The organism is Psychrobacter sp. Ps6, from assembly GCF_022129235.1.
GTDB lineage: Bacteria > Pseudomonadota > Gammaproteobacteria > Pseudomonadales > Moraxellaceae > Psychrobacter.
Genome location: NZ_JADQAI010000009.1, coordinates 115,343 through 155,722 on the forward strand (window position 1 = coordinate 115,343; position 40,380 = coordinate 155,722).

Below are 40,380 nucleotides of genomic sequence, written 5' to 3' on the forward strand. Positions count from 1 at the left end.
AAAGCGGTATTGATACGTCTTTTTGTATAAGATTTTAATTAAAATGCTGTATAGGTTCTGATGCCGTGCAGCAGTGATAATAGCAGGTGACGTGAACAATCATATACAAGCAAAAAAGGCTCTATCTAATACACTTGAACCTGTATGGGGTGACGAGATGATACAGGGCGATAGCGCTAATTTGCAGCAGTGGCAACGATACATAGAACAAGAGATTGGCTTTATATTGCCAAGTATGCAGCTGCAGTGGTTGACCAATGCGATTGATCATACAGCAACGTTAAATGGACTCACTACTCAGCAGCTATGGCATCAGTTGCCTAAAGATAATGAGATTCGCCAGCAGTTGTTGGATAAGGTGCTGATTCATGAGAGTCGCTTTTTTCGCCATAAACCTTCTATAGCCTTTGTCACAAAATATGCAGCAAATTATCAACGAGCATATAAAACGGATACACCGTTTCGCATTTGGAGTGTTGGTTGTGCAAGTGGGCAAGAGACTTGGTCGCTGGCCATGTGTCTGACAGCCGCGCAGTTGTCCAATCATGTAATATTGGGAACAGATGTGAGCGAGCAGGCGATTACAAGCGCGCGGTTAGGACAATATGACAAACGGCAGCAGTCATTGATTCCTCAAAATTGTCAGCAGTTTGTTCACCCTTTGATCACTAAGAATTCAGGCAATGTGCTGAGTATGGCTGATGCTTCTAGTAAAGCAGAAAGGTGTATTAATACTCACGTTGATTGGCAAGTAGCGCCAACTTTACGACCTTATGTTAGCTTTGCTTTGCACAATGTTATTGAACAAAAACCACCCACGTCGCATCTCCAGAATGTGATTATCTGCCAAAATATGCTGCTGTATTTTCGTAAGTTTGATCAGCGTGATATTTTGGCACGGCTATCAGAGCAGTGTGCGATAGAGGGATATATTATATTGGCTCCAGGTGAGGCGTTGTTTTGGCGTCCTTCGAATATGCGCCGTATTGCGCACCCACAAGTGAATGTGTGGCAAAAAATTAGTGCCTAGACGAGTTAGGATAAACCTATGAAAAAGCAGCCCAATGACATAGTGACGCTTGAGTGGTTGTCGCCACTGCTCAATCAGCAATTATCACAGATATCTGATGGCTGGCAATCAGGTGCTGATATCAATAGCTATCAACAGATGACATCGCATTACCACCAGATTAGCGGTGCGCTGACGATGATTCGCTCGCCTCTACTAGCAGATCTTGCCAATAAGTTGAGTTTTTTGGCGAACTTGGGGCAGAGTGATGATCTGTCTACTAGAGACTGTCAAATAGGCAAGTTTTCTCATAAATTGTTGCAACATGCGCTCAACCAATATGCGCGTGTAGGCAAATACAACCGTGCTCTAATAAATAAAGCGACTAATGAGCTTGCCCAGATACTATCGCAACGAGGTGTGGAAGCAGACGCGTTTATAGATACTACTGGTACCCAGCACGATCATCGAAATAACGATGATATTCATGAAGATATTGTCAATAGCATTCAGATCGTAGTACCAAAGAGTGGTGTCACGATCAATTTAGAAGAACAGCACTATCAGCAGATGTTATTGGTGTGGCGACAGCAAGTACAAAAATTGCTGGCGGCCAATATCAATCAGGCACCTGTTCTACAAATTTTAGAAAAAGTTAGTCAATACCTATGGCAGACCACTCAAGACAATGATTTACAGCGCCTATGGTATTTGACTCAATTGTGGCTGAGTGATCTTGCTCATAATGAAGCGCCGTTACCTGAATATTATGCGCCACTATTAGGTCAGCTTGATCGCGTCATAGAATCTGCTACTCAGTCAGCCCAGTTATCTTCGAGCCTTGTCAAAAGCTTAATCACCAGTGTCTATGTCCAGCTCAGCTATTTAGAGAATAGTAGTGAGCGAACTCAATCTATCCTTAATGACATATCACAGCACGGGCCTGCGACCTCACGTTTTTTAACGCGATTACTCAGTGAGATTGAGACCCTTATCTTTAATCTAGATAAGCCAGATACGCTAGTAAACCCTCTACGACATATAAAGAGCCAGCTTGAGAGTCGAGGTTGGATACAATATGCGTCGCAAGTTGAATCAATCCTTGCAGATCTGGAGCAAGCAAGCTTATCAGAGACAGAGTTTACGCAGCAGCAATGGCACATCGAGCGCAAGCTACAAGAGCTATATAGTGCTATTTACGATACCGAACAAGCAATATCACTCAAAATTGGCGCTGCTGCTTCTTTTGCTATTGTACCTGATGCGTTTGATAGCAGTTATGTAAAGGGTGAAGGTAGACATGAGTCAGTTTCCACTGACAGTGATTTACGTGAGCTACGTATTGCCGTTGAAGAGATCAAGGAAAGCTTTAACGAGTATATACAACGTCAAGATATTCAATCTTTACCAGCCAGTGCTGACTTTGACAAAATTGCCCATGCTTTTGATGATATGGGACTGCCAGTCATTAGTGAGACGATAGAAAATATAGGTAGTATATTCACGCAATTGCTCACTCACGAGATTGCTGTACTTAGCTGGAATGTGACCCAAGCTTTGGCAGAGAGTCTGACCTCAATTGAATTGTTACTCGACTATCTTGCGCAGCAAGTCTTTGATCAAAACTTACTGACGCAGGCAAATGAGTATACGGCGAAAGCATCACAGCTTCTTCATGCGTATGTGACATCACCAGAAACGATTAACGATACATGGCTGACGCAAAAGCCAGTCGCGATGAATGTGCTTCGTTATGATGATAGTGGTGAGATCGCACCTGTGATCAGTTCAGATGATGAAACGGTGATAGCAGCGCAAGATACCACTGATGCTAGTCCTAATGTAAAGAGTGACGCATTGCTGCGTGCTCGTGAACAAGTCAAGCCTGACAACTTTGAAGTTGATGAAGAGATTCGTGACATCTTTATCGAAGAAGTCACTGAAGTAATCGACGATCTGGAAGATTTTCTTCCTATTTGGCAGCAGGATGCACAAGACCTAACACCATTGACTGAGGTGCGTAGAAGTTTTCATACGCTAAAAGGCTCAGGCCGCATGGTTGGTGCTTTTAGTATCAGTGAGATGGCATGGTCAATAGAAAACCTACTTAACCGTCTGTTGGATAAAACACTCCCTGTAACAGACGATGTCGTATGTCTGGTGATAGAAACGGCGGAGCGTTTGCCAGTGCTACTGAAAGATTTTGCCGCACAACAATCACCGAGCTCTGATCCTGCTATTACTATTCTACAAAGTAGTAACCTAATGGCGCAGCAGCCTGTTAATGCTGGTTTAGATACGTTTGAGACTGGAATCACTGAAACATCAGCTGAAGTAGCGTTAGGTATAAATGACTCTGATTCAATGGATTATGTATCGTTAGAAACATTACTTTCGAGCGTTGATGATGCTGCAGGAACAGATTCTGAAAGCAATAATACAAATGTACCAGCATCGCTATCTGGTTTAGAGATTCCAGCAGTACTTGTTCCGTTTATGCAAGAAACTGAGCAATTAGCAGCCGATGCGAATGATGCAGATCCTGATATTAAAGAGATATTTATAGAGGAGGCTGAGGAAGTACTTGCCGAAATCGTACCTTTATATGAAGGTTGGCAGCTAGCATCGACTGACCTAGACGCCTTAAAAGATATCCGTCGCGGTTTTCATACCCTAAAAGGCTCTGGTCGCATGGTGGGCGCTAACTACACCGCCGAGCTAGCATGGGCGATAGAGAATATGCTTAATCGCGTATTGGATCATAGTGTTGTTGTCTCAAGCGATATGTGTCAGCTGATGTCAGATGTATTGGCCGCTTATCCTGAAATGTTAATAGCATTTGAAAATAATAGCCAAGATTACCCAGCTTTAGTACCTTTATGGATTGCCTGCGCCAATGCCTATAGTAAGCAACAGGGTGATGCGTTTAGTTACTCTCGTTTATATGAGCAAGCAACAAGCCAGTCCGAAGATGACGCCGCGCAAGAGTCCGTATTGGATACTGGTATAGATGAAGCCAATTCTGCCTATGATGAGGCTAATGAATCGATAGACATGACGCTACAGACCTTTCATTCTGTCAACGAAAAAATGGCAGAGGCGACCGTCGTTCTAACGCCTCAAAGCGAAGAAGAAAAAGCATTTTGTAAGATATTTATTGATGAAGCAGAAGAGTTACTTCATTACATTGATCAATTTGTCAGCGACAATCAAGATCACCAACTTATTGAGATAACAGATGAAATAGTACGTGCATTCCACACATTACGAGCTGCATCTGGCTCCAGTGCTTTGGCTGCTATCAGCGAAGTTAGTGCAACGATAGAACATAGTTTGGAGCTATTGCAGCAGCAAGATACAGCGATGAGTGCCCAACATTTAGAGGCTTTAGCGCAATCTGCCAAGCTGATAAATGGTTATTTAAGTAGCTACAAACAAAATATTCAACAGCGTAGTGTCATAGAAGAAGATTCACACAGTCAGCAAGAGCAAGACATAGCGTCATTGCAAGCAATGCTGGCTGAGCAGTATGTCATTAGTGATGCTGATGCGCCCGTTGTTACTGATAGCAAACCAACGATAGAAGAGCTATTAGATAATAATATCGATACGTTATTAGATGCTGAGTGGGAGTTAGAAGAGGCGCTTGGTCATGCTGAAATAGAACACAGTCAAGACTATATCGCACAGCAAATTTCACAAATCACCTGCTTAACAGATAAAGCTCAAGCATTTCCAAAATTCATTACCATTCTGAATGAGCTTGGTAATGCCTATAGCTACCTGAGTGATAATATCGATAAAGCGAGAGATAGAGATATCCAATCTATTCTATTGTCGGGTCATGCCCAGTTGATCGGGCTGTTCGATGCCCTAGCTGGTAGTACGTCACTGAAAATAGACCAGCAGGTAATGAGTGAACTACAAGGTATCTATCAAAATGATAACCTTGACGATAACGACGAAGGCTTTGTCGTTCGAGCTATTTCGGCACCTGAAATCCAATTTGAAACGATTGATACGGATATTGAGCTGTTAGAAATTTTCTTAGAAGAAGCTCAGGAGCTTGATAACGCCTTAGATGAAAGTTTCAATAAATGGCGTGACGATATTACTAATATCAACTCGCTAAAAGTATTACAGCGTCATTTGCACACCATTAAAGGTGGCGCACGGATGGCTGGCATCCGTAGTATTGGTGATCTAACTCACGAAGCAGAAAGCGTTTATGAGTCTTTTGTAGAAAATAGACGAGAGCCGACAACACAGTGGCTCGAGATTATGCAAATGGTGCAAGACACGATGTCGCAACAAGTGATGCATATCGTGAATCATAAAAAATCCTTTTTTACCTCAGAGCTTATCGAACAGTTAAAAGTACTTGAAAGTGAAAAAACCTTACCAGAAACGGTAGAGCTTATCATACCAGTACCGAAAAACTATTTTGAACCAGACGTACAAAACGTAGTGGCGCAAGAGGGTAATAGCAGTACCGAAACATCAGAATCGCTCAGCCTAGATACTATGATTAAGCAATCATGGCCTAATGGGTTGCCTGATCCAGACATATTATCGGTGTTCTTAGAAGAGGCAGAAGAGCTTACCAATCGTAATAAATACCTGCATTTGTTCTTAAACGACACAAATAATACCACAGCATTACAAGCACTTCAGCGAGATCTTCATACCATTAAAGGCGGTGCCCGAATGGTGACTGCGTCTGGTATTGCTGATTTGGCTCATGAAATGGAGTCGGTTTATACAGACTTTGTGAGTAACCGTCGTCCCCCTACTCAGAAAGTATTAGAGTTGCTAGTTGCCTGTCATGATTGGCTGGCCGATGCCGTATTTATTCTTCAACAAAATGTCAATCCACCAACGCCTGCACTATTAATCGAGGCGTTAGAGCAGTTTGGGAGAAATCCTGATAGTCTCAAACAAGTTCCTAAAGAATCTCTACAGTCTCAGCGCGAAGCAATTTTGATTGCCAAAGAAAATCAAGACTCTCACTATCTTGCAAAAGATATCAGCGAGATGCCATCTATGTTCAGTAACACTAATGAGGAGGACGATAGCACTAGTAGTAATGAAATGATTCGTATCTCAGGTGGTCTGATTGAGCATATGATTAACCTATCTGGTGAGTCAGCGATTAACCGCGCCCGTATTGATATGGGTATTAGTAGCTTGACTAACAGTATTGAGGAGATGGGTACTACGGTACAGCGACTGGCAGATCAGTTACGCCGTATGGAGATTGAGCTTGAAGCTCAGATTTTGTCACAGATAGATGACGAGCTCATTAATAATGAAGATTTTGATCCACTAGAAATGGATCAGTATTCTTCACTGAATCAATTGTCAAAATCATTGACAGAATCTGCCTCGGATTTGGTTGATATTAACCATACTTTATTAGAAAAGACTCGTGATAGTGAAAGCCTGTTGCTACAGCTATCGCGGACACAGACTGAGTTGCAAGATGGGCTGATGAACTCACGTATGGTGCCATTCACGCGTCTGACACCGCGTCTTGAGCGTATTGTTCGGCAGACCGCTAATGAGTTGAACAAATCCGTTGAGCTGACCATCATTAATGCTGATGATGAAATGGATAGAACCATCCTAGAACGTATTACTTCACCGCTCGAGCATATGCTACGAAATGCTGTCGATCACGGTATCGAAACGACCTCGACGCGCCTCAAAGCAGGCAAAGAACGTAGTGGACATATTACGCTTGAGGTCCATCGGGAAGGTAGCGAGATTGTCATCCAACTATCAGATGATGGTCGTGGTATCGATGTAGAGGCGGTACGCAATAAAGCTATCTCCCAAGGTCTTATTGATGCAAACGATGACAGTCTCTCTGATCTTGATATCATGCAATATATCTTTAATGCTGGACTGAGTACCAGCAAGCAAGTGACACAGATCTCTGGCCGTGGCGTTGGCATGGACGTTGTAATCAGTGAAATCCGTCAATTAGGTGGTTCCGTCTCGGTTGTTTCAGAGCTTGGCAAAGGCTCTAACTTCACGATGCGTTTGCCATTGACCGTCGCTGTGTCTGACGCTTTGGTTGTGCGCGCAGCAGATCGCTACTACGCCATACCATTGGTACAGATCGAGCGCGTGGTGCGTGTCAACCCAGAAAAGCTATATGATTACTATCAGTCAGACGCTGCCACCCTTAACTTTGAAGATACGGAATATCGAGTTCGCTATCTAAATGAGATTTTATCAGGTAATAAACTGAATGAGCTGGTCGTCAACACCAACACCAGTCTGCCCCTGATTATTATTAAAAACCGTACGGGACAAAACATCGCACTACAAGTTGATCAGATTGCAGGGTCACGTATCGAAGTGGTTGTGAAACCTCTAGGCCAGCAACTATCGAATATACCGGGCATTTCAGCTGCTACTATTATGGGCGATGGTTCGGTAATGCTTATTTTGGATTTGATTGCACTAATGCGAAATGCGCAGTTAGTGAGGAACAGCTCAAAATCTGCCAGCGCTAATCGAGGACGTATAGAGTCCAAATCGACGGTGTTAGTAGTCGATGACTCCGTGACCGTGCGTAAAGTGACATCTCGTTTCTTGGAGCGTCAAGGGTTCAATGTGGCCGTTGCAAAAGACGGGATCGATGCGCTCGAGATATTACAAGACACGACGCCAGATATGATCTTGCTGGATATTGAGATGCCGCGTATGGATGGCTTCGAGGTGGCGACTCAGGTCAGATTCAATAGTCGATTACAGCATATTCCAATTATTATGATTACCTCACGTACTGGCGAAAAGCATCGTGAGCGTGCTCTAGAGATTGGGGTAAACGACTATATGGGTAAGCCATTCCAAGAAAAAGAGTTGCTTGAAAAAATCCAAAGACTACTTGGTGAAGAGGTTAGCCTAACTAATGAAGGATAATGCACGTGTTTTAGCACTGCGACAAAAAAATAATAATGAGATTAAAGTGCTGGTGGTGGCAGAAGATCATCGCCAGCGTGTGGCTTTTTCGGACACCGTACGTAGTTGCGGTTTCACGCTTGTCGGCTGTGTATCATGGGCTCAGTGGCAAGAAAAAAGTGAGCTGTCTAATGTAGATATCGATATTTGGCTCATAGACAGTGATTATGATGACAGTATTGCAACCGCAACGACAGCTTCTAAATCTGCTGCTGTCTTGGTAGGTTTTAGTCAGGCACCCTATCTTAACGAAGCACAGCAATATGCCAAATGGCAGCGTAAGTTAAAACGCAAACTGGCGAAACTGCTGGCGTTACCAACCTTACTAGATACTGCTGCTCATAAGAGTGATGATGCTGAAAGAAGTTGGCAATATGTTGTATTTCTGGGTGCATCTATGGGTGGTCCTAGTGCGGTAAAAGAGTTTTTAGATAATGTGCCAGCGACACTGCCTGTGTGCATTTTGTTGGCGCATCACTTCAATCAGACTATGATTGGTACGCTACCACGGATACTCAATCGCCATAATGATTGGCGCTGTGAGGTTATCGCTTCCTCGCAGCGTTTGCGAGCAGGACAATGTCTCATAGTACCGATCGATAAGCAGATTGTCTGTGATTCGGCAGGTCGGGTGATACTGTTGGAGCAAGCGTGGAGCGGTGAATATAAGCCTTCTATTAGTCAGCTTCTTAAAAACACCAGCGATGTTTATGGTAGCGATCTCATCAATATTATATTTTCAGGAATGGGTAATGATGGTTCTCAGTATTTGGATATGGTTCAAGCCAACAACAGCCAGTTGTGGGCGCAAGACCCTAGTCTGAGTGCATGCCCGAGTCAACCTCAGGCTATTATTGACTCAGGATATTGTAGTTTCGTTGGTAGTCCGACAGATTTGGCAAAAAAACTGACTGATTATATTGGTGAAAGGGCAGCAAGCCATTCACGCTAACTGATTGTGAGCGACGTATGAAACAAATTTTGAAACACTCATTTGAAGCGGTAAGTTTACTGACCACGAATAATGGTATGCTCGATGTGACTATCGTGCCAGCATCTAACCAACCTGATTGGATCATTCCGAGCAGTTTGATTTTGAGCGTCGAGGATTACCAAGAGCGTATATCCACGTATCTGTGGCAAGAGCAAAATCTTGCTGTCTTTCACTTGTTACTACAAGATAGAATACCAGAGAAAATCATCATACTAGAGGGCAATACCACTGAGCATCGATTTGCTTTGCAAACGGCAGGTGAGCTGCACCAATTACAAGCCCGTATTTCTGATGTCAAAGACACAGAGCTCCCTGAGCAGTTTGTGGGTACTGGTGTTGATGAAATAGAGGGACAGTCTGACGAAAACGTTGTGCTCTCTTATCTGTATCAGACTGTTATGATTGACGACAATATTTATTTGGTACCAGATTTAGACAAAATTGCGCATTATTTGGTTAATTTAGATAACTAGATTTTTGTCTAATTTTCAGTTATGCTTCACCTCATAGGTAGTACCCGAGCAATGCTGATTACTTTTTGTTATTGAATGAGTTTCTGTTCTATATATAATATCAATTATAAATAACGCTTAATAAGAACTATAGAGCCGCTCATGAATAATTCTAACGTATCAAAATGGTCGCTCAGCAGTCGTATCTTTCATTGGATCAGCGCAGTTTTATTGTTGATCACATGGGTGATGATACTGCTGCATGAAAATCTCGATAGCAATCTATATATCGGATTTCACAAAGCGTTTGGGGTAAGCTTGTTGTTTTGGATGATCGCGCGAGTTATCAATCGCATCTTTACCAAAGCACCACCGTCAATACCAATGCCAAAATGGCAATCGATGGTCTCTAAGTTATCGCATTTTGCTCTCTATGCCATTCTAATCGCCATGCCGCTTGCTGGTTTATTGATGACGGTATATGGTGGTCGTCCTGTCGATATCTTTGGTTTATTCCAAATACCCGTGTTTTTGACTCCTGATAGGAGTTTGGCACGCTTTTATAATGATTTGCATACCGATATTATTTGGCCGATGATTATCGGTTTTACAGCGCTCCATATTGGTGCTGCCTTGTATCATCAGTTTATCAAAAAAGACAATTTAATATCGCGTATGAAATGATCTGCCATTGATCAATGCTCATGCTATATACATACATCACGCCGTACCAATAAACTTAAAGATGCAAAAAAGCCCTAAGTACATTACTTAGGGCTTTTTAAGTGATAAATGACAGTGCTTTCTGTCTAAAGGTCTGATTATAAATTTACTTTTTGTGTTCAGGTAAATTGATGTTCATCTCTAACACATCTAAGCTATCTTCCGAGCGATGATTGATATTGACATCATCAATCTGCACGCCATTCACATATTTGTTGACCACTTCTAAGATTTCACGTTTCATCTTTTCGATACGATCAGTGGTTAAACGGTTGTTTAAACGATTTTCGCTAGCTACGATAACCTTGAGACGTTCGGTAGCTAGATTGGCACTGCCTGCGCTACTGCTATCGTCAGTACCAAATAGGCTACTCCAAAATCCTTTTTTCTTAGTCATCATTAACCCCCAAACCAGCGCTGTAGTAAACTCTTTTTCTTCACATCGATATGACGTAGTGGACGCTCTTCGCCTAAGAAACGGGCGACGATATCATCATAACATTGACCAGCAACAGAGTCGGTATAATGAATAACAGGCTCGCCGTGGTTCGATGCTTCGAGCACAGAATGGCTCTCAGGCACAACGCCGAGCAATGGTACTTTTAGAATATCATTAGAGATAGTATCGATATCCATCATCTCGTTCGCAGCAGCACGTTCCGCATTGTAACGAGTGATGACCAAGTGCTCACGTACAGAGCCTAGGTTTTCTTCGACTTTTTTCGTTTGGCTTTGCAAGATGCCAATGATGCGATCCGAGTCACGTACTGAAGAGATCTCAGGATTGGTAACAATGATGGCTTCGTCAGCGTGATACATGGCCAACTGTGCACCGCGCTCGATACCAGCAGGTGAGTCACAGATGATATAGTCGAACTGTTTAGACAGCTCAGTCATGACCTCTGCGACACCTTCGTCTGTCAGCGCGTCTTTATCACGCGTCTGACTAGCAGGAAGGATGTACAGGTTTTCAAGCTGTTTGTCTTTGACAAGTGCTTGCGACAAGCGTGCGCTACCAGTGATGACATCAACGAAATCATAAACAATTCGGTTTTCACAACCCATGATCAAGTCTAGATTACGTAGACCTACATCAAAATCAATTACAACCGTTTTATAGCCACGCAATGCTAAACCAGCGGCAAAAGAGGCACTTGTCGTGGTTTTGCCCACACCGCCTTTACCTGAAGTGATTACAACTATCTTCGCCACAATGGCACACTCCTATGAATCAATGGGATATCTTTTATATAAATAGCACAATTGCATGGTATTTATCTACTAACTATATATGTACTATCTGCGAAGCTAGCCTAGCATAAATATACAAGGATTTATAGCAAGTCTATATTAAAGCAAAAAACAACTGAGATATCAGCTATAAAGGGCTTTTGCTTATAAATTTCACAGTTAACAGCGATAATTTTTAGCCGTTTGTTAGCTATTTAAATATACGGCAAATAACGTTAGAACCAACACTTAATAATAGCTCAATTGTAACGATTAATTTGATATATCTTGTTTTATTTATCTGACACAGCAGCTTATATAATTAGGGCTTACCTTACCCAGTTTACTTTACTAGACAATCACCTAACCGTTTATTATTTTTAACCGAGTAATCGTTAAGCTTCATCCATCACGATAAATACTAGCCCTTCACCTTCCACAAATTTGACTTGCACCGGTTTGTCTATCACGTGATCTGGCAAGTTGTCTCGCAAACAGTAAGTTCCCGCAACGGAAACCAATGAAGGGTTGAAAACTTGGCAAAAAATGCGGGCATCTTTGTCGCCCGTTGCACCTGCAACCAAGCGACCTTGCGCACGCCCATAGACATGCAGGCTATTGTCGGTGATTGCCTCAGCACCATTGTTGACACTGTTGGTCAAAATCAAATCGCCGCCAACATGATTCAAGCTTTGTCCTGAGCGCAGCATTTGGTCATAGATTAGGCTGGTTATATGCTGAGCACTTAATAATGTTTCATCTGGAAGACTAGAGATGGTAGTTTCAGTGGCAGGTATATTTGCCGCACTCTCGGTGCTAGTAGCGTTGGCTGATTCTGCGCCATTATCTTCTTTGGGTTTATTGGACGGTGTAGGGGCTGTTTTGCTAGGTACGATACGTTCGATACGTTTACCATCTGCTGGAAATATGGCCAAACGTTGCTCGCGCGCTTGATCATCAAGTAGGCCTGTCACCACACCGATAGGTTGCAGCCCCCATGACCATAGTAACTCTACTAAGGCCGATAAATCTTGCTCGACCGCGCTATCGATCAAGATAGGAATGTTGCTTGATTTGTTGCTCAGTGTTTCAGCAAGCTGGGCTTCAATAGCGCCTAGATCACTGGTATTGAACTGTAAACGTGAAAAAGTCAGCATCTTGCCATATAGGGCTAAGGCTGGTGCTGCGCTTGCAGTCTGATTATTATTGTCTGAAACTGTCATATATAAACCCTTAAAATAATTCTATCACTGTATTCACGGTGTCATTTTTATTATCGTGTCATGTTAGTAAACATACTATAGATTTAGCATATCTTGGTGTTTCCATTGCTGTACTTTTACTTGCGCCTCAAATGCAGTCAGACTGTCATCAATGATACTCGAAATCAATGTATCAAGCGCAGTATTATCGGTATCTATTTGGGCGATACCACTGGCAATAGCGACCATCAATGAGTCGAGGCGCTCAGGGTCAAGCAGGCGCTTATTTAACGCATAAACAACATTTTCACCAATATTATGTCCGACATGCTGTAGCTGCGATTCAATCAAATGACCAGCGATGGGTATCATACGCAAATAGCGTCGTAGCTCAGGGGTATTGGCTAAGCCTTCTTCAATGGCGTTGCCCATGTCGCTAGCCAACATGCTACCGCCACCTGATGAGGCAGTTAGCTCCTGCAATTTTGGCGCAAGCTCGGAGCGAAGGATAGATAATACGGCCGCTTCAATCTCGGCACGGTTACGTGTGATGGCTGATTCAATGAATGATTTGTGCGTTTCAGGATTGGTCAATTCCTGTCTAAAGTTTTGGATGGTCGTTAAGATGACACGATCCGACAGCTCTTCTAGTAGTAGGTCAATATAGAACTTGATGCGGTTGATCCATAGCTGCGGTAGTACTTGATAGCCAAGCTGGTACAACCGACGCCCGATAACGACTGCCCTAAACAACCGTAACAAACGCAGTTGCGGAAAACAGCCCAAGACTTCATACCAATGGACAAAAGGGAAGAAAAACCAGCGATAGTAAACTTTTTCTTTGATTGCAATCGCCCAGCGTAACAGCAGCTCACCAACCAAAAATATAGTAAAAAACCCACCAGCGGTACGTAACGGCTCATGCAGGGTAGCCTGATACCAACTTAGCCCTTCGCTGACTGATAGCCATTGTGCAGCATTACGACTAAAATCGCTCATCAGTACCGCGTCAATACTGATCAGTAATAAATCAATACTGATGGCGATGATCATTACGATGTCGTAAGTGAGCTTTAAGCGACTTGGCTGCGGGCGATCCGGTCTTGGCGGCTCACTGGTTGCAAGATGAGGCGAAACCGGTGCGGTCGCAAGAGGCGGGCTAGGAGGAGGAGAGGCGGGCACGGTCATACCTTATTAAGTGATAAATGGTACAAAAAATGAGTAAATTTCTAATGAGTATTCAAAAATAACCATCGAAAATTTATGAGTTCATGATTAGTCACATTATCAATGAATAAGGTTAAAAAACAACCCATCTGCGATTAAAATTTACGCATAATAATTTATAACCTATAAAGCGAGCATCGCAAATAATATGCTCGCTTATTATTATCAGTATTTTTTTGGTCGATTACTCCATAACTTATTGCGAATACTACCTGCCTTCATAACGTATTTAATGCTTTATATTAAAGGGAGCGCTTTATCAAATGTCTTGAGCCTTAGCCTTAGCGCTGGTTTCAGGGCTTGTCTCAAAATCAGCCAGCATGTCGGTGATACGCTGATCTTTTTGACGCCAGATGTGTTCAACCCAATCAAACATTTGCGCTTTTATTTCTTCATCATTTTCATAGCCGCCTTGCTTAATTCCCTCAAACAACGCATCTGGTATATCGATATATCTTAGGTCCACACCCAGACGTTTGATATTGCCTTTCCACAGATCGCTATAGCTTGGTACGCCATCAGGATAGACGATGGTCACATCCAGTATGCCATCGATATCCTCGCCTAAGGCGTTAATCGCAAGGGATAAGCCGCCTGCTCGTGGTTTTAGCAAGTGCGTATAAGGAGACTGCTGTTTGGCATGTTTGGCCTTGGTAAAGCGGGTACCTTCTAGATAGTTTAGTAAAGTGAATGGCTTGTCTTTTAAAAGGGCACAGGCACGCTTGGCCTCTTCGATATCTTTGCCTTTGAGTGCAGGGTTTTTGGCGATGGCTTCTTTGGAATGCCTGCGCATCATGGGGAAGTCTAAAAAGTAAAAAGCTTGCCCAACGATAGGAATATAGATCAGCTCAAACTTAGTAAAGAAACGCGTTAGGGGCAGGCGCTTTTCGCCAATGTATTGCACGATGCTGGTATCGACCCAAGATTGATGGTTGCTGACCAGAAGGTATTTACCATCGATACGAATATCATCTGGTAAGCTGATACGCCAGTCTTTACGAGGCAGCATGTCATCGATTAGGGCGCTATTGCTGCTGATCCAATAAGTCGCAATTTTGATGACCGCTTTATCTGCGATAGGCGCACCCGTGATGACCTTGCCGACACCCATTAACCACAAAGGAATACTACCACCAAAGCTATTGGCTGCAATGACGCTTGTTGCTGTGGCCAAAGAAACAGCTTTGCCTAGTTTAGGCGTGCTTTTATGCAGGTTTCGAATGGTGGATGTCAGTCGCATGCTTGATCCTTTTGGTTCCGTTTAATTAATAAGTAAGCCATATATTTCACAAGTCGATGTGTTCAAATATTGCCAAAACTGCTCATATGATTGATGATCAATAATCTAGTGGACTAAGCGCTAATCATAGAAGCGTTGCTGGTTAATCCCTGATACAGCGGTCATTTGACGATGAGAAATTTGGCCACATAATTTTAGCAGAAACGTTTCGCAGTGTACGAGTGTAAACGTGACTAGTGATAACAAGGAACAGGTATTGAATAGTTTAAATGCTAAGAAATACCGTAAAGTTAATCTGCACTTCTCATACATAGGTGTGACAAAATATTACACAGAGTTAGATTGTAATTGCCATAATAATGACGAAAGTAAATAAGTATTTAATAAGATTAACGGACAATCTTGATAAAGCACGATTTATAATATTTTTAAACTTATAGAGGAAATATCATGCGTAATACATTATTAATTGCAGCAGTAGCATCAGGTCTAGCACTTAGCGGTTGTACGACTGATCCAAACACTGGACAGCAACGCTTGAACAAAGCGGCTCTAGGCGGTTTGGTTGGTGCAGCAGGTGGCGCAACTATCTCAAAAGCAACAGGCGGCGACAAAACTGGCCGTGATGCTGCTATTGGTGCTGCATTGGGTGCTGGCGTTGGTTACTACATGGAGCGTCAAGCTCGTCAGCTTGAGCAGCAAATGGCTGGTACAGGCGTGACTGTGAACCAAAACCCAACCACTGGTAACATTGATCTTGTTATGCCAGGTAGCATCACTTTCTCGTTTGATGATGCAACACTCAATTCATCATTCAAGCCAACGCTAGACAAGCTTGCTTCAACCATGAATCAGTATAACCAGAACACAATTACGATTGCTGGTCACACTGACAGCCAAGGTTCAGCCTCATATAACATGGGTCTGTCACGTGACCGTGCTTACTCAGTTGCTAACTACCTAACCGCTCGCGGTGTTGCTGCTAACCGCGTTAACGTAGTTGCTTATGGCGAGTCACGTCCAGTTGCTACTAATAATACTGAATCTGGTCGTCAGCAAAACCGCCGTGTTGAGTTAACGGTTAATGCACCACAAAGCGTAAACTAATTTACAGTTTTATATAGTTATCTGATAGGTGCGAATGATTTTTCAGTACTTATCTAGCAAAAAGAGTCAGCAATATGCTGGCTCTTTTTTTATGTGCTAAATTTTCATTCATCAAACTAGATAGTCAGGAGAGTGCGAGTATAATGTCTGCTATCTCAAACAGAATAGTGCTCGTTTAGCGCTTGAGAACATTTTATAAAATCATCATAAAGATTAATGATTATTAATATAAAATTAAGTATTGATAATGATTATCAATAACACTATAATTTGTTAGTGTTTTATTACTGAATAGTTACAAGCTTGATAATATGCGATAAGCATAGATATACGAGATCAAATCAGCTGATTAAGGCGTGATTTGATAATCGATATGATGGAAGCCATTTAACCAAAACGAATTTTGCTATCTCTTTGAGGATTTGTATGACGATTACCACAGAAACACGCCGTAAGATTTTACCAACTACTTTAGCTGTTGCACTTGCAGGATTGTTAATGGTATCGGGCTGTACCAAAAAAACCGAAGAAGACACTGCTGCTACTGAGACGCAGACAGAGGTTGTAAGCACAGAAATGGGCGATAACACAGAGATGTCAGCTGCCGAAAAAGCACATATCGACAGACTGGCTGTTAGCTATGCCAATATGGCTCACGCTGCTTACAAAGACTCGTTAGATACCGCCAAAGAATTACAGAAAGCGGTAGATACGTACGTTGCGACGCCAACACAAGCCAACCTTGATGCGGCAAAAGCTGCCTACAAAGCAGCGCGCCAGCCGTATTCGCAAACCGAGATTTTCCGTTTTGATGAAGGGTTCGTGACTGCAAATGATAAGCGCGCTATCAACAGCATCGATAGCTGGGAAGGTCAGATCAATGCTTGGCCATTAGATGAGGCGCTCATTGACTATGTTAGTGATGATTATGAAGGCGAATACAACAGTCAAGAAAATATCATCAACAGTGATAGCGTGACAGTCGGTAGTATCAATCAAGACACCAGTACGATTACATCTGAGCTGCTTGCAGAAATGAACGAGATCGGTGGTAGTGAAGCCAATGTCACGACTGGCTACCATGCGATTGAGTTTATGCTATGGGGTCAAGATACCAATGGCGTAAAAGAAGGCGCGGGTAATCGTCCAGTCACCGATTACGCTACTGACGCGGGACAATGTACCAGCGGGGATACGGTCAATGAAGATGCCAGTATTTGTGAGCGTCGTGGTGAGTTTCTAAAAGCCGCCACTCAATTATTAGTGGATGATTTGACGGCGATGGAGGCACAGTGGCAGCCTGATGCCGAAAACACCTTACGCAGTGATTTGCTAGCGCGTAAATATGACAATGGCTTGCGTCAGATTATGTACCAAATGGGCAGTTTAGCATTGGGCGAGTTGGCTTCTGAGCGTATGCAGGTCGCTTTTGTCACCGGGTCTACCGAAGATGAGCATGAATGCTTTAGTGACTTGACGCATCTGAGCTATGCCAATAATGCCCGCGGTATCCAAAATGTCTTTAATGGTAGCTACCAGACAGTTGCTGGTAAAGCAGTCGGTGGCTATGGCATTAAAGACTATCTCGTTGACAGCGGTCATGTAGAGGAAGCTGACAAATTGGCCGCTGACTTTAGCAAAGTCGAAGGTGCATTCAACGTCATGGTTGAAAAGGGCGAGAAAGAAGGGATTAAGATTGACCAAATGATCGCAACGGTTGGTCAAGCAAGTCAAGAAGGCGTTTCTGCTGAAGAACAAAATATCCGTCGCGGCTGGGTAGAAGCAGGTATTAATAGCTTGCAAGAACTGACCGCTGGTATCGAAAATGCCGCAAAAGCTGTTGGTATTGATAATCTTGATGCAGACGCAGGGTCACAGTTTTAAGGGTTGAATGTCATAGATACGTTGTGGATTATGATTGGCAACGTATTTTTAGAATCATCAAAAAAGGCCGATAGGTCCGAACCAAAAGGTCGATGACAGTCTATGATATGATTGTCATCGACTTTCATGGTTCTACTCTAAAACCAAGGCGCTCAATTACTATGAAAGCCATTTATACCAAATCCTCTGCATATCTTTTCTCTTCTAGCGCCATACAAAACCTGCCATCCAAACTTGCACTTATGATGATAGGTACGGTGGCACTAAGCGCATGCCAACCGGCTGATAGCGTGTCGAATGAGAACTCGGATAATGAGAGCACTATAAGCACCAGTGAAAAAAACCAACCGCTAACCTCTGAACGTGCCGAAAGTATCGAAGCACTGGCTGGCGTGCCGATGCAGCAACTGGTCAGCTTTGATCCTCAAGAGATCAAGCAGGGTGGCGATTCTGGTATTAGTATTACCAGTGCTGAAAGCTACTCTAAGCCTTCATCGAACCTGACAGCCTCGCGTAAGGGCTCGTTTTTTATTGGTAATGCATTCTTTAAGCAGCCTTGGGTGGTCGCTCCTGCCAGTACCGACAGTCGAGATGGACTTGGTGCGCTATTCAATGTGGCGGCTTGTCAGTCTTGCCATGTAAAAGATGGTCGTGGTCATGCCCCCATGACTGCCGATGATGACGCGGACAGTTTATTGCTTCGTCTATCGATGCCAGCAACGACGGATGAGCAGCGACAACAGCTACAGGACTCGCTGATTGAAAAGGTCGTCCACCCCATGTATGGCGGACAATTGCAAGACCGCGGTATTCAAGGTGTCCCTGCTGAAGCCAGAATTGTAGTGCAGTGGACAGATAAGCCAGTCACCTTTGCTGATGGGCATGTTGAGACGCTGCGTGCGCCAACCTTTAATCTGACCAACCCTGGTTATGGCGCTTTTGACGACGCGATGATGGTATCACCTCGCGTTGCACTGCCTATGATTGGGCTTGGGCTGCTAGAGCAAATACCTGATGATGATATTAAAAAACAAGCTAGCGATAGTAGTAATAGCGACATTAGTGGTAAGTTCAATTGGGTAATGGATCCACAGACTGGCAAACGTGCGCTTGGACGTTTTGGCTGGAAAGCCGGTCAAACCAAACTGATTACCCAAAATCAAAGTGCCTTTAACGAAGACATGGGTTTGACGTCAAACATTCGTCCTCATGAGTCCTGCATGCCGACTCAGACCGCATGCTTAAATGCGACAACAGGCGCTGATGAGCAAGGCAATGGCAAACCACCTGTGGAAGTGAATGATGATGTTGCCAAGTTTGTGGAGTTTTATACCCGTAACTTAGCAGTGCCGCACCGCCGCAATGCCGATGATAAGCTTGTGCTGGCGGGCAAAAAACGGTTTTATGACATGGGCTGTCAAAGCTGCCATACGCCAAGATATCAGTTGCCAAAAACTGACGATGATCATCTTGAGCAGCATGGACAAGTGATTTATCCTTATACCGATTTATTGCTGCACGACATGGGTGATGCTCTCGCTGATCGTACCATCGCGGGTAAGCTACCACCAAAAGACGCTCAAGTTGAGTTTTTAGCCAATTCTTATGAATGGCGCACGCCCGCACTTTGGGGCGTGGGACTTGCGCAAACGGTTGATCCACAAGCGACGTTTTTACATGATGGACGCGCTCGTACGCTGATGGAAGCGGTTCTTTGGCACGGCGGAGAAGCCGAAAAGCAACAGCAACAAGTATTGAAATTAGACAAGCAAGGTCGCGCCGAGCTAAATGCGTTTCTAAAGTCGCTATAATAAGGTCACTGTAATACAGTCACTATTAGAAGGTCAGCATAAAAACGCTATAAATTACTACTTATAACATTACCGAGAAATCTATGAAAATAAATCACGCTTTGGCGATGGCGCTATCTGCATTGAGTGCCGGGCTGCTGATCAGCTGTGTTAAACCTGCGGACGACAATAAATCTGCAGAAGTGGATAGTCAAGAAGTTGCACAGAATAACTCGACTACTGACAGCTCAGTAGAAAGCAGTAAGGAAAGCACTGCGCAGATCGTTGCGGTAGATATCAGCCCTGAAACCCAAAAAACGTATTTGACGCATGTGGCAGATGATATCGTGATTCCTGCGTATGCTGATGCAGCAAAGCAAAGTGATCTGTTAAATGAATTGGCGCAAAAACATTGTCAGCAAGCACCAGTCAGCGGCGCTGAGCTACAAGCATTACGTGCGCAGTGGCTAGTATTGGCACAAGCATGGTCGAGTGCTGAGATGATTAATTTTGGTCCTGCGACTGCCAGTATGAGCAATCTGTACATCAATTACTATCCTGATGAGCGCGGACTCGTACATAGCGGCGTGGCTGATTTGATTGCTGCCAATCCAAAGCTAACGCCAGAGCAGCTCGCGGGCGAGAGCGCTATCGTGCAAGGCGTACCAGGATTGGAAGAAGCCTTGTTTGCCAATGATAGTTTAGACGCTGGTCAGTGTGCTTATGTGATTAGTGCGAGTAGTGCCTTGAGCACACGCCTAAAAGACATCGAGAAAAACTGGCAGCAAAACGCGACTGATTTATTGGCGATAGATCAAACAGCAGAGAGCGATAGGGGCTTAAATCAGTGGATCAACTCTCTACTGTCATTGGTTGAGACCATGAAGTCTAACGCCATTGACCAGCCACTCGGTCTGACGGGTAAAGCAAAAGGTCATTTGCCAGCGGCTACTGCTGGTCAAAGCCGTGCTATTATCAATGCGAAACTAGACGCCATCAATAAAGCCATGACGGATCCTGTATTGACGGCGATACTTAATAGCAATGATGATAGCACAGTCGCTAATAATCTATCGACGGCACTGGCTGACACAACGACCCTCTTGGCACAAATGCCAGAAGATTTATCAGCCGCAAATAAAGACGATCAGCAGGCGCTATATGACCATCTCACTACCGTCACTCGCTTGATTAAACGCGAGCTAATTCCAGCACTCGGTATCCGTGTGGGCTTTAATAGCACCGATGGCGATTAAGTGATGTTTATTACTAAAGGCAATACGATGTCAGAAGATGAGCGTCATAATAGATCAGATGAGCCAAAAGCCAGTTCAGTAAGCCGTGAGTTCCTGACGACGTCCATGCTCACGGCAGTCGGCACAGCAGCGCTGGTCGGTATTCACCATCGTTATCGTAAGCAGCAGCATCCAGATGCCAGTCTGCAAGATTATGTGACGGGTATTCGCGCGCAGTTACAAGCATTGCAGCCGGCCACTGGGTCAACGCCAAATCTCAGACGTTTTCGCTATGCTTGTCAGCAAGCCGCTGTGACATGGCAGCAGGCTTATCATCATGTTATAGATGATAATAAGAGTGACGTGCTTGATCTTACTGCTATGCATACGACGACCATGCTCGCACGGCCTGTTCGCTGGGTCAGCGGCGTTGCCTCTATGCCAAAAAATAACGCGTCATTGAATCAAAATGAGCATGACTTTGGTGTGGTAGGCATTGATGCCGATAGACAGATCGTTTGGCAGACGACTATGCCAGAGCGTGTCCACGACATCGTTGTTCAGCCTGTGCCTGTTACTGTGCCGGATGCTCAAGCTCAGCATAGTGATGTCGAACAAAGGCGAGATGTCGTCGTAATGGGTCGCCGTCCGAGCGAAAAGTTCTGGGTGCTTAATACCTCAAATGGGCAAGTGCAATATGCGATCAAAGCGGATTTACATCGTCATTTCTACGGCCATGCTTGTTATAGCTTAGATGGAAATTTGCTCTACGTAACGGAAAATGACACAGTGAGTCTGGCAGGTAAAATCGGTGTTTATGACACACATAATGCTTATAAAAAAGTAGCAGAATTTGACTCCTATGGTATCGGGCCGCATGAACTGATTATGCATCCTGATGGCGAAACGCTAGTCATTGCAAATGGGGGCATCAAAACCGAGCAGGCCTCACGTGAAGAGTTAAATTTAGACACCATGCGACCATCGCTCGTGTATCTAAACCGTCATGATGGCACACTGCTTGAGCAAGTGACTCCCGAACATAATCAGATGAGTGTACGTCATTTAGCCATGCATGATGGCGGCACTGTCATGATCGGTATTCAATTCCAAGGCGAAAAGCACATCAATGTGCCATTGGTACTGACTCACCAGCGCGGTGATGTTAGCTTTACGCCACTGACTATGCCAAACAATCAATGGCAACGCTTTCATCAATATATCGCAAGCGTCGCCGTTGATAGCGAACGCAACTTACTCTGTGTGACGACACCGATTGGAGGCTGTGCAGCGATTTATGATTTGCACACTCGTGAATTGATTGACGATGTGAGTTTGCCAGATTGTGCAGGGGCATCCGTCTTATCCAGTGCCAGTAGATCAACGAACAAAGTTGACGAGCCTATCGAGTCATCAGGATTTGTTGTAAGTGATGGGCAAGGGCAACTAACCGCCTTAAAAGTGTGCGCTTCGCCAGTTTCAAAATTGAATGGTAAAGGTGATAAGCATATTATTACAGACAGTCAGTTGCATATGATGTCCTTTGATAACCATTTGCAAGCGTTATAGTACATAACAATCGGTATAGTTACTGTCATTGAGGAGATGAAGTATTAGCCTAAAGATCTGTTTAGACACTGTTAGAGAGCAGCTTGCACAGGCAAGCATCGAGCTGCATATCAGCAAAAAGCGTGTCAAAAATATCAATTTTCGTTTAAAGCCTCATACGTTGATGGTCTCTGTACCAATCCATACCAGCGCGCCGCAAATACTTCATGCTGTTGCCAAGCGAGTACCTTGGGCGATTAACCACCATCCACAAGTGCTAAAGCAGCACCAACGCAAACAAAGTGCGCCATCAGATCTTACAACTGCTGACCAGCCTATTTATTTGTGGGGTAAAGTACAGCCACTTACCTTAAGTCATGATGAAAAAATAGCCTACTATCGCCGACAGCTCTCCGAAGTCATGCCATCGCTATTTGAGAAATGGCAGCCAATCGTTGGCACTTACGCCAATGAGATACGAGTAAAAAAAATGCACACACGCTGGGGCAGCTGCAACACGCGCGCGAAGCGAATCTGGCTGTCCGTTTATCTCCCTGCTTACCCTGTTGAATGCACTGAATACGTCATCGTCCATGAACTGTGCCATTTGCATCATGCCAATCATAGCCATGCGTTCTGGCAAACGGTGGCGAGTGCGATGCCAGATTATCGGCAATGGCATAACATATTGGCAGGTAAGACAGGGCAGTTGGATTAAATATCCTATCTAAATGATATAGATAATTTTAATAATCCTGATATGATAAGAAATAACGATACAAATTGTGTCGTTTAAAAAATATTTTTAGATACAAGGATGTCATATGGAAAACGTCAATCAAGCTGAGTTTTGGCAGCAGCGCTATGAGAAAAACAGCACTGGCTGGGATATGGGACAAGTATCGCCACCGCTCAAAGCTTACATTGACCAGCTACCCGAAAGTGCCAAGGATGAGGCGATACTCGTACCAGGTGCTGGTAATGCTTACGAGGTAGGCTATCTATATGAGCAAGGATTTACCAATGTCACGTTGGTTGATTTTGCACCAGCCCCGATTGAGGCGTTTGCGGCGCGCTATCCTGATTTCCCATCTGAGCAGTTAATTTGCGCGGACTTTTTTAGTTTATCCGCTGAGCAATATCAATTTGATTGGATATTGGAGCAGACGTTTTTTTGTGCGATTAATCCAGCGCGCCGTGATGAATATGTGCAGCAGATGGCAAGGTTATTAAAGCCACAAGGCAAACTGGTGGGTTTGTTGTTTGATACTGACTTTAAACGAGAGGAACCACCATTTGGTGGCACTAAAGAAGAATACCAGCAGCGTTTCCAGACTCATTTTGATATTGATATTATGGAGACGAGCGATAACTCACATCCAGCACGGCAAGGTAGTGAGCTATTTATAAAGCTGCGAGCGAAGTAAGCTCACGTTTGATATTGTCCCGAGCTTGCGCTTCTAATTGATTATAGTAATAATCAGTCAGATAGAGTCTGGGATGCGCTAGCAATCCTCGTAATACCGCAGTGCGCCCATCGCGGTAGTTATCATCTGCAACATGTGCATATTCTTGACGTATTGCGTTTACATACTGCTCATAGGTAGACCAAGGCGCACCCAAAATACTCAAATCCATATCTAGCAGATATGTCGCATCACTGTATTTAACACTGTCTATCGACTCATCTATCTGATGATTGGTCGTTATCATGATGAGTGCATAGATATGTTGGCACTGCTCCGGGCTTAAATAAGAACTCAATGCGTCTACTGCATATTCAGCGCTTTTTTGCTCATTATCTGCGCGTGTTGGGTCGTATATCACATCATGATAATACAGTGCCAACGCCACGATACGCGGCTCAGACAGATGATGTTTAATGCTTTCAAACTGTACCAATAACTGCTCAATATGACTCAAGGTATGATAAGCACGTTGTGATTCGCCATAATGCATAGCGATATCCTGCCAAAGTCTATCTATTTGCTTTGGCGAGATATCACTGGTCATAGCCGACAATTGCTGTGCAAAGCATTTGCTAAGATCGTCATGTCTATACGAAAATTCAGTCATCTATCATTTTTCGCTATTGCTGTGCTAAATGTGATGCATTTATTCCTTATTAGCCACTGCATCTTTAAACGCTTTATTAAATACTTCGCCCAGCAGGCTGACATCGTCGACACGCGCATAGTTCAGACGGGTGACAAAGGCAATATGGCGGTGTGGCCCTTCTTCAGCCAGTGGTATAGCGACGGCATTTTGGTTTTGCAGATGTAACTGATCGAGTGCCATTTCAGGCACTAGTGTCGTACCCATATTAGCGAGCGCCATTTGAATCAGCGTGTTTAGGCTGGCATCCGAGAAGCTTGACTTCATCTGCGCACGGTCAAAATGACAGACAGACAGCGTCTGATCGGTTAGGCAGTGGCCTTCACCAAGGAGCATAAGATTGGCAGTGGCTAGCTCGTCAGCGTTGATGGTGTCAAGCTTGGCATGAATGTCGTCTTTTGGGAACACGGCAAAGAAATCTTCACTCCAGAACTCAAAACTGTGCAACCCATCTACAGCATACGGCAGCGCAATGATAGCGGTATCGATATGACCGTAGCGCACTTGCTCAAGCAGGCGTTCGGTTTGCTGCTCAACGATAGTCATGCGGAACTCTGGATATTGAGCACGCAGGGCAGGCAGCACTTTTGGTAGCAAGTAAGGTGCAATTGTGGGAATGATACCAACGGTCATCGGATACGCCAGCGGTGTCTGATGGCTATGGGCGCGCGTGGTCAAATCGCTCACTTCAGAGAACACTCGTTGCGCCCTTGTGAGGATTTCTTGACCGATAGGGGTAATCAGTACTTGCTTGTTATTGCGCTCAAAAATCTGTGTATCCAGTTGTTTTTCTAATTCTGCGATACCCAAGCTCAGGGCAGACTGCGAAATATTGCAATCTTCAGCAGCACGTTTGAAGTGACGATGTTTGGCCACGGCGAGCGCAAACTCAAGTTGTCGTAAAGTAATCATAAAACCTCTCTTTTAATGGGTTTTTAATGTAATTTATCATGTTAGCCAACCTTTATAAGGCAGCAAATTACCAGTTATGTACCAATGATAAGATATAGAGAGAATAGTTTAACAAGTTTAATAAAACAAAACATCACATTAAAAACTTTTAACTGGATTAACCATAGAATTCGCGTATAGTTTGTCGGGTAGCCCAGAAAGATAAAGGGCTAGTTAAAAAATCCCTATAAATAATTTTAATTTACTTAACAAAAGAGGAGCCAATCATGGCGTCTATTATCAATCAAGCAATCCCAGAATTTTCAGCAGATGCATATGTAAACGGTGAATTCAAAACCATCACCTCAGAAGACGTAAAAGGTAACTGGGCGATTTTCCTATTTTACCCAGCTGATTTCACTTTTGTTTGCCCAACTGAGCTAGAAGACATGGCCGCTCATTACGACGAGCTAAAAGGTTTGGGTGTTGAAGTATACTCAGTATCAACTGACACGCATTTTACGCACAAAGCATGGCATGATTCTTCAGAAGCAATCGGCAAAGTACAGTATCCAATGATCGGCGATCCTACTGGTAAAATCACTCGCGGCTTCAATGTCATGATTGAAGAAGCAGGTTTGGCTGAACGCGGTACGTTCTTAGTAGATCCTGATGGCTTGATCCAAGTAGCAGAAATCCACGCTGGCGGTATTGGCCGTAGCGCAAAAGATATGCTACGTAAAGTAAAAGCAGCTCAGTACGTTCGTGAAAACGACGGCGAAGTTTGCCCAGCAGCTTGGGAACAAGGCGGCGATACACTTAAGCCAAGTCTTGACCTAGTTGGTAAAATCTAAGTAATTATTTTATCGCTTAGATAAGGTAGCGCTGGATTACATACTTTTAGTGTGAATCAGTTCTACAAATAAAGACCCCATTAACTGATGTTGATGGGGTCTTTTTATGGTGCTAGCTACAATCCTATAAATCTTATTTATTGATCATAAGCGTAGTAGGCGCAGTAGGCATAGTATTAGGCGCGAGATTGCTCTTTATTTTTATCAATAATCTTATAAATCTCGTCTTTGAGATGTAATTTACGCCGTTTCATTTGTTCTATTTCTTCTTCACGGCTGGCATGCTTGACTAGATCTTTTTCGAGGTAATTAATCTTTTGGTCAAGCTCGGTATGCTCATCAAAAACACTCGCAAAATGACTGTCTTTGAGCTTTAGTTCGGCAATAATATCTCTATTATCGTGGAAAGTATCTGTTTTTCTCATGTGTTCATCCTTGTCATGAAACGCAAGCTTGTCATAAGCAATCGCGTATGGTGTTAAAAAACGGCTTAACTTAAGAACTATTCTCGATTGTAGCGAAAAAATAACCTAGATACTATGGCTATTAACTACTAGTACATTTATATTTAATTAATTAAACCTATTAATGATTGGTTTTATAAAACGTAAGGTTTGAGTTTCTCAGCTTGCCCAAATGCTGCGAACACCTGATAATAGGGTCATTCAAGAGCGAAAGCTCGATATATACAATGTTTTTTATAAAATTATTAAGTGTAAGAATTTCATATTTAGGCGTGCAGCATAACAGTTGCCGTTACATATTCAGTCATAATGAGGAACAAACATGATAGATCAAAATTTATTAGACGCAGTTAAGACATATAGCGAAAACATGACGCGCCCGATTACTTTTGTATTGGGTAGTGGTGAGCACAGCAAACGCGCTGAACTCATTGATTTTTTGACCAAGATTGCTGGTACAACTGACAAAATTAACTTCGATGTAGAAGCGACTGATGATAGCCTACCAAGCGCGATTAGTTTTAAAGTAGTCAGTCATATTGATGGAGAGACTGCTGATACAGGTATCGTATTCAGTGGTATTCCTGGGGGTCACGAGTTTACCTCATTGATTCTAGCTATTTTGCAAGCGGGTGGTCATACGCTGAAATTGGATGAAGGTATCCAAAAGTTAGTCAAGCGTTTTAATAAGCCATTACAGTTCCAGACCTATGTGTCATTATCGTGCCATAGCTGTCCAGAAGTGGTTCAGGCGTTGAATCAATTTGCGCTACTAAACGATGGTATCAGCAATGAGATGATCGATGGCGCGCTATTCCAAGAGCAAGTCGAAGCAAACAAAATCCAAGGTGTACCGGCAGTATTCTTAAATGGCAAACCGTTTGCTAATGGTCTGATTGACACTGCCAAACTGATTGGAAAACTACAAGAGCAGTTTCCTGATCTGTTGTCAGATGTGGAAGATGATGCTGAGCAACTAGAGCAGCAAGATGTCACTATCATTGGTGCAGGTCCTGCAGGCGTGGCGGCAGCCATTTATACCGCGCGTAAAGGTCTGAAAGTGACCATGGTTGCTGACCGTATCGGTGGACAGGTCAAAGACACGCAAGATATCGAAAACTTAATATCTGTGCCTTTAACGAATGGTACTGATTTGTCGACTAATTTCGTCAAGCACTTGGCTGAATACAACATTACGCTAAAAGAGCATGTAAGTGTAAAAGACATCAGCGAGACAGAAGAAGAAAACTACAGCATCAACCTAAATACCGGTGAGACGTTTGAGACTCGCAGTATTATCTTGGCGACAGGTGCCCAGTGGCGTAAGCTTGGTGTACCGGGTGAAGAAGAAAACATCGGTAAAGGCGTGGCTTTCTGTGCGCATTGTGATGGTCCATTCTTTAAAGGTAAAGATATCTCAGTGATCGGCGGTGGCAACTCAGGCGTTGAGGCAGCATTAGATTTGGCAGGTATTGTTAAGCACGTCACTGTATTAGAGTTCGCTGATGAGTTAAAAGCAGACCAGGTATTGATCAATAAGGCCAAAGAAAAATCCAATATTGAATTCATCACTGGTGCTGCGACGCAAGAAATTAAGGCGACTGATGGCAAAGTATCGTCCATCGTCTATCAAGACCGCAGCACAGGCGAGACGCATGAGCGTGATTTATCAGGTGTGTTTGTACAAATCGGTCTCGTACCAAACACTGGATTTGTTAAAGGCTTTGTCGATTTAAACCGCTTTGGCGAGATTGAGATTGATGAGCGCTGCCGTACAGATCGCAAAGGTATCTTTGCTTGCGGTGACGTGACCACCGTACCATTCAAGCAGATTAATATTGCGATGGGTGAGGGTAGTAAAGCGGCATTGTCAGCATTTGAATATTTGGTTATGCAGTAAGCTTCAGTATCAGAAGAAAAAGCCACCTCAATTGAGGTGGCTTTTTTTTCGTTTTTATAGGAATTTTTCTATAGAATAGCGCCTAAAGTTTAAAAACCAGTCATTTTGATGAGTGAATAAAGCAATTTCTCTCGAAAAATGTCATCATTTACGTTACAAGTGCGCCATTTACGTTACAAATACGGGTCTTAGATGCGATAATAAGCCCAATAAAACCTATCATAGCATCATGAACTATAAGGAAAATAGGCATGGAATATATAGAATCTTTTTTTGCCCTAGTTGGGGATTTAACATGGGGCTGGGCACTCGTGCCTATGTTAATTATTTTTGGTTTATTATTTACCATTGTAGGCAAGTTCGCCCAGTTTACATACTTTAAGCGTATGTTTCGTGTATTTAAAACGGATGAAGTAGGAGATGACGGCATTTCTGCCCGTCAGGCATTGCTCGTTTCGATCGGTGGACGTGTTGGTGGTGGTAACATTGCTGGTGTTGCCGTTGCAATCTCTTTAGGTGGTCCCGGTGCAGTTTTTTGGATGTGGGTTGTGGCCCTCATCGGCATGATGACCAGTATTGTTGAATGTAGCTTGGCTCAGCTTTACAAGCGCAGAGACAATGATGGTAACTTTCGCGGCGGCCCTGCAACGTATATTTTACACGGTTTAGGTAAAGATTATCGTTGGCTCGCTGTCATTTATGCTATTGCTTTACTACTGTCTTTTTCCATTGGATTTATCGCATTCCAAGGTAATACGGTAGCAGGTTCCGCGCTTGAGAGTTTCGGGATTGATCGCTGGATATCAGGTGCGGTACTGGTGGTTGCGGGTGGATTTATCGTTTTTGGTGGTATCCAGCGTATTGCAAAAGTCGCTGACGTTGTCATTCCCGTGATGGCGTTGATTTACATTGGTATGGCACTAATTATCATCGTGCTGAATATCACTGAACTGCCTGCACTGATGGCAATGATTGTGAAAAATGCATTCGGTATTGAATCTGTCGTTGGCGGTGGTATTGGTGTGGCGATTGAACAAGGCATGAAGCGCGGTCTGTTCTCTAATGAGGCAGGTTTGGGTTCTGCGCCTAACATCGCGGCGACCGCTTATGCTACGCATCCAGTCAGTCAAGGTATCTCACAGTCACTATCAGTATTTATCGATACGATTGTTGTATGTAGTGCCACCGCATTTATGATTTTACTCAGCGGCGTTTATCAGCCAGGTGCCGAAGTGGATGGTATTGTACTAGCGCAGCAAGCGCTCACCGCTCAGCTGGGTGATTGGTCACAGTACGTGTTAACCATCTCGCTACTGCTGTTTGCATTAAGCTCGATCATGTATAACTACTATATGGGCGAAAATGCGATTAACTTCTTAGTTAAGAAGAATATTAAAGCAGCGACCTTGGTATTACGCATTGTGGTGATTGCGATCTTGTTCTTGGGCGCGGTAGCACCTGCGGCAACCACTGTCTTCTTCTTCGCTGATCCATTGATGGGCGTACTCGCACTAGCCAACTTACTCGCCTTGATTATGTTGTTCCCACGTGCCAAGCGCTTACTTGACGATTTTGCCCGTCAATTAAAATCAGGCGTCAAAGAGCCATTATTCGATGCACAAGAGTATGAGAAATTGGATCTCGATCTGAGTGCATGGGGCAAAAAAGCAGTAAAAGAGGCGTTAGAGCAAAAACAGTAATACGCTCAACGTCTTATTAAAAAAAACCACTTTGGCTCAGCTGAAGTGGTTTTTTTGTGGAAAGTAGTATTTAGCTGACAAAATACCCGATAACGAGACAATCTCACCCGCTTCATCTTCTTTGATAATCCGTGTCTCTTGCAGTGCTGCTTGAATCCAAGCTTTGATATGCGGGTTATTCAGCATGGTCTGGCAGTATTGCTTAGTCAATGGGTGCAAAGCGATATTGGATGCATCAGCATAGGTCTGTAATCGCAGCACCACTGGGGCAAAAAAGACATCAGCTGCTGTGAAATGTCCAAACAAATAGCTATCTTCTGAACGTCTCTTTAAGCAATCGGCAAAAATAGCTTCAATACGAGCAATGTCTGCTAAGCACGCCTCACTTGGATGTATCTTAGTAGTCGCTCTTATATTCATTGGCATCTCATTACGAATACCTAATAATCCTGAATGCATCTCAGCAATGATGCTTTGGCAATAAGCGCTGTTTATTCTGTTCTGACTATCATTTTGTAATTTAGCGTCAGATTTTTTGATGCCTGTCCAAATATTGGTATCCGTAAAATACTCATTAATGTGCATCGCAATGGCTAATGTATCCCAGACAGTGACTTTTTCATCACCTTCACCATAGACCAATACAGGGACTTTTCCCGTTGGCGAATGCGCCTCAAGTATTGGGCGTGCTGAGGGATCAAACAGTTCAATCAGCTGCTCGTCAAAGTCAATACTGAACGCTTTTAGCAATAGCCAAGCGCGTAGCGACCAAGAGGAGTAGTTTTTGTTACCGATGATCAGTAGTGGTTTTTGCATCACATAGTCCTATGAAGCCATATCAATAAAATTTTATTATGTACTCAATATTGAGAATTAACCAGTCTTAAGTTGAGTGATATTTCCATCATTTAAATGATATCCCAAAAAAAGCCCATCCAATATATGGACGGGCGTTTTCAGTTTTAAGTAGGACATTTTGTTAATTTGACAAAAGACTAGTCGTCTAACAAATCCATTTGCTTGGCGGCTTCATAGATACCGTTTGAGCGGTTACCTGTACGGCAAAAGATAAGCATTGGCTGCTCAGCTTGATTGAAGAAATCTGCAAATGCTTCGACATGCTGCTGCGTCAAGCCATTACCTGAGAATGAAATCTCTTTATAAGCAAGTCCTGCTTCTTTAGCAGCAGCTTCAATATCTGCACTGGTTGGCTGATTTGGCTCTTCACCATCAGGACGGTTGTTGATAATGGTTTTAAAGCCGTTTTCGGCAATCATAGGGACTTGGTCAGGGGTAATCTGTCCGATAAAGCTAACTTCATGGCTCATAGGAGCTCCTTTTTTTATTGGTTCAGTTGATGGTGTAAAATAATTGGCGATTCAACAAGAGCGATAAGAGAGGCTATAACAGGCCTTGCATCAATGCGCTTTGATACAGCAGTTTGGCCCGCGCGCCAGTCCCGCAAAACATCAATATGGGCTTTGGCATCGAATGATAAAAGTCAGCAAACTGCTCTACGGTCAGCATACTCAAGCGCTCATCATCGAATGGTAGATGATGATAGGTTAGGTTTGCTTCCTTCGTGGCAGTTGCCAAATCACAGCTGTTAGGCTGTGTCTCGATCTCAGCGTCTGGACGTATATTGAGCACTGAGCGATAGCCAAGCTCAGCAATTTTGATACATTGGCTTGGGTAGATTTGCTTATAAATCGTTAGGTCATCAGTCATAAATAGCTTCAGTTATCGTTGTTAATATATATTTATTATTGAGGTCGTGGCAGAGATTATAAAATGGGGTCAAGCACTGTTGAGAATGAAAAAACAGGGTGATATGTGTTTATGTGCCATTACCTATGTTCAGTCAATCTAGCATAACACAGGCTCTATCATAGCGATATTGTACGATAGACGACAGTAGCGATTGAAAGTGTGGTACAAAAATAATGACGCAGCTATCTATCCTTTAGAGCATCGACGGCATCTAACGTACTGAGATAAACTTGCCCTGACAGCTCACTAATAAGCGGAGTTTGCCCGATGATATCCATTACAGGGCCTTTGATAAAACTAAAATGTAAGCGCTTGTTTTGCAGCGCAAGCTCTTTATTTAAGGTACTGAGCATCTCTTGTGCCGTCAGATCAATATGATTGACCGCGGCCATGATCAAAACAATTTCCTGCGCTGCTGGATATTGCTGCATGGCATTTATAATACGGCGGTGTACCGATTCACTATTACCAAAAAACAAACTCTCATCGATACGCAGCATCAATAAATTGTCAAAAGTCACCACATCGTGACGATTGATATTGCGAAAGTGTCCTGTACCACCTAGCTGTCCCACGATGGCGACATGTGGCTTGCTCGATTGCCAGATCAGGCTGGCAAATGACACCATTAGGCCAATGACCAAACCCGTATTTAGCCCAAATATAAGCACACCGACGAACGCAGCCAAAAAGCTAGCACCATCCAAGCGATCACGCTGCCAAGCAGACTTTAAGGTCGCAATATCTATCAGACCAATGATAGAAGCCATAATGGTTGCACCGAGTAGTGCATAAGGCAAGGGTGCAAGTGCATTACTAAAGGCAATCAGCGCGGCAATCATTACCAGCACAGTGACGAGGCTGGCAAGCGGTGTCTTTGCCCCTGAATCGGCATTGATCGCCGTGCGAGAAAAGCCACCTGCGACCGCAAAGCTCTGAAACAGCCCGCCAGATAGATTGGCAAGACCAAGACCCGTCAGCTCATGGTTGGCATCGAAGCTCTCACCACGCAAGCGTGCGTAAGTACTGGCAACGGAACTGCTAGAAACAAAGACGATCAGTGCCATCAATCCTGCAGTCGGCAAGAGCTTGAGCGCTTCCTGTAGATCGGTCATATGCGGTAGCGTAAAGCTGGGTAAACCTTGTGGAATACTACCAATGGTCGCAACCCCTAGCGAGTCCCAGTGCAATAGCATACTCAGAACGATAGCAATACCCAGTAAAACCAGTGGAAATAAACGTTCGGCCCATTTGGCATACGATGATGACAGCCACGTTCGCCATACCCATTGACTCGCATAGCGGTTAGCGACCAACAGCGAAAACGCGATAATACCAATCACTAACGTTAGCGGATGCACCTGACTGGCATAGTGCTGCATGGTAGATAAATAGCCAACCAAGCTGCTACCAGCAATAGGAATCGCCATCAGATACTTTAGCTGACTGACAAAGATAAGTACTGCCGCGCCGCTCACAAACCCTGCTGAGACGCCGCGACTGATAAACTGCATAATCCAGCCAAGCTTTAACCGCCCTGCAATCCACAGCAGTGCGCCTACCATCAATGCCAATAAACTCGCCATCAGAGCATACTGCTCTGTGCCTTGCTCAGCATAAGGCAGTAGACCACTGGCCGTCATAATAGCGGTGATAGCGACGGGCCCGACGGCTTGTACGTTGCTAGAACCCAGCCAAGCATAGACGAGCACAGGCACGATCGCAGAATACAGACCATACACGGGCGGTAGACCAGCAAGGACTGCATAGCCTAGGCTCTGCGGTATCACCAGTACGCCCACCACCAGTCCTGCGACAAGATCGGTCGGTAACGCTGTGAGCTGGTATTGGCGCAGCCAAGTAGGAATCAGACGAGCAGCGATAGAAGACATATCAATACATCACCAAGATAGAAAGCAGCTTAAAACAGTCAGGCGAGTACGGCATTATTCGGTTTTGGCACAAAATCTCTGATAAAGCAGCTCTAGTACGGCCAAGGCATCGTCACTTGCGATGCTATAGTAGATTTGCTTGCCTTCACGGCGTGTCGCAACCAGCTCGTCTTTACGCAAGATACCTAACTGCTGCGACAAGCTTGGTTGTCCAACACCGACCAGTCCTTCAAGCTCACCGACACAGTATTCACCTTGTGTCAACTGACAGAGCAGAAGCAGGCGATCAGGGTGCGAGAGCGACTTTAGTAGCTGGCTGGCTTGCATCGAGGCTTGTTGCATTTGTTTAGCAAGATCGATAGATGAAAAGTCTGCGCTATCAGATGACACCTCATCGTTAGCGCTGTGAGTAGACATACTCATTGCTGAATTAGAAGTAGCCAGAATAAGCTCCTTATATAATAGGGCAGTCACTGCCATATTATTTTTAATAATATATGGTTGATTATCAATGATATCGCGCCATATAGCAAGATATCATTATTTACATTATATAAATTGATAAAATGTATTACAGTTGCTATATTGGTGATAACAAATAATTCGTAAATATAAGCAAACATTATATACGACTCAATATCATACTTAAGGGTTAATTAGAGATAAAAAAAGCCCTATAGCAAAAACATTCATAGATAAGTAAAGAGGCAACCATGCAAGTTCATTCTTTCTTAGATAGAGACACAGAAACCTACACTCATGTACTCGCCGATGTCGAGCAGCAAGTGTGTGCGATTGTCGATCCCGTATTAAATTTTGATGCAAAATCAGGCAGGACGAGCACGAGCAGCGTTGACGAGGTCATTGAGTTCGTACGTGAAAATGATTGGACGCTCAAGTACATTATTGAAACGCATGCTCATGCTGATCATTTATCGGCGGCCATCCACGTCAAAGAAAGCCTTGGTGGGCAATTGGTCATGGGTCAGCACATCACCGAAGTACAAAAAATATTTAAGCAAATCTTTAACTTTGATACCAGTTTTCGCACCGATGCCAGTCAGTTTGATATTTTGACGGACGATGGTGAGACGCTAGCGCTGGGTAACATTACGATCACCGCAATATACGTACCGGGGCATACCCGTGCCGATATGGCTTATGTGGCTGTTGACTCTGAGAAAACAGTGGTTTTCGTTGGCGATACGTTGTTTGCTCCTGACGTAGGCACTGCTCGTTGTGATTTCCCAGGCGGTGACGCAAAGACGCTCTATCGCTCCATCCAAAAGCTACTGGCGCTTCCCGGCGATACGGTGATGTATCTGTGCCATGACTATCCGCGTGAGAGTCGTCAGCACTGCCCAACGACTACGGTTGCGGCGCAAAAACTAGAAAACATCCATGTCAAAGACAGTATCAACGAAGCAGAGTTTGTGCAGATGCGTGAGCGCCGCGATGCGACCTTGGACATGCCGCGTCTGATTATCCCAGCGGTACAAGTGAATATTGATGCGGGGAACTTTCCAGAACCAGAAGACAACGGTACGCGTTATCTGAAAGTACCCATCAATGTACTCGGTGAATAAACCAAGTTGTGCCATTGACGATCGTTACTACCTAATAAATGACATATAAAAGGCACAGCCATGAAAATAAATATCGGCAGTACTGAACGGTTACTACGTATTATTGTTGGCGTGGTGATTATCGCATTAGGTATATATTATGGCAGTTGGTGGGGCGTAATCGGCTTAGTTCCTTTACTAACAGGATTATCGCGTTTTTGCCCTCTGTATAGCATGCTTGGTATGAATACCTGCAAGCGTTAAGTGGTTCAATAAAGGGAGAAGACAGTGAATCCATACGAGCGTTATGTATTGCCGAAGCTGATAGATGTCGCTTGTAGCACAGGCAATGTAATGAAAGCTCGGTCCAAAATTGTTCCTCAGGCGCTCGGTGAGGTATTAGAGATTGGCGTTGGTAGCGGTCTAAATTTGCAGTTTTATGATTCCAAAAAAGTCTCTGCTATTATCGGTATTGACCCAGCAGCTCAGATGCAGACGTTAGCACGGCAGCGAGCAGCTGACATTAGCATTCCAGTTGATGTGGTAGCGGTGGATGTGCAGGGTATTCATGCTGATACGGATAGGTTTGATACTATTGTTATGACCTTTACCCTATGCAATATCGACGATCCGATCTCAGCATTACAAGAAATGATGCGTGTGCTGAAACCTGACGGTCGCTTGTTATTCTGTGAGCATGGCTTGGCGCCAGATATTTCTGTCGAGCGCTGGCAGCATCGATTGACGCCTTTTTGGAAACCGATGGCGGGCGGTTGTCATTTAGATCGTGATATTCCAGCGTTAATTAGAGCAGGCGGTTTTTTCATCGATGAGTTGAGCGAAGCGTACTTACCCGGTCCACGACCGATGAGCTATGTGTATAGTGGTGTGGCACAGCAAGTGGTATAAAGAACGAGTATCAGCAACTATGTTAAAATGATTTATGTAAGTATTTTGTGCAGATAGCTTTTATTCGCAGATACCAATAACGAATCTTTAAGAAGTAAAGCGATTAGAATAATTAAAATAGGAGTCAAATGATGAGCGAACACAGTTTTCATTTAGTATGCCCACATTGCCAAGCAACCAATCGCGTGCCTGCTGCACGGCTGAGCGCGGCACCAAAATGCGGCAAATGTAGTCAATCATTATTGACCGCAAGCCCGCACGAGCTCAACGCGCAAACAGCCAGTAAAGTTATCCAAAAGAACGACGTATTGACCATTGTGGATTTTTGGGCGAGCTGGTGTCAGCCGTGTATTATGATGGCGCCAGAATTTAAAACGGCTGCTGGTCAATTGCCGCAGGTAGTGTTTGCTAAAGTACAGACGGATAAATACGAACAGGCGACCGCTCCTTATAATATCCGCAGTTTACCAACGATGGTAGCTTTTAGAAATGGTAAGGAAGTCGCGCGTCAGTCAGGCGCACTACCAAGCAACCAAATTGTTCAGTGGGTGCAAAGCCTGCAGGTGTAGGGCTTAGTAAAGTAATATTCGTCAGATTAGGACAATGCTTGTAAGCTATAATAATAAAAAAGCCAATATGCTGATCGCGTATTGGCTTTTTTCTTGTGTCATGCACTATCTTAATCATTTAGACAGCTTTTGCTTAAACTTATTCACCATAAATTTTGATGCCATTGGCAAAACTACAGCGTTGAATACGGGCAGTTTGTACGATGGCATCACGCTCACCATAGAGCCGCGATAACTTTGCATCACGCGCTTTGGTATTGTTGCTTTTGCCAACCCCAAAGCTAATATTGGGAGAGATGCCCCAACGCCCTGCCGAGACGCCAACACCCACACCCGAAGCCGACAAGGTAGATTGCTCATTGCGCGCCGCTTCAACATAACGGTTGACGCGATTGTACTCTTGGCTCAATGCTTGGCAGTTATAGTTTTGATAAGTGCTGGGCGGCACATATTGCGGCGTGACATTACCAGTAGAGGCACAGCCTGAGAGCGCAAAAACGCCAACTGTTGCCAGTATTGTCGCTGTGGTAAACGTTTTCATAGTGGCTCCATTAGGCTAAGTGATTGTATTTATATCTATTTAAGATAGCAAAAATAGCATGATTAAGATATTGAAAAAATATAAATGGTTAAATGTTTTACGGTCTTATCAATACGGCTGCTTGTGCGATAGCAGTACGATATTTACTCAAAATATTGAAGCTCTTCTACAGCAACAATTACTATCAAAATAAATTGGCTGGTTTGGCAAAGGCGAGTATTACAATACCAACATATGCGATAGCTGAAATCAGGATACCTGTTTTGCTCTGAGTAGGTGTCGCATGAGCATTAAAGGCTTTAATACTTGAGCTAATCGCTGCGATAAGTAAGATAATTTTGGCAAATACCCACTGTACAGGGGCATTAACACTCATCAGTTGCATGAGCATGATCGCACCTGACAGGATCAGTAGTGCGTAGATAATATGAGTGGCGATTTTGACCACGCGTGGCGCGCATCTATTTGCGCTGAGCACTAAGTAGCTCTGATATAAGAACAGCACAATGGTCAGTACCGCCATCAGCATGTGTAGATGTTTCATCGAATATTGCTCCTGCTAGACCTACATTATATGGGCTTGCTTAAAATATTTTATCGTCAGCTATTTATTTTGACCCGCGCATAATGGACTGTCAGGGCTTTGACCTTGCCATTCTGTCGGCGTGTAAGCATGAATGGCTAAGGCATGTACTTGACCGCCTTGTGACGTCAATAAAGACGTAACCAATCCATATATTAGCTGATGACGCCCGACCAGTCGCTTGCCCTCGAATGCCTCACTGACAATAGTGAGCTTAAAGTGGCTTTCTTTGCCTTCGAAATAGCCAGCATGGGCCATTGACTCATTGATTAGTTCGATGTGCTGCGGGTCTAGAGCCTGTAGCTTGGCATGAAGTGCATCGGCGGTAGGTGTAGTGCTCATAACAATCCTTCAATGTATATTGCGCAATTCTATTAGGCAATCTGCAAATGATATCTATCGACATTATAGCAGACAGAGCAAACGATATAGAGAGCTATTAGAAAGCCTTTACTGTCTAAGCAAGCCCCAATAAAAAAGCAAAGCACAACACGTTAGTTGTACTTTGCTTTTTGTATCTACACACTTGATAAATCAAACATCAAAGTGGAGGGCGATGTATTAACGACGCGACCTTTGATACAGAGGCATGACTTTTGGCATCAACGATTGTAGCTCTGCGATACGGCTGCTGCTCGTTGGGTGAGTGCTTAGGAATTGAGGCGGCTCGCCTTGGCTCGCACGCTGCATTTTTTGCCATAAAGTAATAGCGGCTTGCGGGTTGTAACCTGCACGTGCCATTAATTCAAGACCAATTTGATCGGCTTCGCTCTCTTGGGTACGGCTATGCGGACGGCTCAAGCCTAGATCGCCAGCAACGCTTGCTAGCTGCGCTTGGCCTTGTGATAGACCAAAGATACTGGCAGCAACACCGATACCTGTCTGGGTCGCGTATTCGCGTGAGATGCGTTCACGTGAGTGCTCACGTAATGCGTGAGAGATTTCATGCCCCATGATTGCAGCAATCTCATCATCAGTTAAGTTCAGGCGGTCAATGATGCCTGAGTAAAACATAACTTTACCACCTGGCATAACAAAAGCATTCAACTGGTCAGATTTGATCGTGTGTACTTCCCATTTCCATTTTGCTGCATCTGCACGATAAACACCCACTTGACCAACCAAACGATTAGCAATGTTTTTCAAGCGATTCAATTGGGCGGTATTGGTATCCAATACACCTTTGGATCTTGCATCTTGCAATGTCTTAGCGTAGCTCTGTGCAGATAGCTGCAATACTTGCTCGCTAGAAACCAATAATAACTGCTGACGATCGACGCCGACGGCACCAGTATTAGTTGTACTGGTACAACCAGTCAATGTCAGCGCGGACAATGAAGCCGCCATCACACTAGTGGTCAATAGTTTTTTCATGAAAAGCATCCTCTCGATAAATGGTAAAAAGCAAAATCAAACAAAGTAAATCGCGTTGTAGTAGGTAATGGCGCTATTTTTTATAACTCTTTATCGACGCCCAATCACCTACTAAGACAGTAAAAGCCTGTTTGAGCTGTCATTGTAGATAAGTATAATAATGTTAACCAAGTAAAACCAAGATAGGAAAAGTAACAATAGAGCGTATGATTGTAAGTGAAATAGACATTACTCATAATGAAGTAACGTTTTGCTTTTAGTCGTAGTAAAGAACTTTTTATAGAAATGTACACACGTGACATAAGGTAAATTGTAAACTGATAAGGTTTAGCTGAAGTAGTAGGTATCAATAACAGAGGATAAAACTCAAAGTGCTATTATTAATATAAAATAATTTATATTTTTCTAAAAGTAATTCCTGTTTTTAAATCAATTGCTTATGTTGTATTTTCTCAAAAACGAAGGTCTGGACTGAAAATATTAGCCATGATTTTTAAAAAAGGTGTTGACACCCACAGAATATTTGCTAAAATAGCCAGCCTATCGAGACGGAGTAGTTGTTAACAACACGATGATTCGATAATAAGCGGGAATAGCTCAGTGGTAGAGCATAACCTTGCCAAGGTTGGGGTCGAGAGTT

Annotated in this window: 36 protein-coding genes; 19 read left to right on the forward strand and 17 right to left on the reverse strand. The window is 43.7% G+C overall.

Features of this window, described 5'->3' with window-relative positions; genetic code table 11:
• The first annotated feature begins 91 nt into the window (after positions 1-91).
• The 5 genes from I3255_RS11100 to I3255_RS11120 all read left to right on the forward strand — a co-directional run bounded on the left by I3255_RS11100 (position 92) and on the right by I3255_RS11120 (position 10,111).
• The gene (locus I3255_RS11100) at positions 92-1,030 is read left to right on the forward strand and encodes a CheR family methyltransferase (RefSeq protein WP_238038867.1); all 939 of its coding nucleotides are present in this window, start codon (positions 92-94) and stop codon (positions 1,028-1,030) included.
• 18 nt (positions 1,031-1,048) lie between these two features.
• Positions 1,049-7,942, forward strand: a complete 6,894-nt coding sequence (locus tag I3255_RS11105; protein WP_238038868.1) for an Hpt domain-containing protein — start codon at positions 1,049-1,051, stop codon at positions 7,940-7,942.
• Complete coding sequence (locus tag I3255_RS11110; protein ID WP_238038869.1) at positions 7,932-8,933, forward strand: chemotaxis protein CheB; 1,002 nt, start codon at positions 7,932-7,934, stop codon at positions 8,931-8,933. The genes I3255_RS11105 and I3255_RS11110 overlap by 11 nt, the downstream gene beginning before the upstream one ends.
• A 17-nt stretch (positions 8,934-8,950) precedes the next feature.
• Positions 8,951-9,448 carry a hypothetical protein gene (locus I3255_RS11115; protein WP_238038870.1) on the forward strand — a complete coding sequence of 166 codons (498 nt, stop codon included), beginning with the start codon at positions 8,951-8,953 and terminating at the stop codon, positions 9,446-9,448.
• Positions 9,449-9,589: 141 nt separating this feature from the next.
• Positions 9,590-10,111, forward strand: coding sequence for a cytochrome b (locus tag I3255_RS11120; protein ID WP_238038871.1), 522 nt, complete (start codon positions 9,590-9,592; stop codon positions 10,109-10,111).
• A gap of 145 nt (positions 10,112-10,256) precedes the next feature.
• Here I3255_RS11120 and minE read toward each other — a convergent pair whose 3' ends face one another.
• The 5 genes from minE to I3255_RS11145 all read right to left on the reverse strand — a co-directional run bounded on the left by minE (position 10,257) and on the right by I3255_RS11145 (position 15,049).
• Positions 10,257-10,547 (reverse strand): cell division topological specificity factor MinE, encoded by a 291-nt coding sequence (gene minE / locus I3255_RS11125; RefSeq protein WP_238038872.1) that lies wholly within the window; start codon positions 10,545-10,547, stop codon positions 10,257-10,259.
• A gap of 2 nt (positions 10,548-10,549) precedes the next feature.
• On the reverse strand, positions 10,550-11,362 hold the full coding sequence (gene minD / locus I3255_RS11130; protein WP_058025481.1) for a septum site-determining protein MinD: 813 nt from the start codon (positions 11,360-11,362) through the stop codon (positions 10,550-10,552).
• Between the two features lie 413 nt (positions 11,363-11,775).
• Positions 11,776-12,603: a septum site-determining protein MinC gene (minC, locus tag I3255_RS11135; RefSeq protein ID WP_238038873.1), complete on the reverse strand. Its 828-nt coding sequence runs from the start codon at positions 12,601-12,603 to the stop codon at positions 11,776-11,778.
• A gap of 75 nt (positions 12,604-12,678) precedes the next feature.
• Positions 12,679-13,770 carry a hypothetical protein gene (locus I3255_RS11140; RefSeq protein ID WP_238038874.1) on the reverse strand — a complete coding sequence of 364 codons (1,092 nt, stop codon included), beginning with the start codon at positions 13,768-13,770 and terminating at the stop codon, positions 12,679-12,681.
• Between the two features lie 298 nt (positions 13,771-14,068).
• Positions 14,069-15,049 (reverse strand): acyltransferase, encoded by a 981-nt coding sequence (locus I3255_RS11145; RefSeq protein WP_238038875.1) that lies wholly within the window; start codon positions 15,047-15,049, stop codon positions 14,069-14,071.
• A 450-nt stretch (positions 15,050-15,499) separates the two neighbouring features.
• On the opposite strand from I3255_RS11145, the gene I3255_RS11150 reads away from it, so the two are divergent.
• The 7 genes from I3255_RS11150 (at position 15,500) to I3255_RS11180 (ending at position 24,040) form a co-directional block, all read left to right on the forward strand.
• Positions 15,500-16,156, forward strand: coding sequence for an OmpA family protein (locus I3255_RS11150; protein ID WP_238038876.1), 657 nt, complete (start codon positions 15,500-15,502; stop codon positions 16,154-16,156).
• Between the two features lie 426 nt (positions 16,157-16,582).
• Positions 16,583-18,040: an imelysin family protein gene (locus tag I3255_RS11155; protein WP_238038877.1), complete on the forward strand. Its 1,458-nt coding sequence runs from the start codon at positions 16,583-16,585 to the stop codon at positions 18,038-18,040.
• 161 nt (positions 18,041-18,201) lie between these two features.
• Entirely contained in the window at positions 18,202-19,851 is a 1,650-nt protein-coding gene (locus I3255_RS11160) for a di-heme oxidoredictase family protein (protein ID WP_238038878.1), read from the forward strand.
• Positions 19,852-19,934: 83 nt separating this feature from the next.
• Positions 19,935-21,086 carry an imelysin family protein gene (locus I3255_RS11165; protein ID WP_238038879.1) on the forward strand — a complete coding sequence of 384 codons (1,152 nt, stop codon included), beginning with the start codon at positions 19,935-19,937 and terminating at the stop codon, positions 21,084-21,086.
• A 3-nt stretch (positions 21,087-21,089) separates the two neighbouring features.
• The gene (locus tag I3255_RS11170) at positions 21,090-22,634 is read left to right on the forward strand and encodes a DUF1513 domain-containing protein (RefSeq protein ID WP_238038880.1); all 1,545 of its coding nucleotides are present in this window, start codon (positions 21,090-21,092) and stop codon (positions 22,632-22,634) included.
• A 163-nt stretch (positions 22,635-22,797) separates the two neighbouring features.
• The gene (locus tag I3255_RS11175) at positions 22,798-23,331 is read left to right on the forward strand and encodes a M48 family metallopeptidase (protein ID WP_238038881.1); all 534 of its coding nucleotides are present in this window, start codon (positions 22,798-22,800) and stop codon (positions 23,329-23,331) included.
• A 106-nt stretch (positions 23,332-23,437) separates the two neighbouring features.
• A complete protein-coding gene (locus tag I3255_RS11180; protein WP_238038882.1) occupies positions 23,438-24,040 on the forward strand; it encodes a methyltransferase domain-containing protein in 603 nt (200 codons plus the stop codon).
• Here I3255_RS11180 and I3255_RS11185 read toward each other — a convergent pair.
• Positions 24,018-24,689, reverse strand: coding sequence for a hypothetical protein (locus tag I3255_RS11185; RefSeq protein ID WP_238038883.1), 672 nt, complete (start codon positions 24,687-24,689; stop codon positions 24,018-24,020). The two genes, I3255_RS11180 and I3255_RS11185, sit on opposite strands and share 23 nt — an antisense overlap.
• Positions 24,690-24,728: 39 nt before the next feature.
• The gene (locus tag I3255_RS11190) at positions 24,729-25,640 is read right to left on the reverse strand and encodes a hydrogen peroxide-inducible genes activator (protein ID WP_238038884.1); all 912 of its coding nucleotides are present in this window, start codon (positions 25,638-25,640) and stop codon (positions 24,729-24,731) included.
• 266 nt (positions 25,641-25,906) lie between these two features.
• On the opposite strand from I3255_RS11190, the gene ahpC reads away from it, so the two are divergent.
• Positions 25,907-26,473, forward strand: a complete 567-nt coding sequence (ahpC, locus tag I3255_RS11195) for an alkyl hydroperoxide reductase subunit C (protein WP_058025494.1) — start codon at positions 25,907-25,909, stop codon at positions 26,471-26,473.
• 176 nt (positions 26,474-26,649) lie between these two features.
• Here ahpC and I3255_RS11200 read toward each other — a convergent pair whose 3' ends face one another.
• Positions 26,650-26,898, reverse strand: a complete 249-nt coding sequence (locus I3255_RS11200; RefSeq protein ID WP_238038885.1) for a DUF465 domain-containing protein — start codon at positions 26,896-26,898, stop codon at positions 26,650-26,652.
• Positions 26,899-27,259: 361 nt separating this feature from the next.
• On the opposite strand from I3255_RS11200, the gene ahpF reads away from it, so the two are divergent.
• Together ahpF and I3255_RS11210 are read left to right on the forward strand one after the other, a co-directional pair.
• Positions 27,260-28,837: an alkyl hydroperoxide reductase subunit F gene (gene ahpF, locus I3255_RS11205; RefSeq protein ID WP_238038886.1), complete on the forward strand. Its 1,578-nt coding sequence runs from the start codon at positions 27,260-27,262 to the stop codon at positions 28,835-28,837.
• Positions 28,838-29,088: 251 nt separating this feature from the next.
• Positions 29,089-30,537 carry an alanine/glycine:cation symporter family protein gene (locus tag I3255_RS11210; RefSeq protein ID WP_238038887.1) on the forward strand — a complete coding sequence of 483 codons (1,449 nt, stop codon included), beginning with the start codon at positions 29,089-29,091 and terminating at the stop codon, positions 30,535-30,537.
• A gap of 36 nt (positions 30,538-30,573) precedes the next feature.
• On the opposite strand, the gene I3255_RS11215 is transcribed toward I3255_RS11210, so the two are convergent.
• The 5 genes from I3255_RS11215 to I3255_RS11235 form a co-directional block, all read right to left on the reverse strand.
• Positions 30,574-31,353, reverse strand: coding sequence for a glutathione S-transferase family protein (locus tag I3255_RS11215; protein ID WP_238038888.1), 780 nt, complete (start codon positions 31,351-31,353; stop codon positions 30,574-30,576).
• Positions 31,354-31,532: 179 nt separating this feature from the next.
• Positions 31,533-31,865 (reverse strand): TIGR01244 family sulfur transferase, encoded by a 333-nt coding sequence (locus I3255_RS11220; RefSeq protein WP_238038889.1) that lies wholly within the window; start codon positions 31,863-31,865, stop codon positions 31,533-31,535.
• Positions 31,866-31,938: 73 nt separating this feature from the next.
• Entirely contained in the window at positions 31,939-32,265 is a 327-nt protein-coding gene (locus tag I3255_RS11225) for a sulfur transferase domain-containing protein (RefSeq protein ID WP_238038890.1), read from the reverse strand.
• A 224-nt stretch (positions 32,266-32,489) separates the two neighbouring features.
• Entirely contained in the window at positions 32,490-34,199 is a 1,710-nt protein-coding gene (locus tag I3255_RS11230) for a SulP family inorganic anion transporter (protein ID WP_238038891.1), read from the reverse strand.
• Positions 34,200-34,253: 54 nt separating this feature from the next.
• Positions 34,254-34,616 (reverse strand): metalloregulator ArsR/SmtB family transcription factor, encoded by a 363-nt coding sequence (locus tag I3255_RS11235; protein ID WP_238038892.1) that lies wholly within the window; start codon positions 34,614-34,616, stop codon positions 34,254-34,256.
• A 296-nt stretch (positions 34,617-34,912) separates the two neighbouring features.
• Here I3255_RS11235 and I3255_RS11240 point away from each other — a divergent pair, with 296 nt between their 5' ends.
• The 4 genes from I3255_RS11240 (at position 34,913) to trxC (ending at position 37,242) form a co-directional block, all read left to right on the forward strand.
• Positions 34,913-35,785, forward strand: a complete 873-nt coding sequence (locus tag I3255_RS11240) for an MBL fold metallo-hydrolase (protein ID WP_238038893.1) — start codon at positions 34,913-34,915, stop codon at positions 35,783-35,785.
• A gap of 60 nt (positions 35,786-35,845) precedes the next feature.
• Positions 35,846-36,028, forward strand: coding sequence for a DUF2892 domain-containing protein (locus I3255_RS11245; RefSeq protein WP_201597955.1), 183 nt, complete (start codon positions 35,846-35,848; stop codon positions 36,026-36,028).
• A gap of 24 nt (positions 36,029-36,052) precedes the next feature.
• On the forward strand, positions 36,053-36,673 hold the full coding sequence (locus I3255_RS11250) for a methyltransferase domain-containing protein (RefSeq protein WP_238038894.1): 621 nt from the start codon (positions 36,053-36,055) through the stop codon (positions 36,671-36,673).
• A gap of 131 nt (positions 36,674-36,804) precedes the next feature.
• The gene (gene trxC, locus I3255_RS11255) at positions 36,805-37,242 is read left to right on the forward strand and encodes a thioredoxin TrxC (protein WP_238038895.1); all 438 of its coding nucleotides are present in this window, start codon (positions 36,805-36,807) and stop codon (positions 37,240-37,242) included.
• Between the two features lie 139 nt (positions 37,243-37,381).
• On the opposite strand, the gene I3255_RS11260 is transcribed toward trxC, so the two are convergent.
• From I3255_RS11260 to I3255_RS11275, 4 genes are all read right to left on the reverse strand, one after another.
• On the reverse strand, positions 37,382-37,783 hold the full coding sequence (locus I3255_RS11260) for a hypothetical protein (RefSeq protein WP_238038896.1): 402 nt from the start codon (positions 37,781-37,783) through the stop codon (positions 37,382-37,384).
• A 184-nt stretch (positions 37,784-37,967) separates the two neighbouring features.
• Positions 37,968-38,327, reverse strand: a complete 360-nt coding sequence (locus tag I3255_RS11265; protein ID WP_238038897.1) for a SirB2 family protein — start codon at positions 38,325-38,327, stop codon at positions 37,968-37,970.
• Between the two features lie 60 nt (positions 38,328-38,387).
• Positions 38,388-38,708, reverse strand: coding sequence for a BolA family protein (locus I3255_RS11270; protein ID WP_238038898.1), 321 nt, complete (start codon positions 38,706-38,708; stop codon positions 38,388-38,390).
• 219 nt (positions 38,709-38,927) lie between these two features.
• Entirely contained in the window at positions 38,928-39,740 is an 813-nt protein-coding gene (locus I3255_RS11275; protein WP_238038899.1) for a M48 family metallopeptidase, read from the reverse strand.
• Positions 39,741-40,380: the final 640 nt, after the last annotated feature.

What these genes read in the sequence shown, in the direction of transcription:
- I3255_RS11105 (WP_238038868.1), top strand. Translation starts at nt 1,049, where the DNA reads ATGAAAAAGCAGCCCAATGACATAGTGACGCTTGAGTGGTTGTCGCCA.
- I3255_RS11110 (WP_238038869.1), top strand. Translation starts at nt 7,932, where the DNA reads ATGAAGGATAATGCACGTGTTTTAGCACTGCGACAAAAAAATAATAAT.
- I3255_RS11115 (WP_238038870.1), top strand. Translation starts at nt 8,951, where the DNA reads ATGAAACAAATTTTGAAACACTCATTTGAAGCGGTAAGTTTACTGACC.
- I3255_RS11120 (WP_238038871.1), top strand. Translation starts at nt 9,590, where the DNA reads ATGAATAATTCTAACGTATCAAAATGGTCGCTCAGCAGTCGTATCTTT.
- minE (WP_238038872.1), bottom strand. Translation starts at nt 10,547, where the DNA reads ATGACTAAGAAAAAAGGATTTTGGAGTAGCCTATTTGGTACTGACGAT.
- minC (WP_238038873.1), bottom strand. Translation starts at nt 12,603, where the DNA reads ATGACAGTTTCAGACAATAATAATCAGACTGCAAGCGCAGCACCAGCC.
- I3255_RS11140 (WP_238038874.1), bottom strand. Translation starts at nt 13,770, where the DNA reads ATGACCGTGCCCGCCTCTCCTCCTCCTAGCCCGCCTCTTGCGACCGCA.
- I3255_RS11145 (WP_238038875.1), bottom strand. Translation starts at nt 15,049, where the DNA reads ATGCGACTGACATCCACCATTCGAAACCTGCATAAAAGCACGCCTAAA.
- I3255_RS11150 (WP_238038876.1), top strand. Translation starts at nt 15,500, where the DNA reads ATGCGTAATACATTATTAATTGCAGCAGTAGCATCAGGTCTAGCACTT.
- I3255_RS11155 (WP_238038877.1), top strand. Translation starts at nt 16,583, where the DNA reads ATGACGATTACCACAGAAACACGCCGTAAGATTTTACCAACTACTTTA.
- I3255_RS11160 (WP_238038878.1), top strand. Translation starts at nt 18,202, where the DNA reads ATGAAAGCCATTTATACCAAATCCTCTGCATATCTTTTCTCTTCTAGC.
- I3255_RS11165 (WP_238038879.1), top strand. Translation starts at nt 19,935, where the DNA reads ATGAAAATAAATCACGCTTTGGCGATGGCGCTATCTGCATTGAGTGCC.
- I3255_RS11170 (WP_238038880.1), top strand. Translation starts at nt 21,090, where the DNA reads ATGTTTATTACTAAAGGCAATACGATGTCAGAAGATGAGCGTCATAAT.
- I3255_RS11175 (WP_238038881.1), top strand. Translation starts at nt 22,798, where the DNA reads ATGGTCTCTGTACCAATCCATACCAGCGCGCCGCAAATACTTCATGCT.
- I3255_RS11180 (WP_238038882.1), top strand. Translation starts at nt 23,438, where the DNA reads ATGGAAAACGTCAATCAAGCTGAGTTTTGGCAGCAGCGCTATGAGAAA.
- I3255_RS11185 (WP_238038883.1), bottom strand. Translation starts at nt 24,689, where the DNA reads ATGACTGAATTTTCGTATAGACATGACGATCTTAGCAAATGCTTTGCA.
- I3255_RS11190 (WP_238038884.1), bottom strand. Translation starts at nt 25,640, where the DNA reads ATGATTACTTTACGACAACTTGAGTTTGCGCTCGCCGTGGCCAAACAT.
- ahpC (WP_058025494.1), top strand. Translation starts at nt 25,907, where the DNA reads ATGGCGTCTATTATCAATCAAGCAATCCCAGAATTTTCAGCAGATGCA.
- I3255_RS11200 (WP_238038885.1), bottom strand. Translation starts at nt 26,898, where the DNA reads ATGAGAAAAACAGATACTTTCCACGATAATAGAGATATTATTGCCGAA.
- ahpF (WP_238038886.1), top strand. Translation starts at nt 27,260, where the DNA reads ATGATAGATCAAAATTTATTAGACGCAGTTAAGACATATAGCGAAAAC.
- I3255_RS11210 (WP_238038887.1), top strand. Translation starts at nt 29,089, where the DNA reads ATGGAATATATAGAATCTTTTTTTGCCCTAGTTGGGGATTTAACATGG.
- I3255_RS11215 (WP_238038888.1), bottom strand. Translation starts at nt 31,353, where the DNA reads ATGCAAAAACCACTACTGATCATCGGTAACAAAAACTACTCCTCTTGG.
- I3255_RS11220 (WP_238038889.1), bottom strand. Translation starts at nt 31,865, where the DNA reads ATGAGCCATGAAGTTAGCTTTATCGGACAGATTACCCCTGACCAAGTC.
- I3255_RS11225 (WP_238038890.1), bottom strand. Translation starts at nt 32,265, where the DNA reads ATGACTGATGACCTAACGATTTATAAGCAAATCTACCCAAGCCAATGT.
- I3255_RS11230 (WP_238038891.1), bottom strand. Translation starts at nt 34,199, where the DNA reads ATGTCTTCTATCGCTGCTCGTCTGATTCCTACTTGGCTGCGCCAATAC.
- I3255_RS11235 (WP_238038892.1), bottom strand. Translation starts at nt 34,616, where the DNA reads ATGTCTACTCACAGCGCTAACGATGAGGTGTCATCTGATAGCGCAGAC.
- I3255_RS11240 (WP_238038893.1), top strand. Translation starts at nt 34,913, where the DNA reads ATGCAAGTTCATTCTTTCTTAGATAGAGACACAGAAACCTACACTCAT.
- I3255_RS11245 (WP_201597955.1), top strand. Translation starts at nt 35,846, where the DNA reads ATGAAAATAAATATCGGCAGTACTGAACGGTTACTACGTATTATTGTT.
- trxC (WP_238038895.1), top strand. Translation starts at nt 36,805, where the DNA reads ATGAGCGAACACAGTTTTCATTTAGTATGCCCACATTGCCAAGCAACC.
- I3255_RS11260 (WP_238038896.1), bottom strand. Translation starts at nt 37,783, where the DNA reads ATGAAAACGTTTACCACAGCGACAATACTGGCAACAGTTGGCGTTTTT.
- I3255_RS11265 (WP_238038897.1), bottom strand. Translation starts at nt 38,327, where the DNA reads ATGAAACATCTACACATGCTGATGGCGGTACTGACCATTGTGCTGTTC.
- I3255_RS11270 (WP_238038898.1), bottom strand. Translation starts at nt 38,708, where the DNA reads ATGAGCACTACACCTACCGCCGATGCACTTCATGCCAAGCTACAGGCT.
- I3255_RS11275 (WP_238038899.1), bottom strand. Translation starts at nt 39,740, where the DNA reads ATGAAAAAACTATTGACCACTAGTGTGATGGCGGCTTCATTGTCCGCG.